Annotated in this window: 53 protein-coding genes (1 of these 53 cut by a window edge); 37 read left to right on the forward strand and 16 right to left on the reverse strand. The window is 44.0% G+C overall.

What is annotated here, in order from left to right:
• Positions 1–835, reverse strand: partial view of a LysR family transcriptional regulator gene (locus tag HL061_RS10860; RefSeq protein ID WP_252962817.1) — the 5' portion only. 71 nt of this gene lie to the left of the window's left edge; 835 of the gene's 906 nt are visible here — the first part of the coding sequence; its start codon is at positions 833–835; its stop codon lies off the left edge, out of view.
• Between the two features lie 159 nt (positions 836–994).
• Between HL061_RS10860 and HL061_RS10865 the strand changes: the two genes are divergently transcribed.
• From HL061_RS10865 to HL061_RS10875, 3 genes are all read left to right on the forward strand, one after another.
• Positions 995–1,708: a pirin family protein gene (locus HL061_RS10865; protein WP_252962818.1), complete on the forward strand. Its 714-nt coding sequence runs from the start codon at positions 995–997 to the stop codon at positions 1,706–1,708.
• Between the two features lie 67 nt (positions 1,709–1,775).
• A complete protein-coding gene (locus HL061_RS10870; protein ID WP_252962819.1) occupies positions 1,776–2,729 on the forward strand; it encodes a pirin family protein in 954 nt (317 codons plus the stop codon).
• Positions 2,730–2,936: 207 nt separating this feature from the next.
• Positions 2,937–3,548 carry a nitroreductase family protein gene (locus tag HL061_RS10875; RefSeq protein WP_252962820.1) on the forward strand — a complete coding sequence of 204 codons (612 nt, stop codon included), beginning with the start codon at positions 2,937–2,939 and terminating at the stop codon, positions 3,546–3,548.
• A gap of 173 nt (positions 3,549–3,721) precedes the next feature.
• Here HL061_RS10875 and HL061_RS10880 read toward each other — a convergent pair whose 3' ends face one another.
• The 3 genes from HL061_RS10880 to nadR all read right to left on the reverse strand — a co-directional run bounded on the left by HL061_RS10880 (position 3,722) and on the right by nadR (position 6,283).
• Positions 3,722–4,156, reverse strand: a complete 435-nt coding sequence (locus tag HL061_RS10880; RefSeq protein WP_252962821.1) for an Mpo1-like protein — start codon at positions 4,154–4,156, stop codon at positions 3,722–3,724.
• A 212-nt stretch (positions 4,157–4,368) separates the two neighbouring features.
• Positions 4,369–5,100, reverse strand: a complete 732-nt coding sequence (gene pnuC / locus HL061_RS10885; protein WP_252962822.1) for a nicotinamide riboside transporter PnuC — start codon at positions 5,098–5,100, stop codon at positions 4,369–4,371.
• Positions 5,101–5,215: 115 nt separating this feature from the next.
• A complete protein-coding gene (nadR, locus tag HL061_RS10890; RefSeq protein WP_252962823.1) occupies positions 5,216–6,283 on the reverse strand; it encodes a multifunctional transcriptional regulator/nicotinamide-nucleotide adenylyltransferase/ribosylnicotinamide kinase NadR in 1,068 nt (355 codons plus the stop codon).
• 582 nt (positions 6,284–6,865) lie between these two features.
• On the opposite strand from nadR, the gene HL061_RS10895 reads away from it, so the two are divergent.
• The 4 genes from HL061_RS10895 (at position 6,866) to HL061_RS10910 (ending at position 11,195) form a co-directional block, all read left to right on the forward strand.
• Complete coding sequence (locus tag HL061_RS10895) at positions 6,866–7,078, forward strand: PspC domain-containing protein (RefSeq protein WP_071003026.1); 213 nt, start codon at positions 6,866–6,868, stop codon at positions 7,076–7,078.
• A 466-nt stretch (positions 7,079–7,544) separates the two neighbouring features.
• Positions 7,545–8,546, forward strand: a complete 1,002-nt coding sequence (gene glyQ, locus HL061_RS10900; protein WP_223333560.1) for a glycine--tRNA ligase subunit alpha — start codon at positions 7,545–7,547, stop codon at positions 8,544–8,546.
• 9 nt (positions 8,547–8,555) lie between these two features.
• Positions 8,556–10,649 (forward strand): glycine--tRNA ligase subunit beta, encoded by a 2,094-nt coding sequence (glyS, locus tag HL061_RS10905; protein ID WP_071003027.1) that lies wholly within the window; start codon positions 8,556–8,558, stop codon positions 10,647–10,649.
• A gap of 249 nt (positions 10,650–10,898) precedes the next feature.
• Positions 10,899–11,195 (forward strand): hypothetical protein, encoded by a 297-nt coding sequence (locus HL061_RS10910; protein ID WP_071003028.1) that lies wholly within the window; start codon positions 10,899–10,901, stop codon positions 11,193–11,195.
• Between the two features lie 146 nt (positions 11,196–11,341).
• Here HL061_RS10910 and HL061_RS10915 read toward each other — a convergent pair whose 3' ends face one another.
• Both HL061_RS10915 and HL061_RS10920 read right to left on the reverse strand, forming a co-directional pair.
• Complete coding sequence (locus HL061_RS10915; RefSeq protein WP_071003029.1) at positions 11,342–11,794, reverse strand: cell division protein ZapA; 453 nt, start codon at positions 11,792–11,794, stop codon at positions 11,342–11,344.
• Positions 11,795–11,901: 107 nt separating this feature from the next.
• Positions 11,902–12,279, reverse strand: coding sequence for a hypothetical protein (locus HL061_RS10920; RefSeq protein WP_252962824.1), 378 nt, complete (start codon positions 12,277–12,279; stop codon positions 11,902–11,904).
• A gap of 212 nt (positions 12,280–12,491) precedes the next feature.
• Here HL061_RS10920 and HL061_RS10925 point away from each other — a divergent pair, with 212 nt between their 5' ends.
• The 5 genes from HL061_RS10925 to HL061_RS10945 all read left to right on the forward strand — a co-directional run bounded on the left by HL061_RS10925 (position 12,492) and on the right by HL061_RS10945 (position 17,816).
• Positions 12,492–13,145 carry a UPF0149 family protein gene (locus tag HL061_RS10925; protein ID WP_071003031.1) on the forward strand — a complete coding sequence of 218 codons (654 nt, stop codon included), beginning with the start codon at positions 12,492–12,494 and terminating at the stop codon, positions 13,143–13,145.
• Between the two features lie 91 nt (positions 13,146–13,236).
• Entirely contained in the window at positions 13,237–14,475 is a 1,239-nt protein-coding gene (gene argE / locus HL061_RS10930) for an acetylornithine deacetylase (RefSeq protein WP_252962825.1), read from the forward strand.
• A 154-nt stretch (positions 14,476–14,629) separates the two neighbouring features.
• Positions 14,630–15,358, forward strand: coding sequence for a LysE family translocator (locus HL061_RS10935; RefSeq protein ID WP_093069383.1), 729 nt, complete (start codon positions 14,630–14,632; stop codon positions 15,356–15,358).
• A gap of 874 nt (positions 15,359–16,232) precedes the next feature.
• Positions 16,233–17,447: an RtcB family protein gene (locus HL061_RS10940; RefSeq protein WP_093069386.1), complete on the forward strand. Its 1,215-nt coding sequence runs from the start codon at positions 16,233–16,235 to the stop codon at positions 17,445–17,447.
• 132 nt (positions 17,448–17,579) lie between these two features.
• Positions 17,580–17,816 (forward strand): hypothetical protein, encoded by a 237-nt coding sequence (locus HL061_RS10945; protein ID WP_167669384.1) that lies wholly within the window; start codon positions 17,580–17,582, stop codon positions 17,814–17,816.
• A gap of 101 nt (positions 17,817–17,917) precedes the next feature.
• Here the strand turns inward: HL061_RS10945 and miaB are convergent, their stop codons facing one another.
• Positions 17,918–19,411, reverse strand: a complete 1,494-nt coding sequence (gene miaB, locus HL061_RS10950) for a tRNA (N6-isopentenyl adenosine(37)-C2)-methylthiotransferase MiaB (RefSeq protein ID WP_093069388.1) — start codon at positions 19,409–19,411, stop codon at positions 17,918–17,920.
• Between the two features lie 347 nt (positions 19,412–19,758).
• Here miaB and HL061_RS10955 point away from each other — a divergent pair, with 347 nt between their 5' ends.
• From HL061_RS10955 to HL061_RS10970, 4 genes are all read left to right on the forward strand, one after another.
• Positions 19,759–21,894, forward strand: coding sequence for a lytic transglycosylase domain-containing protein (locus HL061_RS10955; RefSeq protein WP_252962826.1), 2,136 nt, complete (start codon positions 19,759–19,761; stop codon positions 21,892–21,894).
• Between the two features lie 464 nt (positions 21,895–22,358).
• Positions 22,359–23,000, forward strand: a complete 642-nt coding sequence (locus tag HL061_RS10960; RefSeq protein WP_252962827.1) for a hypothetical protein — start codon at positions 22,359–22,361, stop codon at positions 22,998–23,000.
• 396 nt (positions 23,001–23,396) lie between these two features.
• Positions 23,397–24,386: a malate dehydrogenase gene (locus tag HL061_RS10965; RefSeq protein ID WP_178379285.1), complete on the forward strand. Its 990-nt coding sequence runs from the start codon at positions 23,397–23,399 to the stop codon at positions 24,384–24,386.
• 287 nt (positions 24,387–24,673) lie between these two features.
• Positions 24,674–24,913, forward strand: coding sequence for a DUF2789 domain-containing protein (locus HL061_RS10970; protein ID WP_212564207.1), 240 nt, complete (start codon positions 24,674–24,676; stop codon positions 24,911–24,913).
• A 186-nt stretch (positions 24,914–25,099) separates the two neighbouring features.
• Here HL061_RS10970 and ribF read toward each other — a convergent pair whose 3' ends face one another.
• On the reverse strand, positions 25,100–26,167 hold the full coding sequence (gene ribF, locus HL061_RS10975) for a riboflavin biosynthesis protein RibF (protein WP_093069396.1): 1,068 nt from the start codon (positions 26,165–26,167) through the stop codon (positions 25,100–25,102).
• A gap of 245 nt (positions 26,168–26,412) precedes the next feature.
• Between ribF and HL061_RS10980 the strand changes: the two genes are divergently transcribed.
• Positions 26,413–27,024, forward strand: a complete 612-nt coding sequence (locus tag HL061_RS10980) for a GNAT family N-acetyltransferase (protein WP_212564208.1) — start codon at positions 26,413–26,415, stop codon at positions 27,022–27,024.
• A gap of 11 nt (positions 27,025–27,035) precedes the next feature.
• Here HL061_RS10980 and HL061_RS10985 read toward each other — a convergent pair whose 3' ends face one another.
• The 3 genes from HL061_RS10985 to ampD form a co-directional block, all read right to left on the reverse strand.
• Positions 27,036–27,650, reverse strand: a complete 615-nt coding sequence (locus tag HL061_RS10985; protein ID WP_223333468.1) for a hypothetical protein — start codon at positions 27,648–27,650, stop codon at positions 27,036–27,038.
• A 129-nt stretch (positions 27,651–27,779) separates the two neighbouring features.
• Complete coding sequence (gene murJ / locus HL061_RS10990) at positions 27,780–29,330, reverse strand: murein biosynthesis integral membrane protein MurJ (RefSeq protein ID WP_252962828.1); 1,551 nt, start codon at positions 29,328–29,330, stop codon at positions 27,780–27,782.
• A gap of 124 nt (positions 29,331–29,454) precedes the next feature.
• On the reverse strand, positions 29,455–30,078 hold the full coding sequence (gene ampD, locus HL061_RS10995) for a 1,6-anhydro-N-acetylmuramyl-L-alanine amidase AmpD (protein WP_058024569.1): 624 nt from the start codon (positions 30,076–30,078) through the stop codon (positions 29,455–29,457).
• Positions 30,079–30,235: 157 nt separating this feature from the next.
• Between ampD and HL061_RS11000 the strand changes: the two genes are divergently transcribed.
• The 13 genes from HL061_RS11000 to lpxC all read left to right on the forward strand — a co-directional run bounded on the left by HL061_RS11000 (position 30,236) and on the right by lpxC (position 45,654).
• Positions 30,236–31,411 (forward strand): DUF4105 domain-containing protein, encoded by a 1,176-nt coding sequence (locus HL061_RS11000; protein WP_252962829.1) that lies wholly within the window; start codon positions 30,236–30,238, stop codon positions 31,409–31,411.
• A 15-nt stretch (positions 31,412–31,426) separates the two neighbouring features.
• Positions 31,427–32,392: a hypothetical protein gene (locus HL061_RS11005; protein WP_252962830.1), complete on the forward strand. Its 966-nt coding sequence runs from the start codon at positions 31,427–31,429 to the stop codon at positions 32,390–32,392.
• Positions 32,393–32,452: 60 nt separating this feature from the next.
• Entirely contained in the window at positions 32,453–33,292 is an 840-nt protein-coding gene (locus HL061_RS11010) for an SDR family oxidoreductase (protein WP_252962831.1), read from the forward strand.
• Positions 33,293–33,365: 73 nt separating this feature from the next.
• Entirely contained in the window at positions 33,366–34,358 is a 993-nt protein-coding gene (locus HL061_RS11015; protein ID WP_252962832.1) for a hypothetical protein, read from the forward strand.
• A 62-nt stretch (positions 34,359–34,420) separates the two neighbouring features.
• A complete protein-coding gene (gene pyrE, locus HL061_RS11020) occupies positions 34,421–35,137 on the forward strand; it encodes an orotate phosphoribosyltransferase (protein WP_252962833.1) in 717 nt (238 codons plus the stop codon).
• A 64-nt stretch (positions 35,138–35,201) separates the two neighbouring features.
• On the forward strand, positions 35,202–36,173 hold the full coding sequence (gene gshB, locus HL061_RS11025; protein ID WP_071003766.1) for a glutathione synthase: 972 nt from the start codon (positions 35,202–35,204) through the stop codon (positions 36,171–36,173).
• 276 nt (positions 36,174–36,449) lie between these two features.
• Positions 36,450–37,535 (forward strand): undecaprenyldiphospho-muramoylpentapeptide beta-N-acetylglucosaminyltransferase, encoded by a 1,086-nt coding sequence (gene murG, locus HL061_RS11030; protein ID WP_240365409.1) that lies wholly within the window; start codon positions 36,450–36,452, stop codon positions 37,533–37,535.
• Positions 37,536–37,621: 86 nt separating this feature from the next.
• Entirely contained in the window at positions 37,622–39,061 is a 1,440-nt protein-coding gene (gene murC, locus HL061_RS11035; RefSeq protein ID WP_252962834.1) for a UDP-N-acetylmuramate--L-alanine ligase, read from the forward strand.
• Positions 39,062–39,258: 197 nt separating this feature from the next.
• Positions 39,259–40,185, forward strand: a complete 927-nt coding sequence (locus HL061_RS11040; RefSeq protein ID WP_071003767.1) for a D-alanine--D-alanine ligase — start codon at positions 39,259–39,261, stop codon at positions 40,183–40,185.
• Positions 40,186–40,698: 513 nt separating this feature from the next.
• Positions 40,699–41,493, forward strand: coding sequence for a cell division protein FtsQ/DivIB (locus HL061_RS11045; protein ID WP_071003045.1), 795 nt, complete (start codon positions 40,699–40,701; stop codon positions 41,491–41,493).
• A gap of 112 nt (positions 41,494–41,605) precedes the next feature.
• Positions 41,606–42,943 (forward strand): cell division protein FtsA, encoded by a 1,338-nt coding sequence (gene ftsA, locus HL061_RS11050; protein ID WP_058024576.1) that lies wholly within the window; start codon positions 41,606–41,608, stop codon positions 42,941–42,943.
• A 270-nt stretch (positions 42,944–43,213) separates the two neighbouring features.
• Positions 43,214–44,419: a cell division protein FtsZ gene (ftsZ, locus tag HL061_RS11055; RefSeq protein ID WP_240366541.1), complete on the forward strand. Its 1,206-nt coding sequence runs from the start codon at positions 43,214–43,216 to the stop codon at positions 44,417–44,419.
• Between the two features lie 317 nt (positions 44,420–44,736).
• Positions 44,737–45,654 (forward strand): UDP-3-O-acyl-N-acetylglucosamine deacetylase, encoded by a 918-nt coding sequence (gene lpxC, locus HL061_RS11060; protein ID WP_201598041.1) that lies wholly within the window; start codon positions 44,737–44,739, stop codon positions 45,652–45,654.
• A 298-nt stretch (positions 45,655–45,952) separates the two neighbouring features.
• Here lpxC and HL061_RS11065 read toward each other — a convergent pair whose 3' ends face one another.
• A complete protein-coding gene (locus tag HL061_RS11065) occupies positions 45,953–46,468 on the reverse strand; it encodes a hypothetical protein (protein ID WP_252962835.1) in 516 nt (171 codons plus the stop codon).
• A gap of 245 nt (positions 46,469–46,713) precedes the next feature.
• On the opposite strand from HL061_RS11065, the gene HL061_RS11070 reads away from it, so the two are divergent.
• A complete protein-coding gene (locus HL061_RS11070; protein ID WP_058024580.1) occupies positions 46,714–47,442 on the forward strand; it encodes a CHAP domain-containing protein in 729 nt (242 codons plus the stop codon).
• 136 nt (positions 47,443–47,578) lie between these two features.
• Here the strand turns inward: HL061_RS11070 and HL061_RS11075 are convergent, their stop codons facing one another.
• Positions 47,579–48,304 (reverse strand): hypothetical protein, encoded by a 726-nt coding sequence (locus HL061_RS11075; RefSeq protein ID WP_252962836.1) that lies wholly within the window; start codon positions 48,302–48,304, stop codon positions 47,579–47,581.
• A 259-nt stretch (positions 48,305–48,563) separates the two neighbouring features.
• Positions 48,564–48,875 carry a YhbY family RNA-binding protein gene (locus tag HL061_RS11080; RefSeq protein ID WP_058024582.1) on the reverse strand — a complete coding sequence of 104 codons (312 nt, stop codon included), beginning with the start codon at positions 48,873–48,875 and terminating at the stop codon, positions 48,564–48,566.
• Positions 48,876–49,209: 334 nt separating this feature from the next.
• On the opposite strand from HL061_RS11080, the gene HL061_RS11085 reads away from it, so the two are divergent.
• The 6 genes from HL061_RS11085 to HL061_RS11110 all read left to right on the forward strand — a co-directional run bounded on the left by HL061_RS11085 (position 49,210) and on the right by HL061_RS11110 (position 55,073).
• Positions 49,210–49,842, forward strand: a complete 633-nt coding sequence (locus tag HL061_RS11085; RefSeq protein ID WP_252962837.1) for an SAM-dependent methyltransferase — start codon at positions 49,210–49,212, stop codon at positions 49,840–49,842.
• 401 nt (positions 49,843–50,243) lie between these two features.
• Positions 50,244–52,139, forward strand: a complete 1,896-nt coding sequence (gene ftsH / locus HL061_RS11090) for an ATP-dependent zinc metalloprotease FtsH (protein WP_093069415.1) — start codon at positions 50,244–50,246, stop codon at positions 52,137–52,139.
• A 164-nt stretch (positions 52,140–52,303) separates the two neighbouring features.
• Complete coding sequence (gene folP / locus HL061_RS11095; RefSeq protein WP_093071183.1) at positions 52,304–53,227, forward strand: dihydropteroate synthase; 924 nt, start codon at positions 52,304–52,306, stop codon at positions 53,225–53,227.
• Between the two features lie 94 nt (positions 53,228–53,321).
• Positions 53,322–53,603 carry a succinate dehydrogenase assembly factor 2 gene (locus HL061_RS11100; protein WP_058024586.1) on the forward strand — a complete coding sequence of 94 codons (282 nt, stop codon included), beginning with the start codon at positions 53,322–53,324 and terminating at the stop codon, positions 53,601–53,603.
• 52 nt (positions 53,604–53,655) lie between these two features.
• The gene (locus HL061_RS11105; RefSeq protein WP_093071180.1) at positions 53,656–54,105 is read left to right on the forward strand and encodes a hypothetical protein; all 450 of its coding nucleotides are present in this window, start codon (positions 53,656–53,658) and stop codon (positions 54,103–54,105) included.
• A gap of 254 nt (positions 54,106–54,359) precedes the next feature.
• Positions 54,360–55,073, forward strand: a complete 714-nt coding sequence (locus HL061_RS11110; protein WP_240365401.1) for a YidB family protein — start codon at positions 54,360–54,362, stop codon at positions 55,071–55,073.
• A gap of 126 nt (positions 55,074–55,199) precedes the next feature.
• Here HL061_RS11110 and HL061_RS11115 read toward each other — a convergent pair whose 3' ends face one another.
• Together HL061_RS11115 and recA are read right to left on the reverse strand one after the other, a co-directional pair.
• Positions 55,200–56,282 (reverse strand): regulatory protein RecX, encoded by a 1,083-nt coding sequence (locus HL061_RS11115; RefSeq protein WP_252962838.1) that lies wholly within the window; start codon positions 56,280–56,282, stop codon positions 55,200–55,202.
• 52 nt (positions 56,283–56,334) lie between these two features.
• The gene (gene recA / locus HL061_RS11120; protein ID WP_071003057.1) at positions 56,335–57,387 is read right to left on the reverse strand and encodes a recombinase RecA; all 1,053 of its coding nucleotides are present in this window, start codon (positions 57,385–57,387) and stop codon (positions 56,335–56,337) included.
• Between the last annotated feature and the right edge of the window lie 284 nt (positions 57,388–57,671).

The following is a 57,671-nucleotide window of genomic DNA, read 5'->3' on the forward strand; positions in this document are numbered from 1 at the left end:
GCGATAAAAACCGATTTTTTGGATAGACGGCATAAGCGTTTAGTATTGGCAATTGATACTGCTGCAAAATCGGTACAAGCTCGCCACGCGCCAGCTTTTTATAAGCGATGAAAGTTGGAATGACGGTAATGCCATGTCCTTTTACTGCCAAATCCGTTAAAAACTCACCATTGGTGGCTTTAATTTTGGCGTTCATCGCGTGATAATGTTTTTTTCCTTGGGCGTCAATCAGCTCTATATTGTTTGTTTGACCAAGACTGTATTGCAAAAACTCATGCTCCTCCAAATCTTCTAATGTATCAGGTGTGCCCATTTTTTTTAAGTAACTAGGGCTGGCGCAGATGACGCAACGAATCCGTGCCAGCGGCTTTGCTTGATAACTAGAATCTCGTAGCTCTCTGATTCGAATAGCCAGCTCATATCCTTCTTCAATCAGATCAACATGCCGATCAGAAAAATCCAATTCAAACTTCAGGTTTGGGTGCTGATTGGCGTATTCATCAATCACATCAGTCAGATGCATAAGACCAAACGATAATGGCGCGGTCATCTTTAGCGTACCCCCAATGCGCGTTGGCGTATCATTGGTAGTCTCGTTCAAGGCATCAACCGCGTTTAAGATACTGTTGACCTGCTGATAATACTGCTCACCTGCTTGTGTCAAGTGAGAGTGGCGCGTCGTACGGCTGATCAACTGAGTGCCTAGGCGCGCCTCCAAGTCTTTTAGGCGGCGGCTGACGGCTGACTTTGCAATATTTAATTGTTCGGCGGCTTTAGTGATGCTGCCTGCCTCGACAATGCGTACAAACATCGCCATGTCTTCTAACTGTCCCATTATCGATGCCTCATTATTGTTCTAATAAAAAGAATAGTTATTTGCACTTATGTCTGTTTATCTCTATATAGTCAACAATTATAATAGATACATTGTTCAAGCACGTGAATTAATAACAAATATATAGATAATAAACGTATGGACAGTTAAGGATAAATAATGAAAACGATCTATCATGCAGCAGACTCACGCGGCGATGCCAATCACGGCTGGCTAAAAAGCCGTCATACCTTTAGTTTTGCCAATTACTATAATCCTGAGCGTATGGGCTTTGGTGTTTTACGTGTCATCAATGATGATTTTGTCATTGGTGGTCAAGGGTTCGGCAAGCACTCACACCTTGATATGGAAATTATCAGCATTCCTCTAGCTGGCAAACTTGCGCATGGCGATAGCATCGGTAATGAGGGCATGATTGAGACGGGTGAGATCCAAGTCATGTCAGCGGGCACAGGCATCACTCATAGTGAAATGAATGGCAGTCGTGAAGAAGCTGTGAGATTTTTACAGATCTGGGTCATGCCAAATAAAATGAGTGTTGCTCCTCGCTATCAGCAAGTGCACATGGGAACCATCATGACGCCCAATGAATTCAATCAGGTGCTATCACCAAATGCAGATGATGCAGGGGTTTGGATTCATCAAGATGCTTGGTTCAGTATAGGAGAGTTTGATGAAGGCGTGACGCAGACCTACCAACTAAACAATCCTAATAATGGTGTTTATATTTTTGTGATTGCAGGAACAGTCGTGATAGACGGTAACATTTTGTCTACTCGAGACGGCCTTGGGGTTTGGGATACTAAGCACTTCACTATGGAAGTGAAAGAGGCGGCAACAGTATTAGTGATGGAAGTGCCGCTTTCTATGTAGATCACGGATGAGCGCCGTAGCATCGTTCGCTCGCTCGACTAACCGCATACAGATCAAGAGGTGCCACATGACGATTAGAACTCTAGAGCCACGATCAACGGAGGTTGGTGGTGTTCCTATCGCACGGCTATTACCCAATAAAGGCAAACAACCGATTGGCGCATGGTGCTTTTTGGATCACGCAGGGCCAGCTGAGTTTGCTCAAGATGATTTAGGGGTTCAAGTTGGTCGCCACCCCCATACCAATCTACAAACTTTTAGCTGGATGATTGATGGTGAGATTTTACACAAAGACAGCTTAGGTAGCGCGCAAGTCATTGCCAAAAACCAAGTCAACCTCATGACAGCTGGTACAGGATTGAATCAAGGTATTAGCCATACAGAGCAAAGCGTCTTTGCAGAGCAGAGTGATCAACACAAAACTGACTCAAGCGCTGCTCATCGCCACATCAATATGATACAGCTATGGATAGCTTTACCCACTGACCAGCAGATTGAACGCAGTTTTCATCATTACCCAGAGCTGCCAGCATGGACTGAGGGTAACGTCGAGCTGATTCTGACCACGGGCAGTTATCAATCAGTATCTGGTGAGCACCATCAAGCGCCAACGTTGCAGTACTCAAAGCTGGTTGGTATCGATGTACATTTTTTAGAAGATGGAGACGTCACGCTGAATTTGGAGGCGAGCTTTGAGTACGGTATTTTGGTGGTTGTCGGTGCGCTAGAGTCTGAAGGTCAGGTGTATAAAAAAGATCAGTTATTACGTTTTCATCGTACAGACGTTTCTAACGATACAACGATAACGCTGGTAGCAAACAAGGGCACACGTTTGATGTTTATTGGTGGGGAGCCTCTAAGCAACCAAGTATTACTGTGGTGGAATTTTGTCGCTGACAACAAAGAGGAGCTCAAGCAATCGGTCATTGATTGGAACAATGGTCATGAGCGTTTTGGTGAAGTGGATTCTAATATGCAGCGTCTGGTGGCACCAGAACTACCCAAAGGCTTCAAAGGTTAACCACTAATACGCAAAATTTATTAACCTATTTTTCAAAGGTAATCATCATCGTTAAGTTTTTTTACAAAAAATACATGGGGTTTCAGGTAAATTGTTCCGATAATAGCCCACATAAATAAACTGTTTTATAACGACTTGTTGATCATAAGATTGACAAGGTCTATCAATCCAGAGCAAATCATTCCTACAACAATATGGAGAAGTACCATGTCAGAACTAAAAGACTTACAGCAATTAGCAGAAAAGCGCCGTTCTATCTATGCACTCAGCGACCAGTTGCCAGTATCTAACGATGAAGTCGTAAAAGTAGTTGAGCATGCTGTCTTGCATACGCCATCATCATTCAACTCGCAATCAACGCGTGTCGTTGTGTTATTCGGCGATGATCATCACAAACTATGGGATATGACTGAAGAGACCTTACGCGTTATCGTCGGTGACGAAGAAGCGTTTAAATCTACTAAAGACAAAATTGCTGGCTTTAGAGCGGGTGCTGGTACGGTATTGTTCTTTGAAGATAAAGCAGTGGTAAGAGGCATGCAAGAAGCGGCGCCTTTATATGCTGATAATTTCCCAATTTGGGCAACTCAGACCAACGCGATGCATCAGTACGTCATCTGGACGGCGCTAGCAAGCATTGATGTCGGTGCGAACTTGCAGCACTATAACCCAGTAATCGACCAGAAAGTCGCGAGCACTTGGAACATCGATGCAGATTGGGAACTAAAAGCGCAAATGGTATTTGGTAAGATTGAGCAGCCAGCAGGCGACAAAGAATTCAAGCCACTTGATGAGCGTATGAAAGTGTTTGGTGCTTAATGTTGTTGTTTGAGAATAGACAACCTATGGCCTTGCTTAGGAAGTTTGCTAAATAAACTACAGAGCACGTAAAAAACGCCACCCAAGCATCGGGTGGCGTTTTTTTATGAATAAAGGGTAAAGACAGTACAGCTACATTGGATATTTGCAGAACTGATGCGACAATTTAATGATTATTTACGTTGCATCAAACTGTTGGCGACCCATGCTGGACCGATTAATAAAAACTGTAAATCTTCAAAAAACGAGGGTTTTTTGCCTTCGATTTTATGACCAATAAACTGACCAATCCAAGCAACAACAAATACTGCCGTCCACGCTTTGAATCCCCATGGCATAGCCGCCATAACCGACAGACAAATCAGAATAAACAGCCCCATTGCCAAAAATAGCGGCGTCGATAAGCGTATATAAAATAATAAGACTAATGCGCTCAGTACGAGAGTAAACCATACAGACAGCGACATTCCCATCCCCAACAAACTCACAAAAATCGTCGGCACACATAGCCAATGGATTTTCTTATTAATCAGGTTTTGGTGACTGACCGCATACTCACTGAGCCACTGCTCAAGCGTGCGTTTGGACATTTTGGGTTGACGAGACATACTAACCTCCTTGTTAGTAAATGAAATAAGACGCTGACATGCGCTATCAATTTAAATATTAACATGTGCAATTAGTACCAGTTGTAGCACTAATTGCGCGTGTCCACCATGTTATCTGTTAGACGGCACAGTCAATTTCGCTCGTATTGCCAATGCGATATTGGTAAGACTTATCTCAATATCTCAAACGCTTTTTTCTACAGTTGTTGCTATTAACCTCGTTCGCTGCGATGCCACTCATAGAGACCGACAAAGGCGTTTACCTGATAAACCATCGTCTGAATCGCAAAAATATAGTTGCCAGACATGAGATTGACGATCAGCCAGACAAAGTTGACGATGATCCATAACCACCAGTTAAAGGAATAACGCAGAATCATGGCAGCTTGCGCGGTAATAGACAGCACAAAGGCAATGACGTTGATCCAAAAGAAAGAGATGAATCCCAAAAACAGACTATTATCATCCTCGACGACCGCATAACCGTAGCTCGCCAGTAGATTATTGACGGTTGGGAAAAGGGCAAGACCGATGATGATAAATGCGGCAGTGATCAACCACACCGCTTTGCTCGCTGATTTTGGGATCATGTCGCCATCAGGGTCGGTGTGCTTTGACCAATAAAAAATGCCATAGACATGGGTAAAAAAGTTAAATAGGGGCGCTAGCATCAGACCCACGGCGCCAGATGTAGCCTGTACAATGACTTCTCCTGCGGTTGCGCCCATACCAAAGCCATTGCCCATGACGTTTTTGCGAAATGACAGCGAAACCACACAAATCAGACCAATAAATGAGACAGCCAAATAAAACCAATCAAGCGTGGTGTGGTCGGTTGTGAGCCAAAAACCTGCGGACAGAGCAATGACCCCGCAAATAAACCAAACGATAATCCATTGCATCGACCATTTTCCGGTGATGTTATCCAGCAGCTGAATACGCATAAATTTTTCCTCTAAAATTGATACTGATTTCAATATAGTGCTAACGACAACATAATGTTAACTGCAACGCGCTAGCTGAATAAATGATGATAAATAGGGCACTCTTTGATGCCTCTTATAATGTTTTGCCATAGATATGCTGATCGATAAATTGCAGTGCTTGCTGATAACGAGCATCGTAATCGGGCTGGTCAATCATATACGGCGCGATATCGTGACGAGCAAAAATGTCTAGCAAGCGCTGCTCGAACCGTCCACGTGCTTCAGGCGTACCTAAAGAGCGCATGCCGTCATCAACCCATGGCGTATTGTTATCGAGCATGATGGTGTGGTCTAAGCGAAACTCATCAACGCAAGCAGCGACAAAAGGATGCGTGCGACCTTCGTACTCTTCACAAAACGCTTGCGTGGTCACAAAATCCGTATCAACGATCGTAACCGGAGCCGTTGCATTGGCTTTAGCATCGCGTATCGCTTGCGCATGGTCGAGGCAAATAGGGGCGTAATCGCTGTACTGTAGCCCAACTTCGCTACCGCCCAAATCTGTGCCCACATACAGACGGCCCATCTCCAGCGCAAAGCTGGCGCCGTAATAATTAGCCAGCTTATGCACCAGTGTTGTCTTGCCAGAGCTTTCGCCGCCGACGATAGCCACGGTCTTGGTATAGTTAGCGCGTGCCTCTGGATGGATTGCTGACCAATGGGCGACTGGGTCGCGAGCAATGGCGTACGAGTCGAACTCAGGCTGTAGCGTAGTAGTGACCACTTGTAAGATAAGTTGCTCTTGTACATCACTCTGCGTCAGTGGATGGTTCTCCGCCATAAACAATGCTGTCTCTGCAGGGAGTGCTAATGCCTTTATCAAGCGCTGCAATTTGGCATTACTAGTCGCCACATCGATCCTGACATTTTCGCTACTATCATTACTATCATAAAGATGCTCATGAAGCGGTAACTCGATCTCATCAGTAGTATGAATATGAATAAATGGCAAATCCGCACAGGCCATCTGTAGCCAACGCGCTTTGTCTTGTAAGGTGATCGTAAAATCTGGATGCGGTGATGGATGCGTCATAATGACGATATGCAGGGTATTTGCTTGTCCTGCTGCTTCTAATATGCTGCGCATTTGCCCCAAATGTAAGGGCTCAAAGTGTCCAATCATCAATCCGTTGTCGTACATAGCCATCCTTATTCTGTTTTGGGCTTATATTTGTTTCAGGTTTAAGGATAAATTCTCTAAAACCTGAGTCACTTATGAGCATGGTATAAAGGTTTTGGAGGATTTACAGGTAGGTTATTGTAAATCTGACTTATATTTGACTCTTACGCAGATTATTATGTTTTTCATCAGCGGTTTTTGTGTGAATCTAAAAATAAAAAGCGAGTGATGATTTTTTGACAATTGAAGATTTGAGCATTCATTACCACTATTAAGTCGCTATCAAAACACCACTTATCTCTTTGATTCATTTAAAAAATAATGAACTGTGTAAATAGCTAAAGCAAGGTTTTAGCAACAAAGTAGATTCTGAAACATTTTGAAATAACTATTTAAAATCAGGGGCTTGCGTGGTGATATGACAGGTTAGGGCAAGCTTACGTATCATAAACTCACAAAGTACGTCTATACCTTCAACAGATAAATTCTCAAGAATTGATATACTTATTTATAAGTTGGCAAGGCAAGGTAGCCTTGAGACTAAAAAAGCAAGAAAAAAATAAAAAATACATTATAAAAATAGATAACAGAGAGGTATTTAGTTTGGCTAAGTTAGCAAAATTACATCGCTCACAAAATAATCGCATGATAGCGGGCGTGATGGGCGGTATTGCAGAATATGTTGGCTGGTCACCTACGTGGGTCAGATTACTATTTGTAATTGTCTCGTCGCTAAGCGCTGCTGTACCGGGTATTTTGATCTATATCGTATTATGGATAGTCATGCCAAAAGCCAATAGCGATTCCTATCAGTAACCAAGCTTGATATTTAGGCATTAATACCCGTTAAAAGAAATAAATCTATACCACAAGCAGTTGTCCAACAAGCAGTTGTCCAACAAGCAGTCTCCAAAAATAAAAAGCCTGAATCATCAGGATGCCCAAGATACAATTTTCCTCCTGCCCGAATGCTCACGCATTTGGGTATTTTTTTGTTTTCAAGATCAGTCGCCGGTCAGGCTTCTTTTATGTTAGTTCGGTCGTAAATCAGGGATATAGTCGCGTGTTTTTATCGACAACGCAAATTTAGTTAACGTAAATATGGATAAAATAGTCAATTTTTAGTAAGGTGAGCAGGCAAATAGCGTCGTTGCCAAATAGGTGATGAGTACTATCAGAGATTTATTTAATCATACCCATTTCACAGTGACTTACTATGAAAACCCAAACTATGACATCCGAAGCGACAACCCCGATGACACAAGACCAAACTCCTCAACCGATGACTTTTCAGGACTTAATCCTAACCTTACAGAATTATTGGGCTGACAAAGGCTGCGTGGTATTGCAACCTTACGATATGGAAGTCGGCGCGGGCACGTTTCATACCGCCACGTTTTTGCGCTCGTTAGGTCCTGAGCGTTGGAACGCTGCGTATGTACAGCCATCGCGTCGCCCGACTGATGGTCGCTACGGTGACAATCCAAACCGTTTACAACACTACTATCAGTTCCAAGTCGTACTAAAGCCGAACCCACCTAACATTCAAGAGCTATATCTGGACTCGCTACGCGCTATTGGTATCGATCCATTGGTGCATGATGTACGTTTTGTGGAAGACAACTGGGAATCACCAACGCTTGGCGCGTGGGGACTTGGCTGGGAGATTTGGCTTAACGGTATGGAAGTGACCCAGTTTACCTATTTCCAGCAAGTCGGCGGTATTGAGTGCTTCCCAGTCACTGGCGAGATCACTTACGGTCTTGAGCGCTTGGCGATGTATGTGCAGGGCGTTGATAGCGTCTATGACTTAGTCTGGGCAGATGGCGAGTTTGGCCGCGTCACCTATGGCGATGTGTTCCATCAAAACGAAGTTGAGCAATCGACCTACAACTTTGAGCACGCTGATGTGCCAATGATGGGTGAGATGTTTGATTTTTATGAGCAGCAAGCAGATAAGTTGGTTGAAGCAGGCCTGCCATTGCCAGCCTATGAGATGGTATTAAAAGCCTCTCATGCGTTTAACTTGCTTGATGCCCGCGGTGCGATTTCGGTCACTGAGCGTCAACGCTTTATTCTGCGTGTACGTACGCTTGCGCGTAAGGTTGCGTTTGGTTATGTCGAAGCTCGTGCCAAGTTAGGCTTCCCATTGGCTGATGAGGCGCACCGTGCCGAAGCTCTTGAGAAGTATTTGCCAAAAGAAGACGCGGCAACAGAAGGCTCATCAACAGACAGCTTAGCAAAAGAAACCACTGACAACAATCAACCGACGAACAAGCAATAGGAGCATCCCATGAGTACTATTCTATTTGAACTGGGGTGTGAAGAGCTACCTCCAAAAAGCCTAAAACCATTGCGTGATGCGCTGCAAACTAGTGTCACTGAGCAATTATCTGCAGCTGAGATCACCTTTGATAGCATCAAAGCCTTTGCCACACCGCGCCGTTTGGCGATTCAAATTGAAGGCATTAGCGATAAGCAGCCTGACCGCACTGAGCAAAAACGCGGACCAGCTATCAAAGCGGCATTTGATAGCGATGGCAATCCAACCCGCGCGGCGATAGGTTTTGCTAAAGGCTTAGGTATCGAAGCGAGCGAGCTTACGACCATTAACACCGATAAAGGTGACTATGTCGGCTTTGAGCAAACGATCAGTGGTCAAGCGACTACCGAGCTACTGCCAGCTATTTTTCAAACAGCGTTAGATAGCCTACCGATTGCCAAACGTATGCGCTCAGGTGCCAGTCGCAACGAGTTTGTTCGTCCCGTCCAGTGGGTAGTATTGATGCAGGATGACACTGTTATCGATGCCACTATCCAAGGGCATGAGACAGGCTCGCAAACTCGTGGGCACCGTTTCCACAGCCCTGACTACCATGATATTGCTCATGCCAATGACTATGAGCAACTGTTAGATGGTTTAAAAGTCGTGGCAGATTTTGATAAGCGCCAAATGCTGATCAAAAACCAAGTCAAAGCATTGGCAGATGAAGTTAATTCTGATGCTATCGTACCGCAGGATTTGTTGGACGAAGTTACCGCATTGGTTGATTTCCCCATTGCGCTACGAGCAAGCTTTGAAGCACGCTTTTTACAAGTGCCACAAGAAGCGCTTATCTCGACCATGCAAGCGGATCAAAAGTATTTTTGCTTGACGGATAAAACGGGCAAATTGCAGCCGTACTTTATCTTTATCACCAATATTGAGTCTAAAGACCCCAATCAGATTATTGAAGGTAATGAAAAAGTGGTGCGTCCACGTTTGGCTGATGCCGAGTTTTTCTTCTTACAAGATCAAAAGCAGCCGTTATTTGCACTCACAGAGAGCCTAAAAACTCGTGTATTCCAAGACAAATTGGGTACGATTTGGGAGAAGTCTGAGCGTATTGCTAAGCTTGCCGCGTTTATTGCTACCCTAATGCAGCAGCAAGGCCACGATATCAACGTCGATGACACTGTACGTGCGGGTATTTTATCCAAAGCAGATTTGGCCAGCTCGCTTGTCGGTGAGTATCCTGAATTGCAAGGTATCGCGGGCACGTATTATGCACGTTTGAATGAGGAACCTGAGGCAGTTGCAGCAAGCTTGGAAGAGCAATACCTGCCCAAGTTCAGTGGTGATGTATTACCGCAAACACCAGTTGGTATTTGCTTAGCGTTGGCTGATCGCCTAGATACGCTCGTTGGTATCTTTGCGATTGACCAAGCACCGACGGGTTCAAAAGACCCGTTTAGCCTACGTCGTTCTGCCATTGGTATTTTGCGCATTTTGATTGAAAAGCAGTTACCTATTAATCTGGTAGCGCTCGTTGAGCAAGCGATTAAAGGCTATAGCGATGCTGAAGGTACCAAGATTGCCAAAATGGGTGACACCTTTACCCAAGTGATGGCGTTCTTAAACTCGCGCTATCGTGCGATGTATACCGAGCAGGGTGTCAGCGTCGATACGATTCAGGCCGTACAAGCGATTAACCCGCATATGCCGCTTGATTTTGATCAGCGTATTCGCGCCGTACAAGCATTTAGCGAGCTGTCACAAGCGTCAATGCTCGCGGATTCAAACAAACGTGTTGCCAATATATTGGCCAAGTCAGAAGTCGATGTTGCTGATACGGTCGATGAAGCGCTACTATCTGAGACTGCTGAGCAAAATTTATATGCAAATGTGCAGCAAGCACAGACAGTGGTACAGCCATTGCTTGAGCAAGCGGACTATACGCAAGTATTGCAAACGCTGGCGAGCTTAGATGAGCCGTTGACGCAGTTCTTTGATAATGTGATGGTCAACAGCGACGATGCAGCGCTCAAAAATAACCGCTTAGCCTTGCTCAAGCAGGTACGCGCCTTGTTCTTGTCTGTGGCTGATATCAGCGAGCTACAGCTATAACTGCTAGCCTTTAATCTTAGGTTTTGATACAAAAACTGGCTCACTGTGGCCAGTTTTTTGTTGCTATAGCACTTGGCTATTCGTCAGTGCTATGAATGACAACCCAGCATCATCGACAATTAACCGTAAAGGCATTGTGCCATTACCATTATTGACGGTAAAATTTAGGCATTCGAGCGTCTTGGATCATGGTAAGTGTCATCACTCTTGTTATTCATTACGTTTATTTGTCGTTGAAGGAGCGCTGCCGTGTTTGCCGTTATTATTGTCATTCTTATTATCTGGGCTTCCATGTGGGCTTTTTACAAGTTTATGTACCCACGTCCACCCAAAAGCATGATGCCAAAAGAGGGTGATGTCACCACACCGCGTCAGTGCAATTTTTGTGGTAACAGTTTGGCGGAATATCGCGGTGTCCTTGAAACTAAGCCTAGCTTAGCGACAACCAGGGATGGTAATACTGAATCAGCCCAAGAATTATTCTTTTGCAATTATGAGCATCAGGCAGACTTTCACGCAGGCAAGACTTACAAACCTTATGCGTAAGCAGGTAGATAAAAACGATTGACCATAAAAAAGCGCTTAGCTTTAGTAGGCTAAGCGCTAATAGATTTGATGCTTTTTCATCATATCGCACACTATTAGATCATGCATGTTTTGAACGATCTGTCTGCTGAGACAACACCGCACTATTACAAAATAGAGTGGGCGTCTTTCATGATTTTATTTAGCAATGCCTGTGATTGCTTATCTTTTTGCAAGCGGTCTTCATCACTTCTTTGGTTGGCATGGATTTTTTCGTATAAATTCAAGCAGCACAGCACCAGTATGCTTTCTTGACTGAGGCTTGGTGCATCTCGCTTTAGATCAAGCGCATAGTTATTGATATAAGAGACCGCCGATAGTAGCTCTTCTTGCTCATGAACGGGACAAAAAATTGGATAAGTCACGCCAGCAATCGCGATATCGACTTTTTTGATCTGGGGCTCAGCCGCTTTGCCATTGGCTTGAGACGATGTGCTGGATGTGCTCGCCCCCGATTGAGTGGATTTTTGTACGGCTACGTCTTTATTCGGTACTTGAGTATTTTGTGATGGGTTATTTTTTGGCTGTTTTTCTATAGCGTTGCTTTGGTTGTCGGTCATGATACATCCTACAATGTCTGGTCAGTGGAATGAGTGATATCAGGTTTTACAAATAGCGTTGGGCGGTTTAATAAGTAGCATATTTTGCTATCTATTACAGGAATGCGTTAGCTTTCTGCTTGATCGATGCGGGTTAAGCGTTGCAAGACGACTTGCGTACGCTCTGCTGCCAACTGATTCTTCTTTTGCAACTCGCTATTTTGTTGTTGTAATTGGCTGATTTGTTTTTGTAGTTTGTCTTGTTCTTCACCAATCATATGGTGCGCTTCAGCAAGGCTTTGATAGCGCTTGTCGAGGTCATTTAATTGTTTTTTTGCGCCATCACGCTCGCTGTGGCTGGCATCAAGCTTGTTTTTTAGAGCAGAGACTTCTTTTGCATCGCTAACAGGGTGTTGTTTTAGGCTGCTAAGTTCAGCACTGACAAGCTGATACTGTTTTTTGATGTCGAGTACCATTTTTTCTAATATTCTAAGTTGATCATACATAGTCAGTTTTTATCCTTAACAAGTAAGCGTGAATGAATTTTGTTCGCTGCATTTAATAATGCCATAGGTGACCGCATAATATCTATATCAACAAAGTAATTACAAGTACGAGGCTTTGTCTTTTTACTTTTATCTATCGATGATTTGTCCCAGACATTTTGTCGTGACTATTTTTATTTTTTGAACAGTAATCAACTACTAGGACCTCTATTATGAATGATAATATCTCTGGCTGGAATACTTGGCTGACTGCGTTTGATGATTGGACGGACGTGTCTATCAGTGAGGTGCACGGCCTGATGACAGGGCTGATGACGGCGTGTAACGCGCCTGATGAGGCCACATGGGCAAAGGTGTTTGAAGAGCTGAGCTTTGCACCGCTACCAGAGGCGGCATTGACGTTGCTGACAGAAGAAGCAGAAGACACGGTGTTTCAGTTAAAAGATAAAGATGATGCCTACGCTTATATGCCGCTGATCCCTGATGATGAACATGATTTATACGAGCGCGTGATGGCATTGAAACAGTGGTCAAACGGCTTTATGACGGGTTTTGGTATTACTGATTGTAATTTGAGTAGCGAAGAGAATGAGATGCTCTCAGATTTGGCTAAAATTGGTGGCATTCGGTTAGAAGAAGAAGAGGATTTTGAGGGGGGAGAGGAGTCTTATCTTTATATCTACGAGTTTGCTCGTATGGTGCCTGTGAGTTTTGCGACGCGTAAGCGCAAGCCTGTAAAAGACATCGCCCTGATTGCTGGACTATCTATCAATGCCAAAACCACCAAAGAGCTACAAGCAGAAGGCAAGTTGCCAAAACCGATGCCACCCGTGCTTGACGTGATGAATCAGAATAATCCATCATAAGACAAATCTGATACCTCATAGTTTTTAAGAAATGGCTTTTAAGAAATGACTTTTAAGACATAATTCTTAAAAATCATAATAGGGATATTTTATGATCCAAGATACTAATGACAATGCTAGCAATGACCAACAGTTAAACCCTGCTACGCATCCGAGTAATAGCCTTGATTGGCTGTCTAGGCTTATCGCTTTCGATACGGTCAGTCGACACTCCAATCTAGCATTGATTCATGATGTGAGAGCGTATTGTGAGCAGCTTGGTCTGACGGTAGATTTGACCTTTAACGAGGCAAAGACCAAGGCCAACTTGTTTGTGACCGTACCCGCTGGCGAAAACGCTGACCAAATTAATAACGGTTTGGTGCTCTCAGGTCATACTGATGTCGTGCCTGTCGATGGTCAAGACTGGACATCAGAGCCGTTCACCGCGACGATACGTGGTGACAAGCTATACGGACGCGGTGCGTGCGATATGAAGGGTTTTATCGCGTGTGCGCTGACAATATTGCCACAAGCTGTACAGCTATCTAATAGCGGTCAGCTGCGTCGCCCATTGCACCTCGCGCTGTCGTTCGATGAAGAGGTGGGCTGTTTGGGTGCGCCATTGATTTTGGCGGATTTAAAAGCGCGCGGTATCACCCCTGATTATTGCATCGTCGGTGAGCCAACCAATATGGCGATGGTGGTTGCGCATAAAGGTATTGCGGTGTATCGTTGCCGTGTCCATGGTAAATCGGCGCATTCTTCATTGATTGGACAAGGGGTCAATGCGATCAGCTATGCAAGCAAATTGGTGGGCTATGTCGACACGCTTGCTGAAGAACTGAGCACTCGTGATGACAATGATGCATTGTTTACTGTGCCTTATTCGACATTGTCAGTAGGGACTATACACGGCGGTACAGCCACCAATATCGTGCCCAATCTGTGTGAGTTCACTTTTGACTATCGCAACCTGCCGCACATGACCCAAGACGATATACTAGCGCCTATTCAAGCAAAAGTTGCTGAGTTAAATGCGCAAATGCAAGCGCGTGCGCCTGAGACGGGTATCGAGCTGATGCAGGAAGAGAGTGTTCCTGCCATGACGGATAATAACAGCGCTGAGCTACAATCATTAATAGCAGCTCTGACAGGGGATGATGAGCGTCATAAAGTCGCTTACGCAACGGAAGGTGGTCAGTTTACCAATGCAGGCATCCCTACGATCATCTGTGGCCCTGGTAGTATTGAGCAGGCACACAAAGCGGATGAATATGTAGAACTGATCGAAATCGAACGTTGTGACGGCTTTTTGCAAAAACTATTAGACAGTTGTACTGCCAAGTAGCTTATAGAGGTGTCGATACGCTATAAAAGTGGCAAACATATGTATATAATGTGAGAAGTATCAATAATACCGCCTGAATGGCGGTATTTCTTTTTTTGGCGATGTGGCTGTTCGTATAAGAAGCATTTATATATAACAAAGTAGGGGTTAGCTGATGTCTTGGCATCTGTTTGCAGTATTTTTCGCAAGTACGTTTTTGATTTCCGCAACACCAGGTCCCAACATGTTGTTGGCATTCCAGTATGGCATGAACTATGGTGTGAAGCGCACATTATGGACGCTGGCAGGTTTGAGCCTTGGGCTATTTATCTTGCTGCTATCGACTTTGCTTGGGCTGGATGTGATCAGTCGCCAGTCGCCATGGCTGCTCACAATTATCAAAGCCGTGGGCGCGGCATACTTGGTATATTTGGGCATCAGCTCATGGCGTGATGCGGGTGATGGTAGCTTGATGAGCGATGCCAAGGAGTTAAGTGCTGAGGTTGAGGCCGACTATGGGGCTTTTGAAGGTCAAGCTATTACACCGCAGCCGCGCTCGCTGTCGAGTGCTGCGGTCAAGACAAGTCCGAGCAATCTCACTTTATTCCGTACAGGGGTTTGGGTATCTTTATCTAATCCAAAAGCGATATTATTTTTCGCAGCGTTCTTTCCTAAGTTTATTAATTTTAGTGTGCCACTATGGCCGCAATATATCTTATTGACCATTGGGCTATTCATGAGCGAAACCATTTGGCAGATTGTCTATACGCTAGGCGGAAAAAAGCTGGCAAGTTGGCTCGATGTTGGTAATCGTTTAGCATGGCTTAATCGTGGTTGCGGCATTATCTTTATCATCATTGCAGCGGCTTTGTTTGCTGAAGTAATTAATAGTTTTATGCTATAAAAAGTTATTAGTTATTATTTGAAATAATCACTTTATTAAATGAATCGCTATAGTATTGCGTTTTTTGTTATTCAAAAATTAATAGTTGACAATATTTTTTAAATCGTTATTATTATCTCACTGATTTATAGTCTTGCTATAAATGCTTTTAATAAACTTGCTATTGTCGCCCTGACATTAGCCACAACCTATGGAGGAATCATCGTGTCCTATATAACTGTTAAGACGTTTTTAAAGATTGAATGTATGAAAAGCATGACAACAATGAAGACTTCGAAAAGGTTTGGCTAAATTTATATATAGCTATTGAGTGATATTCTATCTATTCATATCAATGAATAGCCTCCTATAGTCAATCAATATTAAAAGTGGTACAAGGCAGACGAGTGCAAGTACTACAGTAGCAGGCTAAACGAGTCTAACGCTGTAACACTTTAATAGTGGTTCGACTATATATGTACTCGCTCCATCCTTCCTCTAAATCTACTTTGTTAAAATAGCGATGCGATAGTGCTAAGTAGTTTTGTGCTTGCTGTTATCTGTTTATCCAACATTCTGCTGTATCTTTATTACCAAAAAATCATTCACGCTAACACTTAGCAATTGTCTACCTGCGCGCATAATATTTACGCCCTTATTTTTGGTATGAAAGATTCTTCTTTAAAACGTCCATAATAAAGCAGCCATGAATTTTTATTGATTTTTAATTAATAAAAATACGGATTTTTATTGCCTATAATTTCTTAGATAATAATTTTTTTTCTTATTAAACCATTATGTTTAATTGAGAAAGATAAGTAATGTCTAAAAAATATAAATAAGCGAATTGAAAAAAATGCATGGCTTTAAGAATAAAAAAACGGAAAATTAAATAATGAGCATTCAATTAACGTTAAATAAAAGTGGCAAACATGGCGTGCCTGTCAAGATTTACACCTCTGATATCGAGCAAGGCGCGATGCAGCAGCTACGCAACTTGGCTCAGCTAGAGTTTGTACATTCGCACATTGCGGTTATGCCTGATGTACACGTTGGCAAAGGCGCGACCGTTGGCAGCGTGATTCCGACCAAGTCTGCCATCATTCCTGCGGCGGTCGGCGTAGATATCGGCTGCGGTATGAACGCCGTGCGCTTATCCCTAACCGCAAGTGATCTGCCTGATAGCTTAAAAGCGCTGCGCTTGGTGGTCGAGCAGCAAGTGCCGGTGGGTTTTAATATGCACAAGCAAATCCAAGCAAAAAGCTCCACGCTTGATCCGCTCGGCAAACGCCTAAAACCGATTACCGATAAGCACCCAGGCTTACTCAAAATGCTTAAAGGTTTTGAGCGTACGTGGGCCAAACAGCTGGGCACACTTGGCGGTGGCAATCATTTCATCGAGCTGTGCTTGGATGAAAACCAAGATGTCTGGGTGATGCTGCATTCTGGTAGTCGCGGTATTGGTAATTGTATCGGGCGCTATTTTATCAATCTGGCCAAAAAAGAGCGTCAATCACGCTTTGGTCATGTGCCTGATCGTGATTTGTCTTACTTTGCCGAAGGGTCTGACAGCTTTGCCGATTATGTTGAGGCAGTTGGTTGGGCGCAGGATTACGCGCTAGAGAATCGCCGCGAGATGATGCGTTTGGTGATTAAGGCGCTGCAATCGCCGCAAGCAGGATTGCCACGATTTGCCCTGACCAAAGAAGCCATCAATTGCCATCACAACTATGTCAATGAAGAGGTGCATTTCGGCGAGCAGGTTTACGTGACGCGTAAAGGCGCAATCAGTGCTTATGCCGGTGAGCTTGGCATTATCCCCGGCTCGATGGGTACAAAATCCTTTATCGTCCGTGGTCTGGGTGCGACAGAGTCGTTTTGTTCTTGCTCACATGGGGCAGGGCGACAGATGAGCCGTGGTAAAGCGATACGCGCGTTCACCATTGATGATCTAAAAGCGCAAACCGATGGTGTTGAATGTCGTAAAGACAAAGGCGTTATCGATGAAATCCCTGGCGCATATAAAGACATTGATGAAGTGATGGCCAATCAAAAAGACTTGGTTGAAGTGGTGCATACGCTGAAGCAGGTCATGTGTATTAAGGGCTAATACCAAACCTGCAAATCCTCTTAGCGTCGTCAAACTTGCTTAATGTACTGGATATACAATTTGCGCTCGTTTTCCTCGCTAAGATGATTTTCGGCGTTGGTATCTAAAAAGGATTAAAGAATAGGTAACTATATGAGCTTAAAACAAACGTTAAAAAAGGCTAAACAAATTGAGAGACAGTTAGACAAGCAGACTGAATCAGGTGCACAGCACTCGCTAGGCGCAGTGAAACCGCGTAATTATTTGGCGCTTGATCCCCTGTTAAGAAAAGGCGGTATTCATGAAAAAGAAGATATCGATATTGTCCGCAAGAAACGTCGCCGTGAGACCAAGCAGCAGCTACGGAAGACAGATTGGTTATCAGAATAGTGATGGTTAACATTCACCCGCAAAAAAGCCGTTCGCTATTATAGTGAACGGCTTTTTTATTCTTATTCAAACTTATAATTTAACCATTGTTACCTTAACCACTATGCTAATACTTCGATTAGCTCGCCTTTCACCATATGCGGGCTGACAAAATCGGTGACACGTACGCTGACAATTTTACCAAGCAGCTCATCACTGCGCTCAGGATCGTAAGGGAACATCACCGTACGGGTGTTGTCCGCTGTACCGATTAGGCAATCTGGATGGCGATTCGCGACTTGTTCAACCAAGACGCGAGTCGTTGTACCGACCATCTCATGCGTTTTGGCCAATGTCGAGTCAACGATCACTTTTTGGAACTCAGCCAAACGCGCTTTTTTGGTGGTGAAGCTGACATCATCTGGTAACTCAGCAGCTGGCGTGCCCGGACGCTTGGAGTAGATAAAGCTGTACGAGTGATCGAAGTTCAATTCTTTTGCTAAGTTTAGCGTGTCTTGGAAATCCTCATCAGTCTCACCAGGAAAGCCAATGATAAAGTCGCTCGACAAGTGAATGTCTGGGCGGATGGCTTTGAGCTTATTGATCTGATCGATATACACATCGATGGTATGGTTGCGTTTCATCGCCGCCAAAATCGCGTTTGAGCCACTTTGTACAGGTAGATGCAGATGCGATACCAGCTCTGGCAATTGTGCATAAGCGTCAATGATATCATCGGTAAACTCAAGCGGATGGCTGGTGGTATAACGAATACGTTCCACACCATCGACGTGCGAGACATAATGCAGCAGCTCAGCGAAACGGCAAATACTGCCATCGTCTTTTTCGCCGCGATAGCCGTTGACGTTTTGACCAAGTAGGTTGATTTCGCGGATACCTTGCGCGGCAAGGCTATCAATCTCGGCCAGCACATCGTCAAGTGGACGCGACAATTCTTCACCGCGTGTATAAGGAACGACGCAGAATGAGCAATATTTTGAGCAGCCTTCCATGATTGAGACAAAGGCTTTGTAGCCTTCTACTCTTGGCTCAGGCAAAAAGTCAAACTTTTCAATACTGGGGAAGGATACGTCAATCGTACCGATACGGTTTTTAGGCGCGATATCACGCTGCTCATGTGATTGGTCATACAGCTCAGGCAGACGGTGCAAGGTTTGCGGGCCAAACACCATATCCACATAAGGTGCGCGTTTTTGGATATTGTCGCCTTCTTGTGAGGCCACGCAGCCGCCAACGCCAATCACGAGATCAGGACGTTTTTCTTTGAGTTTGCGCCAGCGCCCAAGCTCTGAAAACACCTTTTCTTGCGCTTTTTCGCGGATAGAGCAGGTATTCATCAACAGCACGTCGGCTTCATCAATGTTGTGCGTCACTTGCATGCCGTGCGAGTCACCGAGCACATCGAGCATTTTGTCTGAATCATAGACATTCATCTGACAGCCTTGGGTGGTGATGAATACCTTCTTGGTTGCGGCTTTTTCGACGGGCGCTTGGGCTGAACTTTGCTCCTTGAGTGCAGTGACAGCACGTGCGGTGACAGTCGTCTCAGCAGCAGCATCGTCATCGATGCGGGGATTGAATACAGTAACACTCATAAGGGGAAGTCCATGATTGACCAAAAATATAACGAAGTAGCCGATTAACAGGTGGCGTATTTTATCACAACCCTGTACTAATGTGAAAAATTAGCATAGGCGATGGGTTGTCAATATGATAAATAATTCATAGCAGTATCAATTATTTACTGTGATTAATATTACCATTTATAAAAACTGAGGCTCGTTATCATTTCTATGTTACACCGTGCTCTCCTATTTATTAACAAAAGGTAAAGGAGATAGTTGAAAGCACAATGAGTATAGTATGATGATTGCGATACCCTTGGCGGTACTTAGCGAACCGTTATTCAAATATTTGTAGAGACATCATAAAGAGAGTCAGTATGACAAAGTTGCGTGTTGCTCATAGCATCAAGGATGAAGAATTTACCAGTCAAAAGCAGACGTCGAAACGACTCACAGTAGGCTCGTTGTGGATAAGCGCATTGAGTGTGGCAACCGCTATAAGCGCGCTTGGTATGTCACAAGTAGCTTGTGCAGAGTTGACGTGGGGCGATGAGGAAAGCTACCAACAAGAGAGCAATTATCAGCAAGACCGTAGTATTGACTCATTTATGGCAGCGGCTATCGCAGCGGATCGCGGCGATGTGGGTGCGCTCTATAATTATGAGCAAATCATGAGCGGCGGTCTATTTGCCATGTATCCAACCTATTGGCGGATGAATTTAGATCTCAATTCACAAAGTTCAGCGGCCGTATCACAGTTTGTGCGTCAGTATCCAGATACGGTCATGGCTGAGAAGTTGGTGGCTGATTTTGCGGAGAGCAAAGCGGGGTCGAATGACTACGCCTCTGTCAGACAAGTGGCAAATCTGATTACCAATGCTGATGCCAGTGAGCGCTGCGCTATCGCCCTTGGGTTCAATAATGGCGGTGATACCATGCGCGCCATGGCAGCCAAATCTGATGTTTGGCTAACCACCAAAAAGCAGCCTGCCTTGTGTGAGCAGCTAGCGATGGAGATGAATAACAACGCGCTCATTAGCAATCAGGATCGCGCTGCTCGTCTCAAGCGGATGCTGCGTGTCGGTAAGACAGGCGACATCATGGCATTATCATCGCGCTTAGGGACACCGATTGCCTATTCGGCGCTTAGTGAAATTCAGCTCAATCCCTCGTCGTTTTTTAGCCGCTTTGGCCGCGAGCCCGCCAGTCAAACCAATCAATACCTATACCTATATGCTATTGGCCGTGTCGCAGATAAATCCTATCGAGAAGCGGCCCTGCAATTAGACTTTGATATCAAGCAAGACAATCAGCGCGCTATAAAGTTATTGAATGACGAAACGCGTCGTTACGCCTATCGTACGCTTGGCGTTAAGCGCATGAACCACAATACCGATGACGGTTTTAATGCTGAAGCAGTAGACTGGTTCCGCCATAGTTTAGATGATGACTTTAACTTTGAAGAAGCTGAAGACTATGCCATGGCGGCAATCCGCTTTGGCCGCTGGGATGATGTGGTTGAAGCTATTTCAAAAATGGATGGTGAAATTCAAAAGGATGAACAGTGGCAATACTGGCTGGCTCGTGCTTATGAGCAATCAAGCAATAGCAGTAAGCGCAATACCGCCAAAAAAATGTATCAAAACCTAGCGAAAAATAATGACTACTATGGCTTGATGGCAAAAGACAGGATCGGTCAGCGCTTTGATGCCAGCCGCTTAGGTGGTAGCAATTTGCCTAATGTCAGTACCGCTGACCGCGCGCGCGTGATGCAAGACGCTAACTTTGCTCGTGCATTTGCCTTATATAACTCTGATGCTAGCCGCGCGTATGCCAACCGCGAGTGGAACTGGGCTGTGAAGCAAGCACGCGATAACCGTGATGACAATCTCATTATCGCGGCGGCGCGTCAAGCGTATGACCGTCAAGCGTATGACATGGGCTGGCTCGATCGGGCGATTTATGCCGTCGATAATACCGATAGAGTCAATAGCTTGGCACTTTCGCACCCTATGCCACACCAAGAGTCAGTGGTGCGTTATAGTCAATCAGCAGGCATTGATCCAGCGTGGGCTTATGGCATCATGCGTCAAGAGAGCCGTTTTGTGTCTTCTGCGCGCTCAAATGTAGGCGCCAGTGGGTTGATGCAAATCATGCCTGATACGGCAAAATATATCGCGCGTAACTTAGGTGAGACTTATAGTGCGAGCCGTGCCAATAGTGGCGATACCAACATTCGTTATGGTACTTGGTATATGGGTGACATTTTGAGTAAACTGAACTACCAGCCAGTACTGGCAACCGCAGGGTACAATGCTGGACCTAATAATGCCAAACGCTGGCAACCAACCTATGGCGCAATCGCCGCAGATCAATATGTCGAATCGATTGCCTTTCCTGAAACGCGTAACTATGTCAAACACGTGATGGAAAACGCTACTATCTATAGCAGTCTGCTGGGTCGTGGTCAGCCAATCAGTCAACGTATGGGTACAGTACCTGGTGCTTTTTAATCAGTGAATTCGTCTTTAATAGACCACTAGCTTTTATAGTTAATGGTCTATTTTTTATGGACTAAATGACAGCAAGTCTTAGTACTTTATACAATAAACACTGAACTTAATTTTGCAATTGTTGACGAGCACGACAACGTTTACGTTTTTGCTATAGATTAAAAAAGACATTTTGTTACCATTGCTTTAATTGACGTTTATGTTCTTCAGTCTTGTTCTTAGATCGCTATGTGTTTAATGCTGTTAGCACAATGATTTAAGTGATAGCCCATGTTTTATCATTGCTAATTGCTCCCAGCCCTATGATCAAAAAATACTTCAAACTGCCTGTATTATCGAAAACTCGGCAACCGTTACTGATTCAGGTGCCCCGGTCATCTAATACGAAAGCAGAAACAAGCTCAAAATTTAAGACATCCAGTTTCTTGGTGCAGTTCCGTGGAAGTTTGAAAAATAGGCATCATATGGGTAAAGTTAATAAAACGACGAGTTTTGGTGCTTTGTTAATCATACAAGGTCTTATGCTTACGCCAGCATATGCGGCGAGCACGGTCAAAGCTGGCCAGCGCGTATTGATGGTCGAGATGACCCCCGCGCTATGTAGCATACAGCCGACAAGAGCCCGCATGCGTCAATGTCTAGAAGGCTATTCGTTAACAGTTTCAGGCTTAGACATGGGCTACGGCGAACGCTGTGGTCGTGGTAGCGAGCCACGTTTGACACCACTACAACTAAAGGTTGTCAATCGCATCATGCCTGATACGACAGTACGTAGCCAAACGTGGCAGCGCTATGGTGCTTGTAGCCCACTGAGTGCCAGTCGCTACTTCCGACAAATCACTAACTACGCTGGTGAACTAAAGCTTCCTAACGAGCTGAATACGGGCAACAGTTATACAGTCTCTAAATCTCGATTTATTAGTCAAATGACGCGCCTAAATAGTGGTATGTCATCAAATAGTGTCGATCTCATTTGCCAAGAAGGCAGTCGTCGTCAATCGATACTGACGGATATCCATGTGTGCTATGAGGGTAGCAGTTTTGGCACTTGTCACAATGTTGTAGATAACTGCGGCAGCCAATTCATCATTTCAGGTGGTAGATAGCTTTTATTTAACTATTTTTTAGATAGTCTACCGTTCTTTTTCTACATCCTTTTCGGTACTGTTTTTAATAAAATCTGAGTAAACTTGTCCGTATTACATTGTCATTTTTATGCTCTTATTTACTCATCTCATAGCGGTAAAACATACTATGGACCGTATCTAAAAATTATACAGCCCTTTATTTATAGGCTCTGAGCTTATAGATATTCTTTTCGTATAAAATGTAACAATATAGTCCCTAATGGGGCTATGACTGTATCTAGACGGTCGCTGTGATGAAGTGCTACACTAGCTCTCGGTTTAGCGCTGCCTTTGTGCAGCAAACAAGTCGATATCTAAAAAGATAATCATCTATTACAATCATAAATGATCTAATCATCAATTAGGGAGTATTCAATGTCAATGAAACAGCCTTTACGTGTTGCCGTCACTGGTGCCGCCGGTAATATCAGCTACGCGATGCTATTTCGTATTGCATCTGGCGAGATGCTAGGTAAAGATCAGCCAGTTATTTTGCAATTGCTTGAAATCACACCAGCGCTTGATGCCCTAAAGGGTGTGGTCATGGAACTAGAAGACTGCGCATTCCCATTGCTTGCTGGTATTGTCCAAACTGATGATGCAAATGTGGCATTCAAAGATGCTGACTACGCGTTACTCGTCGGTGCCCGTCCACGTGGTCCAGGTATGGAGCGTAAGGACTTACTAGAAGCCAACGCTGCGATTTTCTCAGCACAAGGCAAAGCATTAAACGAAGTCGCTAGCCGTGATGTAAAAGTATTGGTCGTCGGTAACCCTGCCAACACCAACGCGCTAATCGCTCAGCGTAACGCACCAGACCTAGATCCACGTAACTTTACTGCCATGACTCGCCTAGATCATAACCGTGCGATGGCACAGCTGGCCGAAAAAACTGACAGCACTGTCAATGACATCAAAAACATGACCATCTGGGGCAACCATTCATCGACCCAGTATCCAGACCTAACGGCTGCGACTGTCAATGGCAAACCAGCGCTAGAGTTGGTTGATCGTGATTGGTACGAAAACACGTATATCCCAGAAGTACAGCAGCGCGGCGCGGCCATCATTAAAGCTCGCGGTGCCTCATCTGCAGCTTCTGCTGCCAACGCTGCTATCGCCCATATGCGCACGTGGGCACTCGGTACTGACGAGAACGACTGGGTCTCTATGGGTGTTTACTCAAATGGGGAATATGGTATCGCTGAAGGCCTTATCTACTCATTCCCATGCACATGCAAAAACGGCGACTGGTCTATCGTAGACGGCGTTGATGTGTCATCAGAATTCTCAAAAGAGAAAATGGCCGCCACTGAGCAAGAGCTGAGCGAAGAGCGTGATGCAGTAGCACACCTACTACCATAAGCTAAGCAGTTATATAGCTGTCTTAACTTAAGTAATGAGTGAAAAAGAAAAGCCCTCTTAATATAGGAGGGCTTTTTTATGTCTATAAGTTTTTTTATCCAAAAGATATGATGAAATAAAAAGTAATCTATCGCATCTTTTGAAATGGCAATATCTGTTTGCTGCCTATACAATTGATAACGTTAGATAAACGTTGATTAACAGCTATTAGCACAAAGCTTGCTACAATAAATGGGTTAATTTAAATAATAAGCACAATTTCCACTACACCATTTAAGGAGAAAAGTATGTTGGGTGAGCCAGAATATAATATGAATGAGCTATTTGCTCAGTTAGGTCTAGATAGCTCTGATGAAGCAATTGATAAGTTTATCGCAGACAACCAGTTATCAAGTGAAGAGAAATTGATAGAAGCTGATTTCTGGACCGATAGCCAGCGTATGTTCTTGCAAGAAGAATGGCAAAACGATGCAGCATGGGTAGAGACGATTGATGAGTTAAATGTACGAATGCATCCTGATGCCTAAAAGCTGATATAAAAAACCTAATATAGTGAACCGACCCCCATAAGTTGGACACAACTTATGGGGTATTTTTATACGTTACGATCTAGACTTTAAGCTTCAAGTCATCGCATACTATCGTCAAGGACATACCGGAATCGCAACAGCAAAAAAGTTTGGACTTGATAAAATGTAAGATACGTCTGACTGTTAAACTTGGTTATCACGCCATTCTAGTAGGTCAGTGACATCTTGATGAATACCGGCTTTCAAGGCGTCCAAACCATCGTAGCGACGCTCACCATGCAAAAAGTGCAAGAAGCGCACTTCTAGATTCAATCCGTACAAATCTGCTTTTAGTTTGGGAAAGTGTACTTCCAATCGCCAGTCATCACCTTTATCAACAGAGGGTCTTTTGCCAATGTTAGCGGTACCGAACAAACTATGTGGACGCAAACCTGCGACGCCTATATTGTTATCAGTAGCCAGCTTTATTAAACCATCAGGTATGACCTCTCCATTCTCATCTAAGCTGACGACATCAACGGCAAAAATACCGTGCAAAGCGGGTTTTATTCGCTGCAAATCAATATTGGCAGTAGGAAAGTCCATAGTGCGACCAATTTGATCGCCACGGACGACCGACCCCGTAATGGCGTAGTCGCGGTCCAGCAGTATGTTGGCAGCGTGAATATCACCTGCCAATAGCAAGTCACGGATGCGAGTAGAGCTAATACGTGCAGCTTCATTATTGACATCATTCAAGTGGTCGTTGTCAATATTGCTATCAGTGATGGTATGTAGGTTAGTCACATCCAAACCATAATCGCGCAAAAACTGACTATCGCCAGTACGATCATGACCGAAGCGGAAGTCGTCACCTAGTACCAGCGCTTTTACATTTAAGCGCTTGGCTAATATATCGGCAAAGGCTTGTGCTGATAATGAGCGAAAGTCCTCATCAAAACCTGCCACCACTAAGGTTTTAACCCCATGTTGTGCTAGGAGTGCCTGCTTTTCTGCTAGATTGGTCAAACGCGCAGGGGCTTTAGCTGGCTCAAAAAACTCACGTGGTTGTGGCTCAAATATCATGACCGCAGCGTCCAAGTTTTGGGTATGCGCAATATCACGAACTTGTGCCAGCATTGCCTGATGACCAAGGTGTACGCCATCAAAATTGCCAATAGTGAGCACACAAGGCGCTAACTCTACTGGGTCATTAGTAGTAGACGCGGCATTTGATGATGCAATCAGTTGCTCAAGAAAATAGGTTTTCATAAGTTTTCAGCTATGATGAGACCAGATAAAAAACGAAAAAACACATCTATGGTCAAAATTGATGTGTCGAAAATTAGCCATTATAAAGTAAAATAGCCACACTAACATCCTATAGTCTACGGATAATGCAAGTATGAATGACGCTCTATGAATTTCATGGTTTGTACATACGTCTATTATCAGTATGACGATTTTTTACTATCATCATGAATACCAATAATAATGCCAATTAATATGGAGACTCTATGTCCGATGTTGCCTTAGATGTCATAGCAACTGCCCCGTTGACACATCAGCTGACCCAGCAGTTTATGGTACAACGTGCCAGTAAAGAAGACTTGGCAGAAGTCTTGGCGATTTATAACCAAAGTATTCCTGGCAAACAAGCAACGGCAAATTTGGCATTAGTAACGCTCGAAGAACGTACAGCTTGGTTCGATGAGCATTTAGATAGTCCAACGAGGCCTATTTATGTAGTCAAAGCATTACTAGAAGGTGATGCCGATAGACAGAGTACAAAACTACCAATTGTTGCATGGGGCAGTTTCAGTGATTTATATGCGCGTACCGCTTATCATATCAGCACTGAAATCAGCATCTATCTGAACCAAGATTATCAGAGTAAAGGGTTGGGCAGTCTGTTGACACGCTGGATGTTGACGCAAGCGCCCAGTTTAGGAATCAGAAATATCGTTGCCCTTATCTTTGCCCACAATCAGCCAAGTTTGGGACTGTTCCGTAAACTTGGCTTTGAGCAGTGGGGATATATGCCAGAAGTTTGCGATATGGACGGGTTTATCGCTGATGTCGTGATGCTTGGTAAAGCCGTGGCATCGGACAACGTTGCAGATAATTAGAGCAAAATGCCTTAACCCAAGATTTTCCATTGACCATCTATTTTCTGTAGTTGATAGGTTAATGGTGCAGGGTCGCTTTGTCCTTTGAGCATCAACTCGCCAGTGATGGTGGCGCGCGTTTTGTCATCATTGTACGTTGTGTCAGTAATCGTCACGCCATCGACCGTTTGTTGAAACGCCGATTGAGTGTTGGCAAGCTCTTGCTCAAAGTTTGCCATATCTACTTGATAGTAGCCTACTGCATCCTTCACATCACCATAATACAAGCTATTTAGTGCTTTTTTGACCGTGTCCTCTGGTGTACCCGCTTCGGTCGGATTGGTCACTAGGCTTTTTTGGTTAATCGGAGCAGTGACTGGATCGATATTGTCATTATCAACGGTCGTTTTGTTCTCAGTATCATCTGTGACTTGAGTCGTTTCACTTGTGCTATCTGCTGTCTCTTTTTGCTCAGCTGTGTCTTCTTCTGAAGTATCAACGACAGCTGCAACCTCTTCATTGTTGGTAGCAGTTTCAGTGTCTGCAGACTCATTGTTGCTGCAACCGCTCAGCAGTAGTCCAGTACCGAGTACACCTGTTGCAAGGAGAAGCGGTAAGCGCTGGAAGAGTGGCTGTTTCGTTGTCATATCGAACCTCAAATGTCAGTTATTCATTAATAGGTCATTATGACAACGATTGGTGGCAAGCATTGTCAATTCTGATGATAGGCTTGTTTTGGTTTCGTAAGCCAAGCTCATGCCTATATCTACTTTGGCTTATCCGTGTTTGAGCTGGCGAGGACGGAAACCTGTCGCTAGCAATACCACGCCATAGACGAGCGCTCCGGCGACACACATAATCACGAGTGCGATGATGCGTTGCCACTGGGCTTCATCAGTAGGGAAGTAGGGTAACATGAGATAAAGTACGCCGATCATGGAGCCAGTCGAAATGGCAAACTGTGTGAATAGTTTGTTCCAATGGGGGCCAAAACGGAAAATATCGCGCTTGTGTAAGAGGTAATAGAGCAAGCCTGCGTTTACGAACGCTGCGCCCGTCGTTGCCAAGGCTAGGCCACCATGTAATGGCATTTCTAAGAAATAGAATATCCCAATAAAGATGACACTAAATACCATGTTGGCAATAACAGAAATGATGCCGATTTTGACAGGTGTTCTGGTGTCTTGACGCGCAAAAAATGCAGGGGCAAAGATCTTGATCAGCATGAATCCTAAGATACCACCTGCCATACTACGCAATGCCAGCGCACTCATCTGCGCATCACGAAGGGTGAACTCACCACGTAAGAACAGGGCTTGCATCAGCACATCTGCGAGTACAAAGAGCGCAGCCGAGGCAGGCACACCGACCAAAATGATAAGGCGCGCGGCCCAGTCGATGGTCTTTTTGAAACTAACATCGTCTTTTTGCGCTTCACTTTTTGACAGACTTGGTAATATGACCGTACCAATCGCCACACCAATCAGCCCTAGTGGTAACTCGCTCATACGCTCAGCTGCGTAGAGCCAAGACACCGAACCACCAATCATCAATGAGGCAAAAACGGTGTTCAGCAATAAGTTAATCTGAGTGACAGACACACCAAAGATAGCAGGCAGCATTAATTTTAGAATGCGGCGAACGCCCTCGTGCTGAAAGTCAATCTTGGGCGCGACCAGTAGTTTTTGTTGCCATAGCTGAGGCAGTTGTATTAAGAATTGCAATAGTCCTGCGATCGCCACGGAATAGCCAAGCGCCATAATAGGCGTATCAAACATCGGCGCCAAAATCAGCGCACCACCAATCATACATAAATTCAATAGGACTGGGGCAAAGGCGGGCGCAGCAAAACGACCATAACTTTGCAAAATACCACTGGCAAAAGCCGTCATAGAAATAAACAGCAAATAAGGGAAGGTAAGGCGGAGTAATTCAGCGGTAATGGCAAATTTGTCAGGTTGATCGGCAAACCCGGGGGCAAACAACGTCACTACCCAAGGCGCGATTAAGATAACAACAACTGTCAGCATCGACAACACCAGCAAGAGTGCGCCCGAGGTGCGACTGACTAAAATCTGTACTTGCTGTAAGCTGTACTTTTCCTTGTACTCGGACAGCACAGGAACGAATGCTTGGCTAAACGCCCCTTCAGCAAACAGTCGTCGCAAAAAGTTTGGGATTTTGAAGGCGACCAAAAAGGCGTCCATCAAACCGCCAGCCCCAAAAACCCCTAGCAATACGACATCGCGTACCAAACCTAAAATACGCGATAACATGGTCATGCTGCTGACCACCATGGTTGAACGAAATAACCGACTTTTTGCCATGAGAACCTATCTTGCTAAGTTGTGTACAGGGTTGTGTAAGAGCTAGTGTGCTGATTTGCTGTTGCAAAAAAACTGACGAATTATAGCACTTTCATCACGGAGATAAATGGATTGGATGTGGAAATCATTTTTGCAGTGATAAAGAGTTATTTCGTAATAACCCTGCAACTAGCTCCCGCAACCTTGCCCATTCAAAATAATCACCAGGATCCGTCTTACGCCCTGGCGCAATATCACTGTGCCCTGTCAAATGTCGCTGCGTTTTCGGGTACGCTTCATAAATAGCCGCGATTACCGCTGCGAGCTTCTCATATTGAGCAGAGGTGAAGGACACAAAATCTGACCCTTCAAGCTCAATGCCAATGCTATAATCATTACATTCAGGTCGGCCTAAGTAGCTAGAGCGTCCAGCGTGCCAAGCGCGTTCGTTAAAATTGACAAACTGAGTGATAGCCCCGTCACGCTCAATAAACAGGTGCGCTGACACTTCTGCGCCTTTGATTGTCTGAAAATAAGGGTGCGCATCCCAATCTAATTGATTAGTGAATAATGCTTTTACATAATGCGTGCCGCTAGAGTCGCACGCACCAAACTCATTGGGTGGTAGGCTAATATTATGAATAATGATGGCATCAATACTTAGACCTTTTGGCCTGATATTGTAGTTTGGTGAGGCCAGCCAAGTAGCGGCTGACAGCAAACCATCTGTGATTGTCATTGGCAATGTAGATAATGATGAATCGGGCATAAAGCTCTCTTTTTATAACAGTATTGGTGATGTTGTGATAGAAAGTTTATCAAAGTAGTTAGATGGTCGCAGCTTGCTTATATCATTTGAGTCTCTAGCAGAATAAACCTTCACAGCGCGAATAGCGTATAAATAATAACGTGTGAGAGCCTGCCTCATGTCTATAAAACCGATGTCTACGTCTGGAACTTATACTCTAATAACCATTGGTCAGCGAGCGCGACTGCCAATGGCGATAGCGGCGCTATTGTTTTCTGCAAACACGCAGGCATTTTTACCGACGCCTTTATTGGTTACCGAAGGAGCGCTCTCATCTGAATTATCAGATAGTACGTCACCTCGTGACGCTGAAGATGCTGTTCGCATTGAGACATCTACTCTCAGTAATAATGGAAACAATACTCAAAATAATACTGCGTCTGGGTCAGATATGGCGACAGAGCAGTTACTGGCAACATGGCGTCGACAGGCAAAAACTGACAATCTAGCACAGCATACAATATGGCGACGCTTATTGTATTTTTACGATGATCAAAGCAGCATTTTATCTAAAAAGAAAACGGAGAGTTTGGTCGATGATCCACGCTTTTTTTTGAGTGATAACGGTCAGCAGGATTCAGCCGCAGAATTAGACGCGACACTAGTCGCACTGGCAAAAGAATTCACATCGCAGACAACTGGTAACAACCAAGCAAACATTCATATAAAAACTCAAGCCAATAATAATTCCGTTCTGTGCCGTTTCCCAGCACGAGTGGCATGGCTAAAAGAAAAGTTAGCTATCGATGATGCGAGTCTGACAAATGAGTGTCCAGAGCTGGATGACTGGATGGCGACATTGGCGCCTGAGCAGTTATCTATTGTGTTTGCTGAGGAGTATTTGGACAACCCACTCTCTGCCTTTGGTCATACGTTATTGCGCATTGATTCAAAATCGAGCGTAGCAGATCCCAATCAAATCAGTCAGGCGTATGCGCTCAATTATACGGTGGACGGTGATCCAAACGATAGCTTTCCAATCTATGCGACCAAATCCATGATTGGCAGTTATGACAGTGCTATCGAGATTGATCCTTATCCCCAAAAGCTCGCAAAATATCTACAAGACGATGAGCGTGATACGTGGACGTATCAGTTGAATCTGACATCTAGTGAAGTACAGCAGGTTATGCGCCATGTTTGGGAGACCAAAGCGCTAAAAATGCCGTATTACTTCACCACGGATAATTGTGCTTCTGAGATTCTGCGCCTGATTGACGTTATTCGTCCTCAGCAGAATTTATTGAAGCAACTGGCTTATGTGGTCGTGCCCTCTGATGTCATTCAGTTATGAAACAGTCAAAATCTTTTGGCAAATGCCACTTATACCCCAGCCGACAATACGTTGCGTCAAGCTCAGCTTAATGACGCTAAACAACAACGCGCGCAGTTGGGTTATCATAACAGCGCCAAACAAACCTTAAATGAGATAAAATCGGCACAGATCAATCCCGTATCAAGCCTATCAGATGATGGACAATGGTTACGCAAACGTCAAATCGAGGTATCGGATAATAACCCAATAGATAGGCATCCACTACAGTTGGGAGTGATAGCTATCGGTCAGCGCGGTGACAATGATTATATCGATATTGGGTTTAGAGCAGGGTTTCATGATACGCTTGACCACGCGTCAGGGTATTCACAGTTTTTTAATTTAGAAGGGGTAGCTGCGACCTTACGTCTATATGACACAGATGATGATAAGCCCAATCAACCAGACAGCGTGGTCTTTCAAAATGCGACTTTGATTCGTGGACGCTCTTTTAATCCTATCAATGCTGGCAACAAAGGCAAAACGTGGGGTGCAAGCATTGAGGCGACGCGAGTGAATGATGGCTCACAAGAGGGCGGGCGAGATCATCTGGTGGGTAGTGTGGGTTATGAGACGGGCTGGTCGTGGGCATTTGGTACGCCAAGCAGTGGTATGGGTCAGATGCCGCCGCAACTATGCTATACGTTTTTGGCTGGGACCGCGCAAGCAGGGCGCGCTATCAATAAAGGCTTTCGGGTAGGGGCAGGTGTCAATGCCGGCTGTCGTTATCAGATTAACAATCAGTTACGCGCGCAAGCTGAATTGCAATTGCCATATTGGTATCATGGCAGCAGCGATGAGTCCAACGTTCGTGGTCATTATTGGCAACCGATCTCAAGCCTCGGTTTACAATACGATATTGATAAAAAACAAGCACTACGGATCAATGCCAGCTACGACTGGCAAGAGCGCGTCGATGCGAATGAGGATATACAGCTGTCATACAGACGGTATTTTTAAGTAGAGTTATCTTTTAGCGCTGTAATCGTTGTATAAGTGGTATAAAAGGAAAGATGCTTTATGAATACACCAAATATACTCATTATCGGGCAAGGGGATATCGGCTTGCCTGTTACCAATAAGCTGGCACAAGACGGCTTTTCGGTGACAGGGCTGGCTCGTAGTGAGCGTGATCACTATGCATTAGTGGATAGCGCCAATTTTTTGCAGGCTGATGCGCTGACTCTGACGACCGAGCAGCTGCAATCATTTACCCATATTGCGATTATCGTCACACCTGATGAGTATTCGACCAGCGGTTATCATGACAGCTACTTGGCGATTAGCCAACATTTGGCAACGCTTACTCCGAATCTGGCGAACCTTGAGCGCGTCGTGTTTATTTCTTCTACTGGTGTTTACGGTCAAGACAATGGCGAATGGATCGATGAGCATACTGAACCTATGACGCCTGAGCGTGACGCATCAAAGGTTATATTGCAAGCCGAACAAGCACTGCAACAAAGCTTTGGTGATAAAGCCATCATCATTCGTCCTAGCGGCATTTATGGACGTGAGCGCCTTATGCGCGTGCGTAAAGCGCGCGAGCCACAAAAAGAGCCAGTAGCCGCCGAGCATTGGAGCAATCGTATTATGGATCGCGACTTGGTCACTATCATTGCCAATGTGTTGACGACAGAAACACCAAAGCCACTCTATCTTGCGACAGACTACAGGCCTGTAACCACCTTTGAGCTTGGCGTTTGGTTGAGTGAACAAGTCGGTGAAGCCGCGCCTACTATCGATGAAAAAAAGACATCAGCGACAGGAAAGCGTTTACATAGCAATATTCCGTTAGCTTGGCTTGAGTATGCTGATTGGCAAACAGGCTATCGTGATATTTTAGACCATCAAGCGTAGTTTTTAGCGTTAAGATCATTGTTCGGTTTGAACGTTTTTGTTCGTTTTATATGTGATAGTTTATGGAGATTTCATGACTCAGCCGTTTACTTCTGATGACCGTTTGTCTCATGCTAGTCTGGCAGCAGAAGGTAGCAAGCTCACAAAAGGCGATGCTGGGCAGTCTTCTATGCTAGCTGATTCACAGCAACCTGCGATCGTACATCCGAACTTTGATCCCAAACGATCCCCCCTTGATCCCGCCAGACCATTGAGTGATATTCCTGAGCCTGCTCGTCGCCTAGATGGTCAGCTGCGCCGACTTTATGGTAATTCGACACGGTTCTATCAGCCTAATGCAGATAGCTTATCAAAATGGTCGCTGATTGCTTCAGAAGCCTTGGCGGAGCATCTATCGTTACTCAAGGCGGCACAGCTTGTTGAGTTGCCTGATAGTTTTTATCAAAATCACAGTGATCAGCCCTTATTATCGCCATTATCAAAGATGACATTATTAGATATGTCAGATATCCAGCAGGCCATGCGTGCCTATCCAAAGCTCAGCCGTTATGGGTTTGGGGTTGATGATGCGATAACGAACCGCTACGCTGATAATAACGTACATACATCTTCACTATCTATGCGCGCATTGATCAAACGCTATAATCCTGATGAACTGCTGAGTAGCCTGTATGCCGATGATTGGCAAGTGATTTTGCAACCGCAGCAATTTGAGACAGGCGAGGGCAGTTTGGCGACAGATATTATGGCCTGTAGCGCTGCTGTCCATGCGCTAAAGCAATGTAGTACTCGTAAAAGTATCAACCATAGCTATAGTGCCGCGCAAATTTGCCAGCACGTACGTAGTTATTTGCTCAGTCAGATTGTCTGTAAGCCTACGCAGCGCCATGCATATCGTCAGATCCGGATATTTGCTGGTCACATCATTGTTGCTGCGTATCATTTAGGCTGGGAGATACAAGTGCGGGCAGATGGACAGAGTTATTTTAATATCTCGTCGCGTAGTGGTTTGTTGACTCGCTATGCCAATATGCAGGATTACGAGATCAACGGTTGGTCAAGCTGATCAATAATGCGTACAATAATGCAAATTTTTTCGCTCCTCTTTTTGCCTATAGGAATGTCATCATGTCTCACGTATCGCGCCCGCAAGACCCAACGTTTTCATCTCATCAATTTATTCAACTGGCTTTAGATAACCAAGTACTTAAATTCGGCGAGTTTGTCCTCAAGTCTGGTCGTATCAGTCCATATTTTTTTAATGCAGGTCTGCTTGCAACGGGTGAGATGTTATCACTGCTAGCACGTGGTTATGCAGATGCCTTAGCTGAACAGATAATTGCGGCAAATAATGACGGTAATGAGCAAGAGCTAGTCATCTTTGGTGCGGCTTATAAAGGTATTCCTTTTGTCGCAGCGACCGCACAAGCGTTATGGCTACATCATGGCATCAATGCAAAATGGGGTTACAATCGTAAAGAAGCCAAAACCCACGGTGAAGGGGGCAATTTGGTCGGTGCTGACGTAAGTGGCAAGGCTGTTTGGGTGCTTGACGATGTTATCACAGCAGGCACAGCGATGCGTGAAGTGGTCGAGATTTTAGAGCAAGCAGGAGCAAGCGTTGCGGGTATTATCGTCGCGCTTGATCGCAAAGAAAAAGGCCAAGCTGAGCACTCTGCTATTCAAGAGCTTGCAGCAACACTAGCAGTACCAGTACGGGCATTGGTCGATATCGATGATTTGATCAGCTATTTGGCAGATGACCATGGTGCACAAAACGGCCAACATAAAGACGCGACCCAGTTAGCCAAAATGCAACATTACCGTGAGCAGTACGGTGTATAGTTAGGCACTGAGACTGTTTTATACTAATAATATAACGTAAGTGAGCCCTACCATGAGTCAAACAATGAGCCAACAAAACCAAGAAAAATCGCTAAAAATACTCGTCATTATGGATCCTATCGAGCGGGTCAATTATAAAAAAGACACCAGTCTCGCTATGATGTGGGCCGCTCAAGACCGTGGTCATCAGCTTGGCTACTGTCAGATTCATGACTTGTGGTTGGATCGTGGACAATTAATGGTCGATACTCAGCCGCTTACGGTGAAGCGTGATCCTGCAGATTTTTATACACTAGGTGATAAAACGACAGGCTCAGTTGCTGACTATGACGTGATTTTGATGCGCAAAGACCCACCGTTTGATATGCGCTTTATTTATGCCACTTATATGCTTGATCATGCCAAAGCAGCAGGCGTGCTCGTGGTCAATGATCCGCAAGCCATCCGTGATTGTAATGAGAAATTATTTGCGACGTGGTTTAGTGAGTATATGAGCCCAACGATTGTGACCAGCAAACAGGCTCACATTCGCAAGTTTATCGCTGAGCATCAAGATGTCATCGTTAAGCCGCTAGATGGTATGGGCGGTACAGGTATCTTCCGTCTGACTGCTGATAGTCCAAATATTGGCGTGACGATTGAGGTGCTGACTGAGCTTGAGACTTTACCAATCATGGCGCAGCGTTATTTGCCAGAGATTAAAGCAGGTGATAAACGCGTACTTATTGTAGATGGCGTTGTGGTCGACTATAGCTTGGCGCGTATCCCAAGCAAAGGCGAGACCCGTGGCAATCTTGCCGCAGGTGGTCGCGGTGTGGCGATGCCATTAACCGATATTGAGCGTCAAGTGGCAGAAGTTGTGGCGCCGATTGTCAAAGAAAAAGGTCTGATGTTCGTGGGTTTGGACTTGATCGGTGGGCGTATTACTGAGATTAATGTCACCAGCCCAACGTGCGTACGTGAGATTGATGATCAGTGCGGTACCGATATCGCGACCGACTTTATCATGGCAATCGAAAATAAATTTACGGTATAGTTTTAGACAGTCTAAGACAGATGTCCATTAAAGAAAGTACGTCTTAATACCTCGTTTATCATTGCCTTGTATGGTCGTATGTCAGTAGTAAATGACGCCAAGTCATGCCAGCTCATGGCTTGGTTTTTTGTTATTTCTACTGCATAAAGTACTGTATATAAGACAATGATTTCCTCTATACTATGCGGGCTTTTACCGTGTCATTTTTTTAGTAAATGGCATCATAGTAGTAGGACAAATCCTTCATATCAGTAAAGTAAAGATAGGCAGATCTCCATGAAAACACCGCACATATTGATGATGGCAGCTGGGACGGGCGGACATGTTTTTCCCGCGCTTGCAGTGAGCGACGAGCTGACCGGTCGCGGTGCGGTTATTCATTGGCTTGGAACGCCAAATGGTATGGAAAATGTTTTGGTTGAACCGACGGGTTATCCTTTTCATGCCATCAATATGCAGGGGCTGCGCGGTAAGGGCGTGGGTCGTTTAGTCAAGCTGCCAGTAACGTTATTGTCAGCGACGATGGCTGCGGTGAAAGTGATTCGCAGCAATCAGATTGACGTGGTCGTTGGTTTTGGTGGCTATGTGAGTGCGCCTGGTGGACTTGCTGCACGTCTGACCAATACACCGCTGGTTATCCATGAACAAAATGCCATCGCTGGCATGAGCAATCGTTATCTGTCTAAGCTGTCTACCAAAGTATTACAAGCATTCGAGAACACTTTTGCCAATAGTGAACAAGATGCCAAGCTTGAAACAGTTGGCAATCCTGTGCGTAACGCCATCACTGGTGTCGCAGAGCCAAAGGTGCGTTATGATATCAATGATAGCTCACCGCTTAAACTACTGGTCGTGGGTGGTTCGCTTGGTGCTCAGGTATTGAATGAGACCGTGCCAAAAGCACTGGCTTTGCTAGACCAACCGTTTGAAGTCCTCCATCAATGCGGACGCAATAACGAAGCAGCCACTCAGGCGGCTTATAGTGAGCAAGATTTAAGCAAGCATCAGTTCACAGTGCAGCCCTTTATCGATGATATGGCGGCGGCCTACAACTGGGCAGATATTATCGTTTGCCGCGCTGGTGCATTGACAGTGACTGAAATCCAAAATGTCGGTATTGCTGCTATTTTTGTGCCGCTACCACATGCGGTTGATGACCATCAAACCGCCAATGCGCGCACATTGACCTCACATGCTGCTGCGGTTTTATTGCCACAGTCAGAGCTAACGGCCAAACGTTTAAGCGATGAGCTTAGCGTACTCAATCGAGAGAAATGCCTTGAAATGGCCAAAAAAGGTCATGCGCTTGCCAATCGTAGTGCGAGTAAACAAGTGGCTGATATTATTTGGCAAGCCTTATAGTTTCGGCTTTTGCCACTCGTTATTTTTTACTGAGCATATTTTACTGTCCTTCAATTTTTATTATCCCTTAATAAAGAGAAAATTTTATGTCTACCTCTGCCAAAGCCCTTCCTAAGCGTTTGATTGAAATACCAGAAATGCGCCGTATTCAGCATTTGCATTTTATTGGTATTGGTGGCTCAGGCATGTGCGGCATCGCTGAGGTAATGAACAATCAAGGTTATCAAGTCAGTGGTTCTGACATTGCAGAAAGCTTGGTGACGAAGCGTCTACAGCAGATTGGCATCAAAATATCGATTGGTCATGATTCCAAAAATATTGCCAACGCTGACGTGATCGTCGTGTCATCAGCGATTGATCGTAGCAATCCTGAGGTAAAAGCTGCGCTTGAAGCTCGCCTGCCAGTCGTACGCCGCGCCGATATGCTTGGCGAGTTGATGCGCTATCGTCATGGTATTGCCGTTGCTGGTGCGCATGGTAAAACGACGACGACCAGTTTGCTCACCACCATGATGGCAGAAGGACAGCTAGATCCTACCTATGTGATTGGTGGTAAGCTAAATGCCTCAGGTAAAAATGCAGCACTAGGCAACAGCCGTTTCTTGGTAGCAGAAGCGGATGAGTCCGATGCGTCTTTTTTATCACTGCGACCAATGGCAGCAATTGTGACCAATATCGATCAAGATCACATGGAAACCTATGAGAACAGCTTCGATAAGTTAAAAGCTGCTTATATTCAGTTTTTGCAAAACATGCCGTTTTACGGGTTGGCCGTGGTATGCGGTGATGACCCTGAACTGTATGCGATGATTGATGACATTGGTCGCCCAGTATTGACCTTTGGCCTTGAGCCTTTTAATGACGTACAAGCTGTCGATCTGGTGGCAGAAGGTACCAAGACGCACTTTACCGTATTGCGCCGTGACCGTGAGCCATTGCGTCTGACATTAAACATACCTGGTACACATAATGTCTATAATGCACTGGCTGCTATCACCATGGCCACGGATGAAGGTGTTGATGATGCCGCGATTGAGCGTGCCCTACAGAAGTTTGAAGGGGTAGGCCGCCGATTTGAGCAGCATGCCTCAGTCGATATCGATGATGGCAATGTCCTATTGATTGATGATTACGGTCATCATCCAAAAGAAGTTGACGCTACGATCAAAGCGGCTCGCCAAAGCTTTCCTGATCGCCGTTTAGTGATGTTATTTCAACCGCATCGTTATAGCCGTACCCGTGATTGTTATGACGATTTTGTCGACGTACTATCAAGTGTTGATGAGCTGCTACTATTGGATGTATATTCAGCAGGGGAGAGCCCGATTGCAGGGGCTGATACCAAATCGTTGGCACGCAGTATCCGTTTGCGTGGTGAAGTTGAACCGACGATTATTGATAAAGACAATCTTGCCCCTGTGATGCAGCGTTTATTAAAAGCCAATGACATGCTTATCACGCAAGGCGCGGGTAATGTGGGGCATATCGCTATTGATTTGGCTGCCAATAATCTTTACATCAAGTAAGCTAAAATTTAGGAACTATCTTCATGACGACTAATAATAAAGAAAACATGAGTACTCAGAACCTCGCTATCGATGATACCGAAGATAGATCAGCCATCACCACTCCAGAACCAGCATTGGCGGCGGCTGCACAAGCAGGACAAAGCGACGCGAGCATTTCGCCAAATGAGGAAGAGAATAAAAAATCTATCAGTACGATGACTGGTCATGTAAAAGATGCCGCTCAGTTTGGTAAAGTCGCTGTGATCTATGGTGGTAGCAGCAATGAGCGCAGCGTGTCTTTGGATAGCGGTGCGGCTGTATTGCAGGCACTGCAAAACCAAGGTGTCGACGCCACTCATTTTGATCCTAAGCATCAAGACATCACAGAATTACGTGATTACGATCGCGTGTTTAATGTCTTGCACGGTCGTGGCGGCGAAGACGGTCTACTGCAAGGTGTATTACAGTGGTTTGATATACCGCAAACGGGATCTGGCGTTTTGGCATCAGCATTAGGTATGGACAAAGTGCGTACCAAACAGCTCTGGCAAGGTTGCGGCTTATCCACAGCACCGTTTTCATTATTGACGGCTGATACCGACTGGCAGCAAGTGGTCAATATGCTAGGACTGCCGCTTATCATTAAACCCGTTCACGAAGGCTCAAGTATTGGCATGACCAAGGTCAATCATCTCGATGAGTTACCTGCTGCCTATGCCACAGCAGTACAGTGTGGTGATGCCGTGATGGCTGAGCGCTGGATCACAGGTCGTGAGTTTACGATTGTGATTATCGATGACGAAGCTTATCCTGTCATTCGACTTGAGCCTGCTGATATCACCAATTTCTATGACTTTGAAGCCAAGTATAATCGTAACGATACCAGCTACTATATTCCTTGCGGATTGAGCGCTGCTGATGAGAAGCATCTGCAAGAATTAAGTCTGGCGGCATTCCGTGCTGTAGATGCAAAAGGTTGGGGACGTATTGACGCCATGCAGGATGAAGCAGGGAATTTTTGGTTGCTTGAGATCAATACCGTGCCCGGTATGACCAGTCATAGTTTGGTACCAATGGCAGCCAAAGCTAGAGGCATGGATTTTGACACATTGTGCTGGCACATATTATCGCAGACAGTCTAATTTTTTGATGTGGCGCTCATCATATTTATCACGATTTTTTAGCAATGAGTCTGATGACAACCATATTGAATAAATGAGCTATGTTAAAGCATGGGCAATGATAAATTATATAGAGGTTTATAATTTCTCAGCTTTATCACTTTTGTAGCATGGCGATTTTAGTCAAAAAAGCCGTCAATGTATCACTAGAGCTGCTATAACATAGCTTCATGTAAACTTGTGTAAATTCAAGGCTACTAGCGAGCGTTACGCTATTGTTTGCCTATAAAATACGTTAATATTGTAAGAATAGCTTTGTTTTAGTAATATTTACGTTTTTTGTAGGGATAACCTATAAGTTATTCATAACCTAAGAAAAATGTTACGTTTAAATAAGAATAATCGCTGACTATCAGTCTTTTTATTGACAGTCTTTGATAATATATTGCTTTAATAAGCTTCTGCAAAAACTTGCAGATTTACATCGATAATTAGCATGATCAGTTTTATGCAAATATAGGGACAAAGGTCGTTATGGCTCAAACTGTCAACGAGGTAACTGACTTGATGAGTGATAAAGCCGGTCGCCCAGCATCCAAACTCCAATTACCAACCTCGGCCCGATATCTTTTTATGATATTGGTATTAGGATTATTGGTACTAATATTGATAATGGGTGGTAAAGCGTTACGTGATGCACCGCCTGCTGAGATTCATATCAGCAATCAAGGGCTCTCTACCGCTCAATACAACTCATTGCAGACAGTGATGGATCAGCAAAAGGTCAGCAGTTTTTTTACTTCTGATTTGCAAGCATTAAGAGATATTACGACAAGCCTTGCATGGGTTGATCAAGTGAGTATCTCTCGAGACTGGCAACGCGGCATTGTAGTTACTGCACTACCTAAGCAAGCAGTCGCTAATTTTGGGACAGAGCGCTTGGTTGATGCCAAAGGATCTGTGTTCGTTCCTGCTGATAGTAGCGACTTGACGCAAGAGCGCTTTGCTACTCTGCAAGGTGAAATGGCTCAAGCGCCAGTCATTATGCAGCAAATGCAGCAAGTCAATGATTGGTATGCGCCACTTGATATGCAGGTTGAAGACATTATTTTGTCACCAAGAATGACTTGGCTCATTCGTTTTGATAATGGCTTGCGCGTCATCGTCGATAATGAGAACACCGCACAAAAATTACTGAATCTAAGCCAGTTACTTGGTAATCAGTTAAGCGGACGCCGAGATGAGATGCAATCTGTAGACTTACGCTACAAGAATGGTTTTACGATTGCCTGGGATATGTCAGCGCCGCCAGTTGATGAGCCCAAATAATTGAAGTAATACTGATGAGTGGTTACTTGAGTCGAAACTGTTTGCCCAAAATGAATAATATATGTACAACATCATAGCGTATTAACAGCGCTTTTTTTAATGATTCAATAGGATGGCATTATTTGCGCTCCTATTTAGTAATAATTTGTCTGCTACCATGAAATATAACGAAAATTTGGTTGTTGTCCATCTAAGTGCCACGGCAGTGTATGTCGTAATTGGCAATGTTGTCTCTGCAAAAGACATTCGTATCTTAGGCGTAGGGCAAGTTAAAAATAGCGATTTTTATCAAGGCCAAATTAAGCATCGTGAACGCCTACAAGGTGCTATCAAGCAAGCCATCCAAGAAGCAGAGGATACTGCCAATTGCCGCGTGCATAGCGTGTGGTTGACGCTCGCAACACCTGAGCTATCTAGTAAAAACAGTGCTGGAGAGGTGAGGGTTGAGGACGAGTTCGTACGTGCCAAAGATATGGTACAGGCCTTGTCTAATGCCAAGTCGCGCGATCTGCCATCCGATTACTATCTCATGCATTGCTGCCAGCAAGGTATCTATGTTGATGATCAAGACTTCATGGTCGACGATGTAATTGAGATGATGGCACATAATATCACTGTGATGTATCACATGATGATGATGCCTGTCGCTAGCCGCCAAAATATTCAAAAACTACTACAAAGCTGCGATGTCGGTATTGACCATATCGTATTTGATGCAGTGACCAGTGCTGAATACAGTTTAATGACCGAAGAGCGTCAGCAAGGGGTTTGCTTGGTAGATATCGGTGCCAGTACGACCAGTATTTGTGTTTACAAAGAAAATAAATTGATTTTTACGCATTGTATTGCTACTGGCAGCCATGAAGTAACAATGGATATTTCAGCTGATTTTGGTATATCGATGATTGAAGCTGAGAAACTGAAAAAGTCTCATGGTACGGCTGATGCCAATAGTGTCGACCCAAGCTCATTCTTTTTGTTTAAACCGCAAGGATCGAGCGATGAAATCAACATCGGTATCTATAATTTAGCACGTATCATTGAAGCGCGTTATGTGCAGATATTCACTGAAGTCGCTCGTCAACTGCATGAAGCAGGTTTAATAGGCTATATTGACAAAGGTATCGTGCTGACAGGCGGCGGTAGTACGATTAAAGGAATGATACCGTTTGCTAAACGGCTGCTCAAAATGCCAGTGGTATTGACCAATACGCATCCTGCTATTAGTGCTTACAATCATTTTGATAACGATGAGTCATTTAAACAGCTTAATAGTCAGGTCAATGACCGGGCTTACCAAACAGCTTTTGGCACACTATTATATAGTCAAAGTGAGCAGTTTCGCCGCAGTGAAAAAAGCGAACCTGATACGATTCAAAAAAATCGAGTCACAGGGGTCTTTCAAAGCGCAGGCAAACGTTTTGCTGATGTGTTGAAAAAAATACTATAGACATACTTACCAAACATGTAGAGCATAAGCGCTTTTGTAGGATGCTCTTAAATAAAGTAAGTAAAAATTGAAGTCATATTGAAAGTAATACGCTAAGCAGTAACAGTAATACCTTGAGCGATGATGACCTATTATGGTCCGCGCTGAACTATTTGATCCATAGCCCTGTTTTATTTAAATACATTTATATATAGTATGTCGATAGCGCGCCATATGAGTGCGTTACTACGTATCGACCTACACGCTATCTGCAACTGGAGAATCTTTTTTATGTCAAAATACACCATGCCAGATGATAACCAGCTTCAAAATAACGGCCAAGCGAGCTTCACTGTATTCGGTGTTGGCGGCGGCGGCGGTAATGCGGTTGAACATATGGTACAACAAGGGATTAGAGGTGTAACGTTCGTCTGTGCTAATACAGATAAGCAAGCGCTAGATCGTCTGACTGCACCGCACAAACTACAACTTGGTGCAAAAACGAACCGTGGTCTAGGTGCAGGTGCAAATCCAGAAGTTGGTCGTGAAGCAGCAGAAAGCGAAGAAGAAGCTATCCGTGCATTGCTTGAAAACTCAGATATGGTATTTATCACTGCTGGTATGGGTGGTGGTACAGGTACAGGTGCAGCACCCGTGGTTGCACGTATTGCCAAAGAAATGGAGGTGTTGACGGTTGCGGTTGTGACCACACCATTTAAATTTGAAGGTGGCAAACGTATTAAAGCTGCGAAAGCAGGTATCGAGCAGTTGACTAATTTCGTGGACTCGATTATCACGATTCCAAACGACAAGCTTATGAGCGTATACGGTAACATCTCTATGCAAGACGCTTTCAAAAAAGCGGACGATGTTTTGCTACATGCGGTTCAAGGTATTGCAGAGACTATCGCTAGCGAAGGTATGATCAATATTGACTTTAACGATATCCGTACGGCAATGACGGCTAAAGGTCATGCAATGATGGGTATTGGCCGTGCAAGTGGCGATGATCGTGCACGTCAAGCCACCGAAAAAGCCATCAGATCACCACTACTTGATGATTTACGTCTAGAAAATGCGAAAGGTCTATTGGTCAACGTGATTTCTTCTGAGTCATTATCACTGGACGAGATGAGCAAAATCAGCATTATCGTTGAAGAGATTACGGATATCGACGATGCTCATATTTTCTACGGCTCTGTAATCGATGAAAAAATGGGTGATGACTTGCATGTAACGGTTATTGCAACAGGTCTGACCTTAGATGAAAACGCAGGGCAAGAGCCAGAAGTAGTGGAGCAGCCGATTCCTTCTGTCAATAGTACACAACCTGTTGATCCTAATGTACATACCAGTGCATTAAATAGTCAGAAGAAATCACAAGCTCAACTGCATCAAGATAACGTTAATACTGCACGTCCAAGCGCGCCTCAAGAGCAGACAAAAACTAAAACCAATAGCATCCAAGACTATCTGAAGCGTCAACAGAACAAATAGTTTTTTAGTATTAAATTAAAAAAAGCCAGCGCTCAAACGCTGGCTTTTTTGTGTCTACATAGAAAAGACTGGCCTATAAAAGGAGAGTAACACAATCAGGAGTATCGCAAAATGTTTCTGATCGAAAAAATATATCCAGAATCTAGTGTTTCGAAGCCTTCAACAGGGCATAAAACTGTGAAAATATATGATGAGATAATGACGATAAGTGTTATCAATCAAAGAGATAAGGAAATTAACCCTTTTTATTTGTAGCGGATATGGGGAAGGTAGTGGTACACTATGTCAATTGTAACAAAATATGTGAGAAGACAGCCATGAACCAAAGAACCATAAAGACAGCGATAGCCGTTACAGGTACTGGTCTCCATAGTGGTCAGCCTGTTGACTTGGAGTTTCACCCACAGCCGGTTGATACTGGTATTGTTTTCGAGCGCTCTGATATTGTAGGCAGCGAGCCTATTCCAGCAAGTGCTTTTTTGGTACAAGACACCATGATGTCATCAAACTTAGTATTTGGTGGTACGCGTGTAGGTACGGTTGAGCATTTGCTAAGTGCGATCGCTGGGCTTGGGGTAGATAATCTATTGATTCGTGTTTCTGCTTCAGAAATACCGATTATGGATGGTAGTGCCGCTCCTTTTGTTGCTTTGCTACTTGATGCAGGCTTCTGTGAACAAGATGCTTTAAAGAAATTCATTAAGATTGTACGACCAGTACGCGTCAAAGTAGATGATAAATGGGCAGAGCTACGCCCTTATGATGGATTTGAATTGAACTTTGAGATTGACTTTGATCACCCTGCCATTGACAAAAATTTTCAACATGCTCAGTTGCAATTTTCTACCCAAAACTTTATTGAGCAGCTAAGCGAAGCACGTACTTTTGGCTTTTTGCGTGACATAGAACAATTGCGTCAGAATAACCTGGCCTTGGGCGGTAGTATGGAAAATGCCATCGTCATTGATGATGCCAATATTCTTAATGAAGAAGGCTTACGCTTTAATGATGAATTTGTTCGCCATAAAATTTTAGATGCGCTCGGAGATTTATATCTGATTGGTTATCCTATCGTCGGTCGTTTTAATGCCTACAAATCTGGTCATGCATTAAATAATTTGTTAGTGCGTGAAATACTCTCTGATGAAAATAACTTTGAAATTGTAACTTTTGATGACAATGTAACATGCCCAATCGAATATTCACCGCTAAATGGTTTAGCAGTTGAAGGATAAATACAGGAATATACACGAAGTATCGAAACATTTACGCAATATTACATAGCAACGCTATAATTACATTTATATAATATGCAATATTTTAAATGTAAAGTTTATAGCATTTTGTGAATTTTATTCTAAGGCAGAGTGCGTAAAAGCTGTAGGTGATTTCCAAATCATCTATTGGTGCTATTCATAAACTGAATGGCACCAATAGATGATTTTTTTTGTTTAAGACATTACAAAAAAGCAGCGTTATCAATCTCACTTCATGGTTTTATTTACATAACTTTACATTGTAATATCTGTATTTTTAATGATTTGCTAGGCGTAGGAGGGCTTTTTTTAGATTTTCATCAGTGGTGACATGCTCTGCAGCCTGTGATATAGTCCGTTTTGTGTTTTGGCTAAGAGCCTGATTTTCATTGGCTTTACTAGGTTTGGGCAAGGTTGCTAATAACGCTGATGATTGTCTAGATGAATAATTATCAGCAAATGTTTTAGCTATTACAACGCGAATTTGCTTGAGTTGTTTAAATGTAATTGACTGCTCTGTTAATACTTGCAAATACGCATTCTGTAAATAGCGAATATGATTAGCAGCTGTCATTGAGCCTACACTGAGTATTAACTGCTCAGAGGTTAAACCTACGACCCAACAAGTATTGAGGATTTCCTCAGGTAGACAGTCTACCAACAGCTCTTTTACCTCATTGGTCGCTTCTATATATAGCCGCATGTTATTAGCAAGAGTTTGAGGTAGCGCGCTACCAGCAAAGGCTTGATGATCTATAAGCTGGGCAAGCCGATTAGGCTGTTTTTTTGACATCGTGATGACTCATCTATTAGGTGACAAACTCGATATGTAGAATAGACATGCTAAAAGCGATATATAGCAAAATTTTATGAGGTAGTTGACTAAACGGGTGGTGATACTGGTGTTAGTCACTATAAAAGAACGAGCTGTTGTGATAAGGATTTTATCATGTTTTTTTAATGATTATATCCTCTAAATTAATTGATGTTTCGTCACGGATGACGAGCAGACTTGTATTAACAATAGGTAGTAAATTTATGAAACAAGCTTTATTAATTTTGTCAGTATTGGGAATGGGTATCGCACAGACGAGTGGTGCTGCCGAAACAACCTTTCAACCAAATAATACCTTGAGTCATACCATCACAAATATCTCTACTTCTGCGAACTATGGTTCTAGTCGCAACATCTACAGCACTAACAGTGGTGCTCATGTATATAGCAACGATGAGATCAGTCAAGCCATTGACAATTTAAGCGCTCATGCTAAGCAAAAAGAATATCAGCTTGCGTCACTCACTAGCCGTTTGTCATATGAGCAGCGTCAACAGCAAGCAAGTCGTGTTCCTGATCGCAATTCTGCTCCTGCTATCGCAGCGGCAAATGCCTCACGAGTTGCACTATCTAGAAGTTCTGGCTACTGTGCTCGCTATGTACGTAAAGCGCTACAGTCAGCAGGTTACAAATTTACGCCTAATCCTTCAGCTTATCAATATGCCTCTCGTGGCACACTAGCCCAAGCAGGCTTTACCAAAATTAGTAACGATATGGAACCTCAAGTTGGTGACGTCGTTGTCTATAACCGCACATCAAGCCGTCCACATGGTCATATCCAGATTTTTGATGGCAATGACTGGGTATCTGATTTCCGTCAAAACAGCATCAGCCCATATAGCGGTACTTACAGCTATACCACATGGCGTGATTCGCAGTATGTTGATGATGCATCAGACCGTGGTATCTACCTTGCGATGGCTGACAAATAAGTATCAGTTAAACGAATTAAAAGTTTTCTCCAAACTCAGTAATGCTCTTTATGACATTGCTGGGTTTTTTTTTGTGCTTTAAATAATGATATCTAATAATAACTGTATCTAAGTGAGTGCAGATCATAGAAGTAAATCAAAGTGCAAATTTTGGCCAATAGTGGCGATTATGAAAATCAGGCGGGGAGGCGTGCTGAGAGGCAAAATATAAAGCGGTCTTACCGAGCTGTAAAATAACACAAGGATGTATCTGCTCAATAATCGTATTTGCAATGGCATATTGTTGATTAGGAAGTTCGACCAGAGGAACGTTAAAGCCTCGCTCGTAGCGATGAATGGAATACGCTGCTGGTGATTTGTCAAACAACGATTTCTGTATTACGTCCTGTGTATTTATATGATCCGTCCACTCAATAGAGGCACGAGTGTGTCCATCAGTCTCGTATAAAGGTGCTGGTGGCAATGTGGCAGGTTGACGATAGCTTTTAAACTCATAGAGTGCATAGCGGCCATCAGGGTTGGCATTAATCTCAATGTAAGGTTCAGCGTCTTGAGTCTCAGTAGCAGCCTCATCATTTAGAGTGTCACCCGTGATAAAGCATTCAAGGCAAGTCTCTTCCCACAGATAATCAGCAAATCCTACTCGGGCTTGCTGCCAAGTTGGCCAAACCAATTGATTGGCTAATATTTGACTGGGTAAAGTAATTTGATAGGTTAACTGTAATTGTAATACTGGCTGTCGAACGATCTTAGCGTTCACCTTGACACAAATACGCTGTAATGCTTCTACCGTCACGTCCAGTTGCTGTGCGTCTTTTTCTAGCGTCTCGGCGGCTATAACAAGATTAAAAAATTGGTTCATTATTTATCAAACTCTATAATACTTTTAAAAATTAATGGTAAAAGATTAAACCGAATAACTAGGGCGCACCCCGAATTCAAACGTTTATCACCATTTTTAAATAGGGATATGCCCTAGGCTGATACGACACACTAAGCAGATCCAAAACCAGCAGACAAGACAAAAGCCGCGAGCAAGATGCATCGCGGCTTTTATAGTTACCGTCATTATTTAAGCTGATGCGGCCTACTGTTATTCAAGCAAAGCTTGTCATGACATATTACTGCGCGTGACGTGCTAGGTTAGACAGTTTAGGGTTGGCATTTGGGTTTTGGCGTAGCAATAATGCCATACGTCCAATAGAATGGACCAAAGACGCATTAGCTGCTTTAGCAAGTTCAGCGCCAACGATGTCGCGCTCTTCTTTGGTGCCAGCAGGCAGTTTTACTTTGATAAGCTCATGATCTGTTAGCGCGCGATCAATCTCTTCGGTAATGGTTGGGGTAATACCCTTGTTGCCAATCATAACGATAGGCTTTAGCTCGTGACCGATGCCTTTGAGACGTTTGATGGTAGCGTTATCGAGTTGCATAGAATTCCTAGGTGTTGGTAAAAATAAAAATGGTACTGTCAAAAACAGTTATGGATCATTATAGATAATCTGTGACCATCTTGCATGAGATCAGCAGGATTTTGCACGATTTTACGTGACGAAAATGTTAAACTGAATGTTTGGTACATTATAAACGCTACTGCCTTATAAAACAGTCATTTAACCAATAGAATTTGGTCAGTTTGCGACCAACCATGAATAAAAAATCTGATTAACACCGTATTTAGAATAATCCGCAACGGATTAGTATCAGTTTGTAAGTGATAGCGCAATTAAAGCAGCTAGATTTAGTAAAGCAATAGGAGCAGGTATTTTGGCCACGCGTATCGAAAACAAAAAACTATCAAAGAGCAGCAGTGCTTGGATGAAAGAGCACATTGACGATCATTATGTACAAAAGGCTCAAAAAGATGGCTACCGTGCCCGTGCCGCTTATAAATTATTAGAGATTAACGAAAAAACCAACCTGATTAAAAAAGGCATGACGGTGGTAGATTTGGGTAGTGCACCTGGCAGTTGGTCTCAAGTAGCGGGACAGTTGGTTGGTGACGACGGTATCTTGATTGCCTCTGATATTTTGCCCATGGATGCTCTGCCTAATGTTACCTTTATTCAGGGTGATTTTCGTGAAGCTGAAGTGTTTGACGCCATTATGGCAGAAGTAGGCGATAGGCAAGTCGACGTGGTATTGTCTGATATGGCACCCAATACGGCGGGGAATAGCGCTATCGATCAGCCGCGTATGATGTACTTATGCGAGCTGGCAGTGGACTTTGCTTTATCAACCTTACCAAAAGGTGGCGCACTTATTATGAAAGTGTTTCAGGGCGAAGGCACACAAGAATTACGCAAGCAGATGCAGCAGGATTTTAGTAAGATTCGTAGTATAAAACCAAGTGCGTCACGTCCGCGCTCAAAAGAGATGTTTTGGGTGGCGATTAAATAGTTTTAACATCAATGAGTTGCTACTATTGTAAGCGAGTTAATCAGTCACCATAAACTATCATTATGGTCGTATAAAAAGCGCTACATTCATTAACTGAATAATCGTGAAACCTGCTTGAATTATGCAGGTTAGCGCCATATATCATGGTATATTACCTTTGTTTTTAGCATACGTTTTAGACAAAGTCGTCTGATAATAAGCGTTTTACAAGCTCAATGATCGTATATCTATGTTTATCTCATACTGATTATTTATAAAAGCAATTTTTATGCTACCTGTAAATCATATAAATTTAATTTAGCAGCTTTTTATTATCGGGATACTCGTTAAAAATGAGCAATACGTTTATAGACGTCACGTGTTTAGTAAACACACCAATAAGTAAGGGATGGGAATAACTAGTGAGCGACATGGTAAAAAATACCTTATTGTGGCTGGTGGTAATCGGCGTTTTAGTGCTGGTGTTTAGCGGCTTTGATCAATCATCTGAGCCAGATAACCTTAACTACTCTGAGTTTGTGACCGCTGTGTCAGAAAACCAAGTAGCCAGTGTCGAAATTGACGGCGAACAGATCACCGGCGAAAAGAAAAATGGCTCATCTTTTGAGACCATTAGACCGGCTGTGTCAGATGACCAGTTGATGCCAATGCTACGTGAGAACCAAGTCGAAGTCCAAGGGACCGCACCAAAGCGCCAAAGCGTATTGATGCAACTACTGATAGCCAGTTTCCCAATTTTACTGATTATTGGTCTGTTTTTATTCTTTATGCGTAATATGCAGGGCGGTGCAGGCGGTAAAGGCGGCGGCCCAATGAGCTTTGGTAAGTCAAAAGCCAAAATGCTGACGGAAGACCAAATCAAGGTGAACTTCGAAGATGTGGCTGGTTGTGAAGAAGCCAAAGAAGAAGTCGTTGAAGTGGTTGACTTTTTACGTGATCCGGATAAATTTACCAAACTTGGTGCCACGATTCCTCGTGGTATCTTGATGGTAGGTCCACCGGGTACGGGTAAGACATTGCTAGCAAGAGCCATTGCTGGTGAAGCTAAAGTGCCATTCTTCTCAATTTCAGGTTCTGATTTTGTTGAGATGTTTGTTGGTGTTGGTGCATCACGTGTACGCGACATGTTTGAGCAGGCGAAAAAGAGCGCCCCTTGTATTATCTTTATTGATGAGATTGATGCAGTCGGTCGTCATCGTGGCTCTGGCATGGGCGGCGGTAACGACGAGCGTGAGCAGACATTGAACCAATTATTGGTTGAGATGGATGGTTTTGAAGGCAATGAAGGTGTTATCGTTATTGCTGCAACCAACCGTGCTGACGTGCTTGATAAAGCATTGTTGCGTCCAGGTCGTTTTGACCGTCAGGTTCAAGTGGGCTTGCCAGATATCAAAGGCCGTGAGCAAATCTTAAAAGTACACTTAAGAAAGTTGCCGAACACCATCAGTGTCGATGCAGGTTCTCTTGCTCGTGGTACGCCAGGGTTCAGTGGTGCACAGCTTGCTAACCTTGTAAACGAAGCAGCCTTGTTTGCCGCGCGTCGTAACAAGACCAGTGTCGACATGAATGATTTTGAAGATGCAAAAGACAAGCTATACATGGGTCCTGAGCGCAAATCTATGGTGATACGCGAAGAAGAGCGCCGTGCGACCGCGTATCACGAAGCGGGTCATGCGCTAGTAGCTGAACTACTGCCAGGTACAGATCCGGTGCATAAGGTCACTATCATGCCTCGTGGTTTTGCGCTTGGTGTTACTTGGCAGCTGCCTGAGCACGATCAAACCAGCATGTATAAATCTAAGATGTTAAACGACATTGCGATTTTGTTCGGTGGTCGTATTGCTGAAGAAGTCTTTATTAATCAGATGTCAACAGGTGCTTCAAATGATTTTGAACGTGCAACCAAAATGGCACGAGCGATGGTCACTAAGTATGGTATGTCTGATGCACTAGGTATCATGGTGTATGAAGATGATGACAGCTCGCAAGGATACTTTGGCGGTGGTGGTCGTACGATTTCAGAAGCCACGCAGCAAAAGGTTGATGAAGAAGTGCGCCGTATGCTAGAAGAGCAGTACGATATCGCTCGCGAATTGATTGAAGCCAATCAAGATAAAATGCATGCAATGGTTGAAGCGCTCATGAATTGGGAAACCATCGACCGTGACCAGCTGCAAGATATTCTAGCAGGTGAAGAACCGCGTCCACCAAGAGTCTATCAACATAACGAAGTCAACTTGTCAAAAAATGACATTAAGACGACTACTTCTACACCGCCACCATTACCGGCGATGTAAGGCAGTTCTGATTGAAGTTTAATAAAAGGCCCTTTATCATAAAGGGCCTTTTTATTGTCATCATTCTTTTAAGGGCTTAGGACGTCATAAGATTTACTGGTATCATAAGCACAGATAACGAACTCTCGAGCTATTTTATACAACTTATTTATGATGGATCGCTCATGTCATTATTTCAGCCTTTACCCAACTATAAAATATCGAGCCGTAATAAAACCTTGAATTTGTCTGAGCCGCATATCATGGGTATCTTGAATGTAACGCCAGATTCATTCTCGGATGGTGGGCGGTTTAATGCGGTAGAGAATGCCGTTGCTCATTGTCAGCAGATGATGGATAACGGTGCTACTATTATTGATATTGGCGGTGAATCTACTCGCCCCAATGCAGATACTGTATCGACTACTGAAGAGCTACAACGGGTTGTGCCAGTGGTACAAGCTATACGCCAGCATTGTGGAGATGATATTTGGTTATCTATTGATACCAGCAACCCAGAGGTCATGCAGGCAGCGTTTGATGCTGGTGCTGATATTTGGAACGATGTCAGGGCGTTAAAACGTACTGACGCTGCAGAACTGGCCGCTAGCCTTGATATTCCTGTCATGCTGATGCATATGCGCGGTGAGCCAACGACGATGAACAATCTGGCACAGTATGATAATGTGATTGATGAAGTGAGCACAGAACTGACCACACGTATCAAAGAGGTAACGCGCCTTGGGGTTAAGCAGGAAAATATTATTATTGATCCAGGTTTTGGTTTTGCCAAAAACTATGAGCATCATTGTGCTTTATTAAGTCAGTTAGACAGCTTACAGGCATTGGGTTTGCCAATGATGTTTGGTATTTCACGTAAGCGCTTTTTAGGAGAGGTATTGACCAATAGTGGTGTCAAAACAGTACAGACCACTCAAGCCATAGAACGAGACGCAGTAGGGACTGCTGCTGGGATATTTGCGCTACAACAAGGTGCCAGCATCATTCGCACGCATAATGTAAGCATGATGCAGCAAGCAGTGGCACTATGGAGTCAATTATCAGCGTACCATCATGAGCATTGTATTATTAATACAAATACTCGATAAAGCCACACCGTGATAAATACAATATCTACAATCTAATTTTCCACTATGATTGAATACCACATCAAAAACTATTGAAATGAAAGAGAGTATCTTTATGACCAGTATCACTCAGCCAGAACCGACCAATGAGCAGCGCCGTATTATTTATCAAGCTCGTCGCGGCTTGAAAGAGTTAGATTTTTATATCGATCCTTATGTCAAAGAGCTGTATCTGACAGCAGATTCTGCTGAGCAAGAGACCTTTGCCCAAATGCTCACCCATGAGGACCCGGATCTATTGGATTATTTTACCAATCAAAATCGTCCAGCAGAGGATGATATATGGGCACTCGTTAATAAAATAAAAACATGGCGACACACCAAAGACTTGGTTTAGAGGCTCTGTATTTGATAGGCACAATACTGATGATTTCTCATGGCGCGCCCATATGACCCTAGCAACGGCGCTGCGCATTGATACAGCTATTCATTCTACCAGTCGGCTACGCCGGCTGCTCTATGTGGGTTTAAGTGCGATCATGATTGTCTTAGCGTGGCTTGCGGCTTTGGCATGGTGGCAATATTTGCTGATTTTGACTGTCTCGCTAGCCATTGTTGGCTATTTATTTCTGACACGTTTGACACTACGACATCTGAGTCAGCCGCCACTTGATCAACGTATGGATAAACAGTGGCAGTTGTTGATTCAGACAAGTCGAGGCGATGAGCTGTGGCAAGCACAGCTACTCTCTACACATTACTATCAATGGGCGATAAATCTTGAGTTCAACATAGTAGAGCCTTATCAGCGCCCTCTATCTATCACCATATTTTGTGATCAAGTAAGCCCAGAGGAATGGCGAACGCTTAGTGTTTTAGCCAATATTAATAAGGATTAAACAGGGTAAAATATACTGATTGATCTTCACGTTTCTATTTAGTCTTACTCATCTGTTATAGGCTTACGAATGCCTACATGTCATAACAAAATACCTATCTTGGTCTCCAAAGAGTTTTGTTATATTGAAACTCATAAATAAAGTATATGAACCAACTGCATTGTACTTCCAGTTTATGCCATGAAAAACCAGTATGGACAACGGTAGGCAGTCGGCTTGTATCATAAATAATATGACGATAAGAGGAAGAGATCATGAGTTTATTAGGGAATTTAGTGAGCCAAGTGGCCCGTAGTGCAATGAATCCAGAGGATGCTCAACGCCATCCAGTGAATCAACGTATCAATCCACGTCGTACAGGTGGCTTGGGCGATATACTAGGCAGCGTATTGGGCAGCGGTAGTCAAGCAGGTGGCTACAATCCGCAGCAATACGATCGTAAGCCAGATAATGGTTTTGGTTTAGATGATATCATTGGTGGTCTGGCTGGTGGTAATCAGCGTGGTAGCGTCAGCTCAGGCGCTGGTGGACTGGGCGATATTTTAGGCAGTGTACTAGGGGGTCAGCGTAACAGCAGTGGCTTTGGTGGTAAGGGGATGCTTATCGCTGTCCTTATGCCAATGGTGCTGAGCTGGATCAAGCGTAATGGCGGTATCGGCGGTGCACTATCGAAAATTACTGGTATGGGTCATGGCGACCAGGTACGCTCTTGGATGAGTACCAATGAAATCAATGACAATCTAGACCCAAGTGAGATAAATCAGCTGTTTGATGAGCGTGAGATTCAGCAAGTAGCAGCGCGTACGGGTGCAAACGAAACAGAAGTACGTCAAGGTTTGGCTGAATTACTACCTGAGGTAATGAACCAGCTAACGCCTAACGGCAATCTAGATAATGAAGTAGAAGCTAATGAAGAGATTGATCAAATTATCAATCAGTTATCTAGTCGTCTTGGAACATTAAAATAACAAATAGTTTGAATACCGCCTAGATTTATATCATGAGAGCGCGTTTAATAACGTGCTCTTCTTTGTGTTCATTACAATGACAATGGTATTGATGTTCAGAGATCGTTTGGCAGTGCTATGAAGATTTCAAAAGCGCTCATCTAACGTCTCTACGGTGTAGTTGAGTGCTGCAAAGCAGATATCTGTATTAAACCCTCGGTACTGCAAAAATCGCAACTGCTTAGCTTTTTCTTTTTGCTCAGTAGGTAGGTCATCACCGTATTTTTTGGTACGGGCTACCACAGCCAGTTTTAGCCAATCAACCCCCTCAACTAAGCTGTCATCAGGATCAACGAACTCGCGAAACTCTTCAGACTCACTATTTGCCATATCAATCAATTCATCGATGTTACCTGGCATCGCGATTTTTTTGCGATAGAACTCTTGCTTGATACGCCCGCGTCCCCGACCTTTACGGATATTCTCACGTATCAGCATAAGAGTGGTGCGGTAGTCACTTTGATAGCCTTTTTCCTCAAACTCATCAAGTAGGGCATCTATTTTTTCTGGGTCTTGTTCTTTGTCGATTAGCTTTTGCTTGAGCTCAGCTTTGCCGTATTCGCGTCGTGACAAGTAATAGAAGGCAAGCCAACGTAGCCGGCTCTCAGCTTTGATAGCATCAATCTCTGCTTGTTTTTGCTCTGGGGTACGCAGGTAAGCTTTAAGCGCGGCTGGTATATTATCGTTTTGGTTTTCTACTGCACTATCATCAAATGATGGACGTTCACTTCCGCATTCTGATTGCTCAAACGAGGGGGCATAGTTGTCGTTTTCAGCTATGTCATTCTCTGCATCACCACTATGTACGCTGTTCTTGACCTCGGCCAGCATCTCTTTGATGGTTTGTGCTTCAGGTGGCTGATAAGCAGGTGTATCGCTTGGCTCAGCGGTGAAGTTAGCAGCTGGATGAAAGCGTTTTTTACGTTTTTTGGATTTAGAGTTTTTTTTTATCTTAGCAGAAGATTCTTCAAAATATGATGTGTCAACAGTAGGCTCACTAGTGCTTGAATGAACTTGATCTGGGACTTTAGAAAGCTTGCTAGATTTACCTGATTTGTTAGATGTGTTTTGATAGGAGCGTTTAGTAGGTTTTTTTCGTTTGCTATCAACAGAACTAGCTGAGCCGGTTTCCGACTCAGCTAAGATTTCAGCCAATGTTTTAATTTTCATAATAAGTCATGATTATTTATAGCAGCTACTGATAATGGTTACTAGTGAACCATTATTGTACAGAGTCAGGTGCCAGTTCTACATCGTCAGTTTCAGGCGCTTTGCTATCTTTTTTCTTACCAAGCTTTTCATCACGAATTTTATCTTCGATCTCTTTGGCGATAGCAGGGTTTTCTTTTAAGAAAAGCACAGAGTTGGCTTTACCTTGACCGATTTTTTCATCGCCATAGCTGTACCAAGAACCTGCCTTGCCAACGGCACCAATCTCGACACCCAAGTCAATCACTTCGGCCAAGTGGTTGGTACCTTCGCCATAAGTAATCTCAAACTCAGCTTGGCGGAACGGCGGTGCCATTTTGTTCTTGATGACTTTAACACGAGTTTGGTTACCGATGATGTCATCGCCATTTTTGACCGCACCAATGCGGCGAATGTCCATACGTACAGAGGCGTAGAATTTAAGGGCATTACCACCAGTTGTAGTCTCTGGGCTACCAAACATAACACCAATTTTCATACGGATTTGGTTAATAAACACAACCATACAATTAGAGCGTTTAGCATTACCAGTAATCTTACGTAGCGCTTGGCTCATCAGACGCGCTTGTAGGCCCATATGTGAGTCGCCCATCTCGCCTTCAATTTCTGCACGCGGAGTCAAGGCAGCAACCGAGTCAACAACGATCATATCGATTGCGCCTGAACGCACGAGCATGTCAGTAATTTCAAGCGCTTGCTCACCGTTATCAGGCTGTGACAGTAATAAGTCGTCGGTATTGACGCCTAGCTTGCGTGCATACACAGGGTCAAGCGCATGCTCAGCATCGATAAATGCACAGGTGCCGCCTTGTTTTTGACACTCCGCGATTGCTTGCAAGGTCATTGTGGTTTTACCTGAGCTCTCAGGGCCGTAGATCTCGATGATACGACCCTTCGGCAATCCACCAATACCAAGTGCGATATCTAGACCAAGAGAACCTGTTGAGACCACATCGGCATCAAGAATGGCTGAATCATCACCCAGATGCATGATGGTATTTTTACCAAATTGCTTTTCAATTTGACCTAATGCCGCTTTGAGGGCTTTGGCTTTATTGTCGTCCATACTGGATTCCTTTTTTGATAATTGATTTGGCGCTATAGATAAAAGATTTATACGTCTAAGAGTGATAACTGGTGCATACTGAGCAGCGCTAATAAGATAAATCATATAGCTATTCGCGCTCTGACAACTGGCTTAAATACACAGGTTGTCATATGACTGCTATCAGTAGTAATATCGAGATATCGCTCTACTATACAGTAAAATTAAATAACGAGAGAAGTAAAAATAAGTTCATAATCAATCACAGTTACAATAGCTTTTGAGTCGGATATTAACGACTAATA

The organism is Psychrobacter sp. PSP (genome assembly GCF_024085615.1).
GTDB classification, from domain to species: domain Bacteria; phylum Pseudomonadota; class Gammaproteobacteria; order Pseudomonadales; family Moraxellaceae; genus Psychrobacter; species Psychrobacter pacificensis.

What these genes read in the sequence shown, in the direction of transcription:
- ampD (WP_058024569.1), bottom strand. Translation starts at nt 30,078, where the DNA reads ATGCCCGATTCATCATTATCTACATTGCCAATGACAATCACAGATGGT.
- murC (WP_252962834.1), top strand. Translation starts at nt 37,622, where the DNA reads ATGTCTACCTCTGCCAAAGCCCTTCCTAAGCGTTTGATTGAAATACCA.
- pnuC (WP_252962822.1), bottom strand. Translation starts at nt 5,100, where the DNA reads ATGCGTATTCAGCTGCTGGATAACATCACCGGAAAATGGTCGATGCAA.
- HL061_RS10965 (WP_178379285.1), top strand. Translation starts at nt 23,397, where the DNA reads ATGTCAATGAAACAGCCTTTACGTGTTGCCGTCACTGGTGCCGCCGGT.
- ftsZ (WP_240366541.1), top strand. Translation starts at nt 43,214, where the DNA reads ATGTCAAAATACACCATGCCAGATGATAACCAGCTTCAAAATAACGGC.
- HL061_RS10940 (WP_093069386.1), top strand. Translation starts at nt 16,233, where the DNA reads ATGAGCATTCAATTAACGTTAAATAAAAGTGGCAAACATGGCGTGCCT.
- murG (WP_240365409.1), top strand. Translation starts at nt 36,450, where the DNA reads ATGAAAACACCGCACATATTGATGATGGCAGCTGGGACGGGCGGACAT.
- HL061_RS10955 (WP_252962826.1), top strand. Translation starts at nt 19,759, where the DNA reads ATGACAAAGTTGCGTGTTGCTCATAGCATCAAGGATGAAGAATTTACC.
- HL061_RS10970 (WP_212564207.1), top strand. Translation starts at nt 24,674, where the DNA reads ATGTTGGGTGAGCCAGAATATAATATGAATGAGCTATTTGCTCAGTTA.
- HL061_RS10880 (WP_252962821.1), bottom strand. Translation starts at nt 4,156, where the DNA reads ATGTCTCGTCAACCCAAAATGTCCAAACGCACGCTTGAGCAGTGGCTC.
- HL061_RS11115 (WP_252962838.1), bottom strand. Translation starts at nt 56,282, where the DNA reads ATGAAAATTAAAACATTGGCTGAAATCTTAGCTGAGTCGGAAACCGGC.
- nadR (WP_252962823.1), bottom strand. Translation starts at nt 6,283, where the DNA reads ATGTACGACAACGGATTGATGATTGGACACTTTGAGCCCTTACATTTG.
- HL061_RS11100 (WP_058024586.1), top strand. Translation starts at nt 53,322, where the DNA reads ATGACCAGTATCACTCAGCCAGAACCGACCAATGAGCAGCGCCGTATT.
- HL061_RS11000 (WP_252962829.1), top strand. Translation starts at nt 30,236, where the DNA reads ATGTCTATAAAACCGATGTCTACGTCTGGAACTTATACTCTAATAACC.
- miaB (WP_093069388.1), bottom strand. Translation starts at nt 19,411, where the DNA reads ATGAGTGTTACTGTATTCAATCCCCGCATCGATGACGATGCTGCTGCT.
- HL061_RS10935 (WP_093069383.1), top strand. Translation starts at nt 14,630, where the DNA reads ATGTCTTGGCATCTGTTTGCAGTATTTTTCGCAAGTACGTTTTTGATT.
- HL061_RS10875 (WP_252962820.1), top strand. Translation starts at nt 2,937, where the DNA reads ATGTCAGAACTAAAAGACTTACAGCAATTAGCAGAAAAGCGCCGTTCT.
- folP (WP_093071183.1), top strand. Translation starts at nt 52,304, where the DNA reads ATGTCATTATTTCAGCCTTTACCCAACTATAAAATATCGAGCCGTAAT.
- glyQ (WP_223333560.1), top strand. Translation starts at nt 7,545, where the DNA reads ATGACTTTTCAGGACTTAATCCTAACCTTACAGAATTATTGGGCTGAC.
- HL061_RS11080 (WP_058024582.1), bottom strand. Translation starts at nt 48,875, where the DNA reads ATGCAACTCGATAACGCTACCATCAAACGTCTCAAAGGCATCGGTCAC.
- HL061_RS11015 (WP_252962832.1), top strand. Translation starts at nt 33,366, where the DNA reads ATGACTCAGCCGTTTACTTCTGATGACCGTTTGTCTCATGCTAGTCTG.
- HL061_RS11105 (WP_093071180.1), top strand. Translation starts at nt 53,656, where the DNA reads ATGACCCTAGCAACGGCGCTGCGCATTGATACAGCTATTCATTCTACC.
- lpxC (WP_201598041.1), top strand. Translation starts at nt 44,737, where the DNA reads ATGAACCAAAGAACCATAAAGACAGCGATAGCCGTTACAGGTACTGGT.
- HL061_RS11070 (WP_058024580.1), top strand. Translation starts at nt 46,714, where the DNA reads ATGAAACAAGCTTTATTAATTTTGTCAGTATTGGGAATGGGTATCGCA.
- HL061_RS10980 (WP_212564208.1), top strand. Translation starts at nt 26,413, where the DNA reads ATGTCCGATGTTGCCTTAGATGTCATAGCAACTGCCCCGTTGACACAT.
- recA (WP_071003057.1), bottom strand. Translation starts at nt 57,387, where the DNA reads ATGGACGACAATAAAGCCAAAGCCCTCAAAGCGGCATTAGGTCAAATT.
- HL061_RS11010 (WP_252962831.1), top strand. Translation starts at nt 32,453, where the DNA reads ATGAATACACCAAATATACTCATTATCGGGCAAGGGGATATCGGCTTG.
- ftsA (WP_058024576.1), top strand. Translation starts at nt 41,606, where the DNA reads ATGGCATTATTTGCGCTCCTATTTAGTAATAATTTGTCTGCTACCATG.
- HL061_RS10945 (WP_167669384.1), top strand. Translation starts at nt 17,580, where the DNA reads ATGAGCTTAAAACAAACGTTAAAAAAGGCTAAACAAATTGAGAGACAG.
- gshB (WP_071003766.1), top strand. Translation starts at nt 35,202, where the DNA reads ATGAGCCAACAAAACCAAGAAAAATCGCTAAAAATACTCGTCATTATG.
- argE (WP_252962825.1), top strand. Translation starts at nt 13,237, where the DNA reads ATGATCCAAGATACTAATGACAATGCTAGCAATGACCAACAGTTAAAC.
- glyS (WP_071003027.1), top strand. Translation starts at nt 8,556, where the DNA reads ATGAGTACTATTCTATTTGAACTGGGGTGTGAAGAGCTACCTCCAAAA.
- HL061_RS11110 (WP_240365401.1), top strand. Translation starts at nt 54,360, where the DNA reads ATGAGTTTATTAGGGAATTTAGTGAGCCAAGTGGCCCGTAGTGCAATG.
- HL061_RS10865 (WP_252962818.1), top strand. Translation starts at nt 995, where the DNA reads ATGAAAACGATCTATCATGCAGCAGACTCACGCGGCGATGCCAATCAC.
- HL061_RS11065 (WP_252962835.1), bottom strand. Translation starts at nt 46,468, where the DNA reads ATGTCAAAAAAACAGCCTAATCGGCTTGCCCAGCTTATAGATCATCAA.
- ribF (WP_093069396.1), bottom strand. Translation starts at nt 26,167, where the DNA reads ATGAAAACCTATTTTCTTGAGCAACTGATTGCATCATCAAATGCCGCG.
- murJ (WP_252962828.1), bottom strand. Translation starts at nt 29,330, where the DNA reads ATGGCAAAAAGTCGGTTATTTCGTTCAACCATGGTGGTCAGCAGCATG.
- HL061_RS10985 (WP_223333468.1), bottom strand. Translation starts at nt 27,650, where the DNA reads ATGACAACGAAACAGCCACTCTTCCAGCGCTTACCGCTTCTCCTTGCA.
- HL061_RS11075 (WP_252962836.1), bottom strand. Translation starts at nt 48,304, where the DNA reads ATGAACCAATTTTTTAATCTTGTTATAGCCGCCGAGACGCTAGAAAAA.
- HL061_RS10920 (WP_252962824.1), bottom strand. Translation starts at nt 12,279, where the DNA reads ATGTATGATCAACTTAGAATATTAGAAAAAATGGTACTCGACATCAAA.
- HL061_RS10925 (WP_071003031.1), top strand. Translation starts at nt 12,492, where the DNA reads ATGAATGATAATATCTCTGGCTGGAATACTTGGCTGACTGCGTTTGAT.
- HL061_RS11040 (WP_071003767.1), top strand. Translation starts at nt 39,259, where the DNA reads ATGACTGGTCATGTAAAAGATGCCGCTCAGTTTGGTAAAGTCGCTGTG.
- HL061_RS10960 (WP_252962827.1), top strand. Translation starts at nt 22,359, where the DNA reads ATGGGTAAAGTTAATAAAACGACGAGTTTTGGTGCTTTGTTAATCATA.
- pyrE (WP_252962833.1), top strand. Translation starts at nt 34,421, where the DNA reads ATGTCTCACGTATCGCGCCCGCAAGACCCAACGTTTTCATCTCATCAA.
- HL061_RS10870 (WP_252962819.1), top strand. Translation starts at nt 1,776, where the DNA reads ATGACGATTAGAACTCTAGAGCCACGATCAACGGAGGTTGGTGGTGTT.
- HL061_RS10915 (WP_071003029.1), bottom strand. Translation starts at nt 11,794, where the DNA reads ATGACCGACAACCAAAGCAACGCTATAGAAAAACAGCCAAAAAATAAC.
- HL061_RS11045 (WP_071003045.1), top strand. Translation starts at nt 40,699, where the DNA reads ATGGCTCAAACTGTCAACGAGGTAACTGACTTGATGAGTGATAAAGCC.